Here is a 57,671-nt window from a genome sequence, read left to right on the forward strand (position 1 = left end):
TGGTAGTGCGGGCAAGATGCCCGCGTGAGCGTCTCGCTCACACTACAGCCCATCATTTTTATCTTGACAATCCTACTAGACGAAGTTGAAAAATATCATCAAGTCGTTCAAGTTTTTGGTAGTGCGGGCAAGATGCCCGCGTGAGCGTCTCGCTCACACTACAGCCCATCATTTTTATCTTGACAATCCTACTAGACGAAGTTGAAAAATATCATCAAGTCGTTCAAGCTATAGATATTCATGATCAACTGACTAATTCTGGTAACTCCCAAAGTAGCATTAGCGACAGAGAACAGGTAATATCTGCACTATAACTGATTAGAGAAGATTTACTTCGCGCCTTAAAAAGTGAACGGATTTTGCGCGATAATAAAAAATTGCTTGCTAATAACCAAGATTTAGTGGTAAATAATTTAGCTAATCTGCAAACCTTACCAGTTAGTAGTCAAGCTAGTGAATATGCTCAACTTCTTAATCAATCATTACAGATTGCCTTAGATGTGCAAGCAGAACTTGTGAAAATTACAGAAAGTCTAGTTTAAATTTCCTAAAATGAATAACCAACCTAAAATAATTGTCCTTGATGATGATCCCACTGGTTCACAAACCGTCCATAGTTGTTTATTATTGATGCGTTGGGATGTAGAAACTTTACGTTTAGGATTAAAAGATGATGCTCCCATTTTCTTTATTTTAACTAATACTCGTTCTCTGACTCCAGAAGCAGCCGCATTTGTAACTAGAGAAGTTTGTCATAACCTCAAACTTGCCTTAGCAGCCGAAAAAATAGAGGATTTTCTCGTAGTTAGTCGTTCTGACTCCACCTTACGCGGACATTATCCTATAGAAACTGATGTTATTGCTGAAGAACTCGGTCCATTTGATGCTCATTTTCTTGTGCCGGCATTTTTTGAAGGGGGAAGAATTACCCGCGATAGTATTCACTATCTAATTATTGATGGTGTTCCCACTCCCGTACATGAAACAGAATTTGCTCGTGATTCTGTCTTTGGATATAATTACAGCTATCTGCCTAAATATGTGGAAGAAAAAACCAAGGGACGGATTAAAGAAGATACTGTTACTAGATTTTTACTCGCAGATATCCGTGCTGGTAGTTTAGAAAGCTTGTTACAACTTGAGAATAATCACTGTGGTGTCGTAGACGGAGAACATCAAGATGATCTTAATATCTTTGCGGTAGATGTATTAACAGCCGCAAGTCGGGGAAAACGGTTTTTATTCCGTTCTGCTGCGAGTATTTTAACAGCTTTGGCTGCCTTACCACCCCAACCCATTGCTGCTGAAAGTATGGCAAAATATGTGCGCGATGGTAAACCTGGTGCAATTATTGTGGGTTCTCACGTTAAAAAGACAACTCAACAGTTAGAATCATTATTACAAGTTGAGGGAACGGTAGGCATAGAAGTTAATGTGGGTAGATTACTTGAAAATGGGGTAAATGAATCTGCTAAACTGCTAACCGAGATTCTCGAAAATGTCAAAGTAGTACATAATGCTGGTAAAACACCAGTAGTTTATACTAGTCGGCAGGAATTGGCTTTTAAAGATGTCAAAACTAGGTTAGATTTTGGCAGTACAGTTTCCGCTTTACTTATGGATATTGTCCAGGGTTTACCATCTGATCTAGGATTTCTCATCAGTAAGGGGGGTATTACTTCTAATGATGTTCTCAGTACGGGACTGGCTTTAACTTCAGCCCGATTACTTGGTCAAATTTTAGCAGGCTGTTCAATGGTAATTACACCATCTGATCATCCCCTGTTTCCTAATTTGCCAGTTGTATTGTTTCCCGGTAATGTCGGCAATGCTGATGCTTTGGGAACGGTTTATCAAAGATTGATAGGGAATAGGGAATAGGGAATAGGGAATAGGCAAGAGGCAAGAGGCAAGAGGCAAGAGTCTTACCAATTACCAATTACCCATTCTCAATCTTTTATGAAAATCTCAAATTTTAGTGTATTTTGGCTAGTGCTGCATGAATTCTGATTCTGCTAAATCTGAGGAAATAAAGGCTGAATTTCCTAATTCAGAATCTATTTCTCATCAGATTGATCAAGAGGTAAATAATTCTCATTCTGTCGAAAATAATGTAGATGCTGGTAATTCTGCTAAATCTGAGGAAATAAAGGCTGAACTTTCTAAATCAGAATCAGTTTTTCATCAAGTTGATCAAGAGGTAAATAATTCTAACTCTGGCGAGATCAATCCAGATTTTGCTGATCATAAAGTAGAATCTGATCCTGTTATCCCTAATTCAGAGTTAAATTCAGTAATTGCCTTTTTAAAAGGTAATTCTGCTGCTGAAAATCCAGAATCTAATATGCCTAATGGGGGGGAATCTGGTTCGATTTTATCTGATTTACCAAGTGCTGATTTAGAATTACTAGGACAAAAGGTAGATCATAATATTCAAGTTCAGTTAAAAACTGAAGGAGAGCGACTATTATTGATTTTGCCCACGGAATCTCAAGTATCACCATCAGAATTCAGTTGGTGGGAAATTTGGCAACAAATGAAACAGCGTCTCAATGCAGGCGATCGCTTACGGAAACCAAATACATCCCTGCATCTAGTAGCAAAAGATAGATTGTTAGATAATAGACAATTGCAAGATTTGGCAGAAACTTTAAATACATACCAAATTCAACTAAAATCCGTAGCTACCAGTCGGAGACAAACAGCGATCGCTGCCTGTACCCTGGGTTATTCCGTAGAACAAACCCAACTCCACACATCCCTCACTTCCGATATTCAACCGACTCCCAGCGCCCTAGCAGATGCCCTCTATCTGCAAATGACAGTCAGATCAGGTGTAGAAATTCGTCATCCCGGTACGGTAGTTATCTTAGGAGATATCAATCCTAGTGGTATCGTCATTGCCGATGGGGATATTCTCATTTGGGGAAGATTGCGGGGAGTTGCCCATGCTGGTGCCGGTGGGAATCGGGAATCTCTGATCATGGCCTTGCAAATGGAACCAACCCAATTGCGAATTGCTGATGCTGTCGCTAGATCACCAGAAAAAACCCTCACCAGCTTCTTTCCTGAAGTTGCACATATTACATCTGAAGGAATTCGCATTGTTAAAGCCGCTGATTTTTCCCGCAGTCAATTAAGTAGTCGAACGCAATTAGTTACACAAAATCTGATCTAAAATTCTTACTTAGTAAAGAATATACAGCAGCTTTCAACAGTCAGCAGTAAAACCCCTGCGGTGCAAAGTTTGAACATTAATATTTGTACCCCATTTACCTGCAATATACTGGATATGTAATTAATTTCTGTTAGGTTACTAAATTAGAATCAATCAATAGCTTTAAATATTTTATTGTTGTTCCCTGAACTCTCATAAAGCATTATCATGACCCGCATTATTGTCATTACCTCCGGTAAGGGGGGAGTGGGTAAAACCACAGTTTCAGCTAATTTAGGGATGGCTTTAGCCAAAATAGGCAAACAAGTAGCCTTAATTGATGCAGATTTTGGACTGAGAAATTTAGATTTACTTCTAGGACTAGAAAATCGGATTGTTTATACAGCGGTGGAAGTTTTGGCTAGGGAGTGTCGTCTAGAACAAGCTTTGGTTAAAGATAAACGACAACCTAATTTGGTACTCCTCCCAGCTACCCAACATCGCAATAAAGAATCCGTCACACCTGACCAAATGAAGTTACTGGTAAATGCCCTAGCACAAAAGTACGAATATGTAATGATTGACTGCCCCGCAGGAATTGAAATGGGGTTTAAAAATGCGACTGCACCAGCCAAAGAAGCCCTGATTGTCACCACTCCCGAAATTTCCGCTGTCCGTGATGCTGACCGGGTAGTAGGATTACTCGAAGCCCAAGGTGTCAAAAAGATTAACTTAATAGTTAATAGAATTAGACCAGCAATGGTAGAGGCAAATGATATGATGTCTGTACAGGACGTTCAGGAACTTCTCGCCATTCCCATAATTGGAGTCATCCCCGACGATGAGCGGGTGATTGTCTCTACCAATCGGGGCGAACCTTTAGTATTATCAGACACTCCCTCTTTAGCTGCCACCGCTTTTGAGAATATTGCTCGGAGATTGGAAGGGGAAACTGTCGAATTTCTGGAGCTTGACTCATCTAGTAAAAGCATCTTCTCTCGGTTGAGAAAGATGTTGTGGTCAAAAATTGTTTAATTTATTTGCCAGTGTTTCTGCCTTACACATACCCGCAATGATTCTTGAAATTTTAGAAAAATTTTTTGCTCGTAGTCCCGATAACAGCCGCGATGATGTTAAACGTCGTCTGCAAGTGGTAATATCCCATGACCGTGCGGACTTAGACCCCCAAACTTTAGAAAAAATGCGTCAGGAAATCCTGGAAATCGTTTGTCGCTATGTCGAAATAGAAACAGATGGTTTGGAGTTTTCCCTAGAAAGCAGCCAACGGACAACGGCTTTAATTGCTAATTTACCAATCCGTAGGGTTAAAGAAAGCCTAGATGAAACAGTTCTAGAAAATAGTGATATCCTACTGTAGGGGCGCAGGGTCTGCGCCCTGAATTGTCTTGGATTGGATATTAAAAAGCGAATGGGGGCGTTAATTTGGCCACCGTCCCATGAGGTGACCAATTACGGATAATTCTGACATTAATTTATCAAACAGGTCTGGGGTTAAAGATTGGGGTCCATCCGATAAGGCTTTAGCTGGGTTGGGATGTACTTCTATCATTAGCGAATCTGTACCCGCAGCGATCGCTGCCTTCGCCATAGCAGGAACAAACTCAGACCAACCCACACCATGACTAGGATCAATCATAATCGGTAAATGGGTCAATTTTCGCAAAACTGGCACAACCGATAAATCTAGGGTATTGCGAGTATACTGACGGTCAAAAGTTCTAATTCCCCGTTCACACAAAATCACATTGGGATTACCCGCCGCTAAAATATACTCAGCCGCCATTAACCAATCTTCAATAGTTGCCGCCATACCCCGTTTTAACAGCACTGGTTTCGGTTGCGCTCCTACCTTCTTGAGCATGGCAAAATTCTGCATATTTCTCGCCCCCACCTGAATCACATCAGCAACTTCGCCAATTTTCTCCAAGTCTTCCGTATCCATTACTTCTGTAATAATCCCCAGTCCGCTGACCTTTCGGGCTGTAGCTAACAATTCCAAAGCACTTTCACCATGACCTTGAAAAGCATAAGGTGAAGTACGAGGTTTATATGCCCCACCGCGTAAAAACTTAGCTCCTGCCGCCTTTACCCGCAGTGCTGTTTCTACAATCATTTCTTCATTTTCCACAGAACAGGGTCCAGCGACAACTACCAAAGGATGATGTTCACCAAACACCACATCACCTTGAGGACTATTCACCACCACTTCAGAAGCTTCTCCATGACGGAATTGGCGACTGGCTCGTTTGTAGGGTACTTCCACTCGTAATACTTGCTCAATCCATTGACTCAATTCTTGAATGCGGGGCGGGTCTAAATCCGCAGTTTCCCCAACTAAAGCAATGACTACTTTATGTTGACCAATAATTTTTTCTGGTGTTAGTCCCCAGCCTGATAATTCTGTGGTAATCCGATTTATTTCTTCCTGTGGGGAACCAACTTTCATGACGATAATCATTTACAAGTTCCTTTTTTAAGTAGATTTTTGATTAACTAACTTTAGATTAACAACAAAAACTTATGAAAAAAAATGTAGCGTCAGGTACTTTCTCCTAAATAGAGAGTAATTTGTGCTGAATTTTACTAGAAAAATTGGCTCTACCGTTCCCTTTATGTAAAACAACATTTATTGTAGGTTGGGTTGACGCAAGGAAACCCAACAAATCTTACTATCCTACTGCCAATATTGGGTTTCACTTCATTCAACCCAACTTACGAAAATTAAATTAATATTCTTTTCCATAAGGGGAGGAGTAGAAGCATAAGTTTTTGATTACAATTAAACATTTTAATCTATCCAGTCATAGTGTTTACAAATCAAATATAGCAATTCCCATTCAAGTGAGGTACAAGAGTTAATAATCAAACGCAGATGGACGCAGATAAACGCAGATAATTTTGTACTTCATTAGACTAGGAAATGCTATATAATTGTTATACAGTAGAATTTTCATTAATAATGCGACGGGATTCGATTTTTTATAAATTGTTCAAACAATTTCCTAGTTTGTTGTTTGAATTAGTAGATGAACCACCAGCAGAAGCCGATAGTTATCAGTTTGAATCGGTGGAAGTAAAAGAAACGGCTTTCCGAATTGATGGGGTGTTTCTACCTCCAGCTAATGCAGTTTCTCCAGTGGTGTTTTTTGCAGAAGTGCAGTTTCAAAAAGATGAAAATTTATATTTTCGCTTCTTTTCAGAATTATCCCTGTTTCTCCATCGCCATTCTATTCGTTATGATGATTGGTATGGTGTGATAATTTTTGGTTCGCGGAGTTTAGAACCATCAAATTTAAAGATTCATCGGTCTTTATTAGCAGGTGATCAAGTTCGTCGGGTATATTTAGATGAATTGGGGGATGTACAGCAGCAACCGTTGGGATTAGGTTTAATGTTGCTGACGATTAAGGAAGATACTGAAGCAATAGAAGCAGCAAAGTTTTTGTTAGCTGAGGCGCGGAAACAGTCGGAAGCAGCGATAATAGATTTAATCACGACGATTATTGTTTACAAGTTTAAAAAATTTAGTCGCAAGGAGATTATAACTATGTTGGGATTAGATTTAGAAGAGCCAAGAGCGATACAGGAAGCCAAGGAAGAGGGAGAAAAAATAATCACATTACGTTTTTTAAAACGGCGTTTGGGTAATATTCCTGATGAGTTGTTGTCGCAGGTACAGCGGTTATCATTAGTACAGATTGAAGATTTATGTGATGTGCTGTTGGATTTTGTAACTGTAGCAGATTTGGAAGGTTGGTTACAGCAGCAATAATTTTATTAACTCAAGTTGCTAGTTATTTAGTTAAGGCTGGTAATGGATAATTGGTAATAGGTAATTGATAATAAAATTCATCTTTTAATCCTGTTCATCCTTTAATCCTGAACATCCTGATTCTGACAATGTGTCTAACTAGCAACTTACGTTATTAGTTTAATACAATACAATAAAACTGCAAAATAAAATTTTAATTCTGTAATATAATGCAGCAAGATTGCAAATTAATCTAATTTAACTGTTAAATAAAAATTTATCTTTGTAATGCAATACAATAAAACTGCATAGTAATACTTTATTAAAGTTGGGTAAGCTGTTGTTAACGTCGGAACAAACGCCAGGAAAAGATAATAATACGTTTGATTAGTAGTTGTAGACGATGCAATAGTAAGGTTAACACAACTGATAGGTTATTCAACAAACGTTTATAAAAAGAAGGAGGTATGAGTTGCTGTTGTAAAAGTTGCAAGTTGTTCCGAAAGATTATTGTATTAGGGTGATTAGTTCCTTGCACTCGTTCAGACATAGCTAAAGCTTCAAAGTAAAGAGGTTCAGCTTCACTGTATTTTCCTTGGCTATCGTAAAGACCTGCTAAATTGTTCAAGCTAGTAGCAACATCAGGATGGTCGCCTGTAAATAGCCGCTTTCTCATTTCTAAAGCATCAAGGTAGAGAGGTTCTGCTTTACTGTATTTTCCTTGGCTATCGTAAAGAAGTGCTAAATTGTTTAAGCTAGTAGCAACATCAGGATGGTCGCCTGTAAATAGCCGCTTTCTCATTTCTAAAGCATCAAGGTAGAGAGGTTCTGCTTTACTGTATTTTCCTTGGCTATCGTAAAGAAATGCTAAATTGTTTAAGCTAGTAGCAACATTAGGATGGTCGTCTGTAAATAGCCGCTTTGTCATTTCTAAAACATCAAGGTAGAGAGGTTCTGCTTCACTGTATTTTCCTTGGTTACGGTAAAGAACTGCTAAATTGTTCAAGCTAGAAGCAAAATCAGGATGATCGCCTGTAAATAAAGTTTGACAAACTTTTACTAATTTCTGACATCAAAATTCTGCTACTTGATATAATCCTTGTCCTTGATAAAATCTTCCTAACCCTTCAAATACCCAAAGGATTTCATCAGCAACCATAGATACTGGTAAATTATTCTTTGCTGCTGTTTCTTGGTTAATTTCATCTATTAACCGTTTTCCTAAATCTTCCCAATGAACAACAACTAACTGGAAATTTTCAATATCTTGAGAAGTGGGTGATTGAGGAAGGATTCTAGCAACGAATATCATAAAAGTAATAAAAGTTCTTTCGAGAATTAGCTGCTTTTCTCCAACTTCTGCTAACTGTTCTTGCAAAAACAACCGCACTAAATTATGAATTGTATAAGCTTCTGGTGATTCTTGTCCTGTTTGTAAAAAGTTAACTTGATAAAGTCTTTTTTTAGAGGTAGTTAATTCTTCCTTTGTCCAAATTAGTTGTTTTTCCTTATTCTCTACTTCAAACTCAATTACCTCAACTACCAAATCCCAAAGAATAAACTGAGGAGAAAATAAACTTAAAAATGCTCCCAGATATTGAGTTTGAGTATCCAGTGTTTCCCAAGTTAAATTAAAAGCGGCTTTAATTCCCAATTGAGTTTGATTGATAGTTTCTCTTTTTTGTAAAGCTGTTTCCGCTAACTTACGTTTTTGCAACCGTTCTAAGAGGATGTTTGAAAAGTATCAGAATTAATCGAGATCCCCCCAACCCCCCTTACAAAGGGGGGCTAAATTCCTCAAAGTCCCCCTTTTCAAGGGGGATTTAGGGGGATCTGCGGGTGTCAGATCCCACACGAAAAAGTTTTCAAACAACCTCTAACATTTGAGTTAGAGAAAGTCCCAAATCTGTTGTTAAATAACTTCCGACTAAAATTATCCCCAAAGGTAAATTTCCCAAAAACTCACATATTTCTGTAGCAGTTTCTGGTTCATTGACAACTCGCTGATGATTTTTTCCCAATTGCTTTTGTAAAAGTTCTAATGCTATTGGTGGTAATAGAACCTCTAAAGGTAGTTCTTGAATATAATTAGGGTCTAAATGTTGTTGTCGAGTGGTTATCAAAACCCGAAAGCGTGTTTCTGGGGGAACAACATCTTGTAACTGTGTTAAATCAGTTAAATCATCAACGACAATTAAAACAGGTTTTTGTGTTTCTGGATATTGTAACCAACACCAATCTACCTGTTGTTGGAGAGTTAGCAGCTTTTCTCCCTGAGTTTGGGGAATTTCCAGACCGAATTTTAATGTAAAAAGCTCAAATACTTCTGCTGCGAGAATACGTTGTCTAGCATTAAACCAAATTATGCCATCATAATGATCTTGATATTCTTTCGCGTATTGAGTAACTAATTCAGTTTTACCCAAACCACCCATTCCGGTTATTGCTACATAATTTCCCCGTCGCAAATCTTCATGGATAGTTGTCAGTTCTGTTTCTCGTCCGACAAAATGAACAGAACCACGATAGGGTATATCTTTAGTGGGAGTTAACTTTGTCCGTTTCCCGTCGGACGAGTCCAGTCAAGCGAAAGTTCCAGGTAGTCGCTGTTTCAACCATTCCGAAAACTGCTGAGTTTTGTGAGTTAAAGCGTCTCCGATGTTTTCGCCAATTTTTTCTGTGGCTTTGGTAGCGAGTATGGTAGCAAGAGCAATAGCAACAGTTGTGAATGGTTCCATTTGTAATATTGGTTAAGGTATCATTTTTCTCCTCATGATTTATGATACATCTTTTTTGTCAACGCTTCACTACACCTTAGAGGTTGTTTGAAAAGTATTATATGAAACCCAGAATCTCCAAAAACCTAACCCCCCTTCCCCCCTTCCCTACAAGGGAATGGGGTTTTTAAAGCCTCTCCCCTGGTAGGGGAGAGGTTTGGAGAGGGGTCTGTTTCCACATTAAAAACTTTTAAAACATCCTCTTATATATTCCTCAACGCAGTCCTGTCTGAATTGTGGTTTAATCTATCTGCTATTTTTTTCTATAACTAAATTGGAAAATTAAATATTAATAATATCTTCATATATTTCTGCTATTTATAGAATCAACCCAACGGAATCTAAATGTAATTTATCATCACGATTCATCAAAGTTTGTATAGTCCAATTTCCTTTTTCATCTTGACGATAAACCTCTACCTTAACTTCATTTTGAGAAATTAAAACATATTCTTTTAAATATATAAATACAAATGTAGCGCCAGGTATTTTTTGCTGAATATTGGGTATAAACTAGAAAAATACAGTCTTTTAAACTTGAAGTTAAAGTGATATAAATTCCACTTCAAAACTCATTTTCCAAATTACCCCACATTACAGTTATTACCTGGACGCTGCTTGTTAGACGTTCTTTTTCTGGGTATCACGCCAAACTTCGGTCATCCTTCCCCAGTTAGTGCTAAATTCATCAAAACCTAGAAAAGTTCCCGGTGTTTCTTCATCCCAAGAAGCAGAAAGAACACCATAAGTAATTCCCACCACACCTAACCCAAACAATCCCATATTCACCAATAAAACGGCGATAGGCGGAAGTTGGATATCAGCCAAGGTAACTAATAGATAGCTAACTATCAAACTAGTAATCCCTAAAGCTGTGGGAATACCGCAAAAACCAGCCACTCTGCGAATCATTCGCTGGCTGACTACTTCAGGAATCGCCATTTCTTGTTTAGAATAACGACGTTGCTGTTGCGGTTTTTCCTGGGGTGCTTGGGTTTTAATGACGGACTTAGTTACAGTCTTAGCGGGTTTGGGACGCTTTTTGTTTGGCTCAAAAGGCAATGGACTACGTTCCGATTCTTCAGCAGCCATAAGAATTAGTTCCTAACCGCGAATACCGAGACGAGTAATTAAAGCTTTATATTTTTCTTGACTACCTGCTTGGATATAAGCCAGAAGACTCTTTCTTTGACCAATCATCTTCAACAGTCCTCTGCGGGAGGAATGGTCTTTTTTGTTAGCTTGCAAATGTTGACTGAGCTTGTTAATGCGGTCAGTTAGCATGGCAATTTGGACATCAGCCGAACCGGTGTCGGTTTCATGAACTTGGAAGCCAGAAATTATTTCTTGTTTGCGCTGTTGAGTCAGAGCCATGGTCGCTTAAATTGTGATTGTTTTTAAATTTGTGTAGCAGTTTCCTATAATATCACACCCATCCATTGCTGTGGCAAATTTCTCTAGAACTCTTGACACTCTCAGGGCTTAACAATAGTATTAAATTAAATCCGTTCATTTTTCAACTTTTCTCTACCGACCAGCGAGAAATTTGACCAGCCATACACTGAGCCAGCCTAAGAGAGCATACACGATAATTGCAATTAGGACATTGACATCAAAAACATTCGCTCCACCACCAGCAACAGGACTAATTAACAAGGTGGAAAATGGCGCAATGAAGGGAGCAGAAAGATTGTAAATAAACTGGGCAAAAGTATTTTGCGTATTTGCCCCGGAAAAACGCAGAAAGAAGCGTAACATCAGCAGGATTTCCAGCATTCCCACTAGCAGGTAAATGCTATTGATAATCCAGGCAAATATAGATCTCCGTTTGCCAGATTCAAGTCGTCCCTCTTCCTGTTGCAGTCGGAAACTTTCTTCTTCACTACGAAGTTCTTGCCTTCGCGCAGAATTGCTTCGTTCATGAGGATTTCTATTCATAAGTTTGGGATTTTTATTAATATGGCTATAACTTCAGTGCTTGTATTCAAACCTCAGATACAGCCTTGCATCCTCAAAAATTAGACTATGCGGCGACCAACTAGTAAATTGTAAACTATTCCAATTAGAGCTAAAACTAAAAGCAGATGAATTAAGCTACCTCCGACATGAACCGAGAATCCTAACAGCCAGAGGACAAAGAGTACAACAGCAGCCGTCCAAATTAGATTAATCATATTTCCCTTTTATTATATAGGGCTTGCTGAATAAACCGAAAACCTAGATATATTAGGAGTTTCAGAGTTGAAAAAGGTGAATTAGGTGCAAGGAATAAGCGTTAAAACCATCAAAAACTTATCACTTTCTCAGATTTGAAACTATTCTTACCTCCTTCTAATTCTTCCTCCTGACTCCTGACTCCTGACTCCTGACTCCTAGCCCTCACCAAAAGACTTTTTCAGCAAACCCTATATAGTGTGTTACTACAGAAGTCTTTGGTTATGCAAATATCTTATCTGAATATGATTGAATCTCAATCCTCAAGAAGAGATAGTCCAACAGAAAGAGAACAAATTTAATAGACAACGACCGAATTTAAATATGCGTATCCTAAAACCCTTGTAGAGACGTTCCATGGAACGTCTCTACATTATTTTCTGGAGATATCCAATCTAATATTACTCCGGTGATTTGAGAGCTTGATCTAAAACTTGTCTAGCTTGTTCTGCTTTTCCCCTCGCTTCCTGGTAACGCAGATTAGCTTGAGCAAAATTTTTGAGAACTTTAAAACCTTCTTTAAGATGGGTTATTTCTTCCTCGGTGACAGATTTATCGGAAAACAGCACATCAATGGCTTGACGAATTTCTAAGGCTTCAGTGCGTGATTCTTGGACTTTTAACTTCAAGGAAGCTAAATTACTGAGAATTTGCACGGCTTGGGTAATTTCGTCTTCACGGCTAGAAGTATCTGTAGTTGGTTCTTTCACCTCAATTAATTGTTGCGGACCAAATCCCTCTTCTAGTTCCGTTGGTAATTCACCAGCCTCCATGAGTTCCATTAGTTGATCCATGGCTTTATCACGGGCTTTAGCGGAATCTTTACCAGGAACAATCAGGATAAGTTCCGGGCTTTGAGCGAGACTGTACTGAACCATAGGTGTATATATAAATCCTAGCTAATTTGTGAAAAGTATGATTGCAATTAAGAATTGCAAAGAAAAGAAATTTTAGTTCAATTATACTGAATAAAGGTAAACCAAAATATAACAAAATGGCAAATTTATGACTCCCAATCCCGCCATTATGCGTTCTGTGGAACAACTGGGCTACCGAGTCACAGTTGGTGATGTAGCCACCCAGATAGGATTAAATATAGCTGAAGTCAACCAAAGTTTATTAGCCCTTGCTGCTGACGCTGGGGGACATTTGCAGGTTGCAGAATCAGGTGATGTTGTTTACCAATTTCCCAAAAATTTTCGGGATATTATCCGCAATAAATACTTGCAAATCCGGTTGCAAGAATGGTGGAAAAAAGTTTGGTCTGTGCTATTTTATCTAATTCGGATTTCCTTTGGTGTCCTTTTAGTTGCTTCTATTTTGCTGATTACTCTGACTATTATCATTATCATGACTGCTAGTTCAGATCGGGATAATGACAATCGCAGTAATAATTCTAAAGGTTTTAATTTCTTTTTCTTTCCAGATTTATTCTGGTATTTTAGCCCAAATCATCGTGATAGCTACCAAGAACGACGGGGGGAACGGGGTGAAAATAATGAAATGAATTTTTTTGAAGCTGTGTTTTCATTCCTCTTTGGTGATGGTGATCCTAACGCCAATTTGGAAGAACGTCGCTGGGAAGAAATTGGGGCTGTGATTAGTAATAATCAAGGTGCTGTAGTTGCAGAACAAATTGCTCCTTATTTAGATGATATTGGCGCAAAATATCAACAAGAATATGAGGATTATATGCTGCCTGTGCTGGTAAGATTTAATGGAATGCCCCAGGTAAGTTCTGACGGGCAAATAGTTTATTATTTCCCTGAGTTACAGGTAAGAGCAAGTAAAAAACAGCGGCGCTCAATATCTGAATATTTGCATGAATTTTCCTGGAAGTTTAGTTCTGCCAGTTCTGGACAACTTATGCTCAGTGCTGGTTTGGGAGGAGTGAATTTTGTTGGGGCTTTAATCCTGGGTAATTTATTGAAAAATGGCACAATTGCGACTCAAATTGGGGGATTAGTCGCTTTTGTGCAAGGGATTTATGGACTTCTATTAGCTTATGGTATTGGTTTTTTAGCTATTCCTTTAATCCGGTATTTTTGGATTAAACGACGCAATGATCAGGTTTCTACTCGCAATCTTCAACGTCAAGAACGAGCTAGATTATTAGCAGGTGCAGATGCTTCTTTGCAGAAAAAGATCGCTTTTGCTCGTGAATTTGCCACAGAAAAAGTTATTGGTAAAGAAGATTCTGTTTATTCTACAGAAGCAGATTTGTTAGAACAGGAATTTCAGAATAAGCAAATAGGGAACAGGGAACAGGGAACAGGGAATAGGGAATAGGGAATAGAAGAGAAATTTGCTTGTTTCTTCTTTATTCTTTCTTTATTCCTCCTGACTCCTGACTCCTGACTCCTGACTCCTGACTCCTGACTCCTGACTCCTGACTCCTGACTCCTGACTCCTTCTTCTGCTACTTTGCCTGAATAGGTGTCAGGGCTACACCTTTGTAGTAATATCCTAAAATTTGCAAGTGGTTTGCACCACGTTTTGCTAATTCGTAAGCTCCCCATTGGCTCATTCCTAAACCGTGACCAAAACCTAATCCTTGCAGAACAAAACCGCCATTTGCATCTTTACTAACAATAAACCGGGTACTTTTAATTTTGAGTGCGGTTCTCACTTCTTCACCTTGGAGAACTTTAGTCCCTTTATCACCAATAATTTTTAAGGATTTGACACTTTTGAAAGGTGAAAGAGTTTCGATAATCATGTCTTTGACATTACCAACACCGGAAATTCTGGCGCTAATTTCTCCGGGAGTGAAGGTTTTTACCCAGTTACATTCTTTGATCTTTTGGTCAAAGTCGGGAACAGCCCGCAGGTAAGGTTCTTTGCTAACCCAAACATCTTCAACGTTTTCAGTGTGTCCACCAGAACAAGCGTGAAAGACGGAAAGAATGATTTGGTTATTGTAGGTTAAGACTTTGCCTGCGGTGGTATCTGCTGCGGTGTAAGTTTTAGGAGATTCACTACTTACACCTTTATAAATTTGCCAACGGTCTGGACTATCCCCTAAATCGTAAACGGGATTTTTCCGCTGTCTTTCCCGTTCATAAAGGGCATAGGTACGGGCAGCAATGGCTTGGGCCTTGAGGGCTTCTTGTGGCCAGCTAGTATCCATTTCTCCACCAATGACGCTGTAGAGATATTCTTCTAAATCTACCCAGTTAACGGCAGTTAAACCGTTGGCTGTGGGTACTACTAGGGTTCTACCACGAAACCAGCGATCGCCAATATAAACATATCCCTTATTGGTGGGTTCTATCCAAAATAACCCGGATTGCCATCTATCTAAAGCTACACCTCCAGGAACTGCTTGAGCCGCAAAGGCACTCATTCCTGGTAATTCTCCCAGAGTCTTACCACTACTATCTTTGACAATAGCGGTTGTGGAAGCACCGACTTTTACCTGTTTGACTTCTCTTTCAATTGCCACACGCAGAATTACAGATGCTTGTGCAGGAGCAAGTAATACAAACCACATCAGGATACCTATCCACCAATGTCTACCTTTAATCTCAGAAAACAAATTGCCTAATAACAGTGGGAATTTCATACTATTGTTTGATCACAAGCGTCTACTATTCTAGTTCAGCAATTCTCTAAACAGACAGATTGAGAACTGGAAACTCGGTAATTTTCTTTCTTCTTTCTTCTTCTAAACTCCTGACTCCTGACTCCTTTTTTCATGGTGTCAATATTTGGGGAGCATCATAAACTTCATTCCCAATAATACCAATTAGATTTAACTTGCTTAAAATTTCTGTAGCTTCCATCAGTTTATTGGGAGTAACTTTACCAATGCGTCCTACCATAATAATCCCATTACATAAAGAAGCGACAATTCTACCATCAACTGTATCTAAAACAGAGGGCGCATCTATCAGCACTAAATCATAATTTTGGGCAAATAAATCCATTAATTCTTGCATTCGCTCAGAACTCAACAAATTTGCCACATCTTCTGGTATGGGGCCAGCAGTCAAAACATCAATAGCTGGGTGAATGGGTTGAATATAATTATGAAATGATGGATTAATATCATCAACAAGTAATAAAGATAAACCCCAATCATTGGTCAGCCCTAGAGTTTTATGTAAACTGGGAGAACGCAGGTTAGCATCAATTATTAATACTCTTTGGTGCATTCGAGCCGCACTAGACCCCAACCCTAAAGCCAAAGTTGTTTTTCCTTCTCCTGGTAGTGCAGAAGTTAACATCAATGATTTTAAAGGTAGAGAATTATTTAACATCTGAATATTCTGGTAAATAATATCTAAGTTCTGATGATTAGGTAAATTTTTAATAATTCCCTGATGAGAAATATCCAGATTTTTAGATTTATCTCTAACTATAGATTGGAGTTGGCTTGTCCAACTATCTTTACGTTTTCCTAATCTTGGTACTGACCCCAATAACTGAATATTTGTGAGATTTTGTAAGTCCTGAGTATAGAAAATTGCATTATTAAATTTTCCCCAAATTAAAGCTGCTGCTAAACCCAATATTGGACCAATTAATATGCCGCCAACAATTAGCAACCAGCGCAAATTTCCTATATGTATTCCCAAAGCGGGTTCTTCTAAAATTTGCCAATTAAAACCTTCTTGAGCAATTTTTACACCTAATGAATTTTGCACTTGCGTCAATTGTTGCAGTGTTTTGCGATAAATTTCTACATTTGCAACTAACCTCTTATATTCTGTAATCAAATTTGGGTATGTACTCAGCAAGGAACGAATTTCTTGTTCGGATTTTGCCAAATCACGATCATGAGCAATTAGTCCTAATGCGTTCACTTTTAATTGAGTTAAATCATTTTCTAACTTAGGTATTATTTGTCCTGATAATTTTGATTTACTATTGATATCAACGGCTTTATTTTGTCCTTGTTGTTGTAATAGTGTGACGATAATTTGTTTTTTTTGTTTCAGTTGTTCAATAATTGGATATTTTTCTGTGTAAAGTATCCGAGCTTGAGTTAATTCCTTTTCTGTTTGCTTAAGTTCACGAATTAAGGCTTGATATTGGCGAGATTCAAGGGAATCATCAATATTTATTTGATTTTGATGAGAAGAAGCAATTGCTTCTTCTATACTGTTATGTCGAGTCTGTACATCTTGCAGTTGAGCGCGAGTTTTTTGTCGCTGCTTTTGAATATCTGCTAAAGACTGTAGTGAAATTTTACTTTGTAAAATTGGATCAATTAAATTATTCTGTTGACGAAATTTTTCTAATTTTTTCTCGGCTTTTAATACATCTTTTTGCAGTTGCGGTAGATGGTTATTAACAAATACTAACCCTTGATTAATCCGCTGATTTTTTTGATCGGTATTATAGTCCTGATATACTTTCTCTAAAGCTTGTAATACTCTTTTACTTTTCAGAGGATCTTTGTCTGTAAAAGAGATCGAAAATACTTGGTTTAAATTTTGATTAACTTCTGTATCTACTGGTAACTGAGTTAGTGATAAAGATGAAGTTCTATCAATTTTGCTGTTACTATAAATATCTTCTATGGTCATCTGTGGATAATCAGTATGAAGTAAATTTACAGCTTTTTGCACTAATTTAGCACTCAGCATTAATTTCACTTGACTACTGTAGTCAATAGATGATAACTGTGGTTTTTGTAAGTCTTTTGTCGTTTTTTCTGGCTTACTAGCTGGTAAAGATTTATCTGAATTATAACTTACCAATATTTGCATATAGCTTTGATAAGTTGGTTTACTAGTAATAGCTAAGAGGCTTGTTACTGACATAACCGCACAAGAAACCCCTAGAATAAACCAACGGTGGTGAAGTGCAATCGCAGTTATTTTTTTGATATCAACTACAATATGTGTAGAGCTATTAAGCAATTTTTTTAACGTTATCGCATTTGTAGCCACAATTATATTCCTCTCAAATTCAATAATATATCTGGAAGAAGATGATAATTAGAAAACTTTTAGAGATATTTGATACTCAATGTTTTCTGTTTAATAATCAATACTTATTCTTCCTCTGATTACAGATATACTTAACGGAAAATATTCAGCAAGTAGTTCTTGGCTAATACCTTCAACTAGATATATGTCTAATCAGTGTGAGGAACATAAATTTTCTGCAAATATTTATCTTGGGAGGAGGTACCAGCAATACCTTTAGCCAATTTAATTCTTAGGTTGGGTTGTTCGCGTCAAAGTTGCGTAGTGATGGCACTTATGCCTTGCGAGAGCCTAATATATGACTTAATAAATGCCTTGGGTTTTGCTTTGTTGAATCCAAGCGACAGAAGAAGAACTTTTTCCAGCTTGGTGCAATGTAAAAACAAAAAAGGCAAGCGTTAAAAACTTGCCTTCTATATAACTGGGGCGCTAGGATTCGAACCTAGGGATGGCGGGACCAAAACCCACTGCCTTACCACTTGGCTACGCCCCAATGATTTCACTATAGAGAATATAGCAGTTCTCTTGGGATAATGTCAAGTGTTTTGGGAAAAAAGATTTTACTTAGGAAAGATCCCCGACTTGTTGAAGAAGTTGGGGATGTGCGGGGGTCTGAGTGGCTAAAATACGCGATGCTGTAGGGATGGCATTTGTCGGCGGACTTGTTCTAGTCTGGTAGGTTTGATTTCGGCGATCGCCACTCCCGGTTTTTCCCCAGCGTCTGCTAAAATGACACCCCAAGGGTCAATAATCATGGCGTGGCCATGAGTTTGGCGACGGTCATAGTTAGTACCAGTTTGGGCGGGTGCAATCACATAACAGGTATTTTCTATGGCTCTAGATTGCAATAATACTTGCCAATGATCTTTACCAGTAAAAGCGGTAAAAGCGGCGGGAACAAATAAAATATCTGCACCCTGACTTGATAAATGTCGGTACAGTTCGGGAAAACGGACATCATAGCAAATAGAAAGGCCAATTTTCCCCAAGTCAGGGGAAGCATAAACAGGAGGTAATTCCAGTCCAGCCATGACGGTACTTGATTCTTGGTAGGTATTACCATCAGGAACATTGACATCAAATAAATGGACTTTTTGGTAACGGGCGAGTTCTTGACCGTTAGCACCGATAAGTAATGCTGTATTATAAACCTTACCGTTATGATCCACAGGGATAGGGAAGCCGCCGCCGAGAATGGTAATTTGAAAGCGTTGTGCCATTTTGTGGAGAAATGTTTCCGTTTCTTGGGCGATCGCATTTCCTTGTGCTAGTTTATCTTTTTCTTCTCCCATAAAAGAGAAATTTTCTGGTAAACTCACCAATTCCGCACCCTGACGTACGGCCAAATCAATTAATTCTTCTGCTTGTGCCAGGTTTTTTTGCAAATCAGGCACACTGGTCATTTGAATAGCGGCGGCTAAATAAGACTTCATAGATTCAAAAACAAACGGTAAATTGAGACAATGTAGATATTTGGCATTGGTGAATGAAAGTATGAATTTGCCTCACGCAAAGGCGCAAAGGCGCAAAGTTTAAGAGTTTCAGACATGGAATTTTTGCTTTTCATCTCTCAATTCAGCAACGCCAGATATTTAAATATATCGTCATATCATGCCATTTGAACTTCTAGAGTCACCGAGGTAGAAAGAAGGAGTTAAGAATCTCTCAAAAATCGTTTCTTTAAAGCCAATAGCAGATTTTTCGCCATTTCTAAACCTTCTGCATTTAACAATCTAATTTCTAGAGGTAACAGCGATAACTTATGAATATGACTATATATAGAATCTTTGCCAGAAAAATTTACCCATAAACCTCTATTAACCGGACAATTACGGTATTATTCAGTGGAATTACGGTTAATCCAAATACCTCTTATTCCTGCGGATTTTGCCCCATAATAATCATCTGTTATACTGTCGCCAATGTGCCATGCGGCTTCCGGTGAACACTTGTGCTTGTTTAAGGCAATTTTGAAAATTTCTGGATCTGGTTTAGCAGCACGGACTTGAGTAGAAATCGTCACAGAAGTAAAATATTCTTTAAGTCCTAAACCTTGCAATACTAAATACAAACGAGAATCAAAATTAGATAATATTCCTAATTCAATTCCTAAGCGTCGCCAGTTGATTAAAGCTAACTTAACATCAGGATAAACATACCACGGTTCGGAAGTCCCAAAGTGGATATAAAGTTCGGTAAAAAAAGCGGGAAAATCGGTAAATTGTTGGAGAACTCCTGCACCTTCAAAGGTATTTAAAGCAATTATCTGCCACCAATCATATTCACGCTGGGGAATATCTTTGATATCTGCATCAATAAATATCGGTGGTGGTGATGCTTTATAGCTTTTCATAAAGTTTTCATCCAAAATTTGGGCGGAAACTTCTACACCAAATTGTCGGGCGATTTGTCGGTAAATTTCCCCAACACTACCTTTAACACCAAATAATGTCCCCACAGCATCTACAAAAATAACTTTAGGCTTTTTCATAAGAATTAATACTTTAGTCCGCAGCAGTCGCTAAATACATAGCCATAATATCTGAATTCGTCTAGTTTACCATTTCAGATCCCCGACTTCTTTGAGAAGTCGGGGATCTTTATCTTTAATTAGGGGATATTTAATTACTTAGAAATGGCTTCTATTATAGGGCTAACTAACCAATTAAAACCAACTTTCAACTGATGATTTAAAGTTGGTAAACGATACAGATAAGCCAGCCGACGGGCTAAGTACGCAAAAGATCCGTCTAATTGCACACCTAACCCGGTGAGGGTGGCGTTATCTATTCCCAAAGCCATCATTTCTCCTAATGGTTGATAGCGGAAGGGAAGGAGGGGACGATTGGTAATAGTAGCCCAGATATTCCAAGCGGTATAATCAGCTTGTTGGAAAGCAACTTGGGCGGTGGCGGGGACTTGTTTTCCTTCTGCGTCGAGACAGTCGGCTAAATCTCCTAACGCGAAGATTTCGGGATGTTCTATGGCTTGTAGTTGGGCTGTGGTGGTGATTTGTCCACGCTGATTTTGCTTGAGGGGTAAGGCTGTGACAACTGGAGAAACTTTTGTTCCCACTGTCCAAATGACTACATCTACGGGAATGGTATCTACTTGATTTTTATACTCCAGAGAGATGCTATTTTGATCAATTGCTGCTACTTTGGTTTCTAAGTCAATAAATACGCCTTTGCTATCTAAGGCTTTTTTGGCGGCTTCACGGTTAAATTCTGGGGAAGTGCGGAGAATTTGGTCGCTAAGTTCAATCAGGCGGAAACGTCCTTTTTCACCGATTCTATCTGCTAGTTTACAGGCTAATTCTACGCCGCTGTAACCTGCACCAACTATGGCGACACGGATTTTTTCGGGATTTGCTGCTTCGAGAATTCGCAGCCGTTCTTCTAATTTGTAGGCATCAGTAATAGTACGGAAAGGGTAAGCATGAGTGACAGCACCGGGAACTAAGTCTAGGGGGGTTTCGCCACCTAAGGCTAAGACTAAGCGGTCATAATTTAGTTCTGATTTATCTGCTAATTGGACTGTTTGTTCGTTGATATCTATGGCGGAAACAGCGGCTTGGTGGAACTGGATTCCTGTTCCTTGCAGTAGTTCTGAGTATGGTGGGGCGATTTCCCAGGTTTGGAGTTCTCTGGTGAGGAGTTCGTAAAGCAGGGGAGAAAAGACAAAGCGATCGCTCTGATCTACTAAAATAATCTCAGGTTTTGGTGTAGATTCCCAGGGTAATTGGCTTAAACGCAGGGCGGTATAGAGTCCACCAAAGCCACCACCTAGTATACAAATTTTTGTAGTTGGTTGAGTCATAGTTTTTTCAGGTGCTAAATCCTAACAGGGTAAGATACTTTCTCTTCTTGATAGCTATATCCTTTGATATCACTTGGTTTGCTGTTCTTTACTTATCAGTGCTTTTACCAAGTTTTTAGCTTTTTTAATGGATAATGGGACTCGACTTATCCAGTTCATATTCACCATTAATTTTAAATTAGTTTCACGCTCATTAAGCACTGTCAGCAACCATTATACTGTCAAAATCTATTTGTTTAGAATATTCCACTAAGATGTGAGCGAATACGGTTTTATCTGATTCATTTCCTGATGCTCCTCTAAAAAATAAAGGTATATCTCCATCACTACTTACTATTAAATTAATATACATTGCTTTAAGTCTGGGCGATGGAACGGACTCTAGGGGTACTCGGACAACGAATTGAATTACAAATCACCACAAAATAGAATATATTCACCAAATAGAAGGAAAGGCACGGAAGCCACTTGGCAATAGATGCGTGGAGGAAGTGCCAACGGCGTTCGCGGAGCGTGCCGGAGGCTCTATTTATTCGCGGTGACATGATAGAATTAATTAGCAAGTAGGAATAACCATCAGCGCAAAGAAGTGTTTTATTAAGGAGAAACCCCTGATTTATCTCGTCTCGGCATAGCTGTAGCCTGGGTAAACAAGCAATGGTAAATCATGGAGCGTTTAACATTAAAAATTGATGGACTCACAAAAGCAGCAAAAAAAAATCAAAAGTAAGCGCAATTGCAATACCTGTCGTACTGGTATTTGCCTTGAGCGTCTAGGAGGATAATTGACTATCCTTTTTAAGCAAGTCTTAAAGAATCTGCGTGTCTTTAGACCGCAGAGTGTCAAAATACATTCGCCATTTTTTGTAGGTTTGGTTGACCCAAGGAAACCCAACAAATGCGTTGGATTTTGTCCCATGGCTGTGCGAACATAAACGTTCTACAAACCAACCTACAAATCAAGATTTTTTCAATTTGGCTAATTCCACCAATCCCCAATTCTTATGAGTGATAATATTAATCCTGCGGATTTTCCTAAATCAGATGTAGCAAATAAAAGTCAGTCACTAACCTTACAACGCGGTGGTGAAGAGTTAATGCTAGAAAAAACGTTGTATCGTTTTACTATTCGTCCCAATGCTAATTTTCCCCATGAAAAATTATCACAGATTCCTGGTAGCGTATGGCGGCGGAGTATTCCTCAAGCGAAACTAGAACTATATACGGTCTTTCCTAATCAGCTAGATGCAGTTATGTCTCAATTACGCAATGATGAAAATGTGGACTTTGTGAGTCATGTTTATACATTGGAAAATAATCCCGGAACTTTTGTTTATCTCAGCGACCAAATTACAATTCAATTTGCTACTTGGGTAGATAATACTAAAATTAATACTATTACCAGTACATTGAATTTAGTTCAAGATCAACCAGTATTCGGCATACCAAATACCTTCATTTTTATTGTTAGTAAACAAGCCACACAAAATCCCGTTAAAATTACCAATTATTTACAAACATTGCCAGAAGTTTTGGCGGCTGAACCGAATATTCTCATTCAACAAGAACCCAATTATAAACCCAAAGATTCTCTTTATTCCCAGCAATGGTATCTCAATCATAATAGTAGTAATCAATTGGTAGCTGGTTCGCATATTTCCGTAGAACAAGCTTGGGATACTACTCGTGGTCTGCGTTCTATAGTGGTGGCTGTAGTAGATGATTCCTTTGATTTAAAACATCCAGATTTTCAAGGTACAGGTAAAATTGTTGCTCCTAGAGATTTAAAAGAAAATGATTTTTTACCCTTACCAGGAGAAAAAGAAACAAGTCATGGGACCGCTTGTGCAGGATTAGCTGTAGCTGAAGAAAATGGTTCAGGAATTGTGGGAGTTGCACCTGGTTGTGCAATGATGCCCATTCGCACTACTGGCTTTTTAGATGATCAATCAATTGAGGATGTTTTTAATTGGGCTATAGAAAAAGGCGCAAGTGTAATTTCTTGTAGTTGGGGAGCTTCTGCTGTTTATTTCCCCCTTTCTATTCGGCAAAAAGCCGCTATTAACCGGGCTGCTACCAATGGACGCAAGGGGAAAGGATGTGTGATTGTTTTCGCAGCCGGAAATGCTAATCGTCCCATTAATGGGACTATAAATGAACAGAATTGGCCGAAAAATATTGTTCAAGGGAAGACAAATTGGTTAAGCGGTTTTGCTGTTCATCCTGATGTGATGACTGTATCTGCGTCTACTAGTTTAAATAAAAAGGCTGCTTATAGTAATTGGGGAGGTAATGTTTCTGTTTGCGCTCCCAGTAATAATGCTCCCCCAGGAATGTGGTTTCAAGAAACTGGTTTTGTTTATACACAACCGGCAATTGTTTCTTCTCTATTTGGATTGGGAGTATTTACAACAGATCAAATAGGTGCGGCTGGTTATGATGCGGGAAATTTTACTAAAAACTTTGGTGGTACTTCCAGTTCTACTCCCATTGTGGCAGGAGTAGCGGCTTTGGTATTATCAGCTAATCCTGATTTAACGGCTCAACAAGTTAAACGGATTCTCCAAGATACGGCTGATAAAATAGTGGATAATAACCCTGATCTTCAGTTGGGTGTGCGTGGGGGTACTTATGATAGTAATGGTCATAGTCAATGGTTTGGTTATGGCAAAGTTAATGCTGCTAAGGCTGTAAGACTAGCGCAGCAGATGGGTGCGGTTGCTAAAATTACGAATAAACAAATTCAGGTCAAAAATTCTCAAGTTGTGAATATTCCTGATAATAATAGACAGGGAATTAAAAGTGCGATCGCTATTAATGAAGCTGTCAATGTCACAGATATCCAAGTTACCGTGAATATCACCCATGATTTTTTAGGAGATTTAGAAGTTTATTTAATTGCTCCTAATAATCAGCGGATTTTATTACAAAGTCGTACATTAGGTCGTCGTAATCAATTACAAAATACTTACACAGTGCGATCGCATCCTGCCCTGAAACAATTACTTTCTTTACCCGCAAAAGGCAACTGGCAATTACAAGTTATTGACTACGCTGCTTTAGATGTGGGCAAACTTAATAACTGGGAATTAGTAATTGGAGTAGGTAATAAATAATTCGTAATTGGAACCGCTAATTGGTATATCAATTCCTATTTTAGTGAAGTACAAGCAATAATAATTAAACGCAGATGGACGCTGAAAAACGCAGATAGTTTTGTACTTCATTAGACTAGGAAATGCTATATTTGGTAATTGGTAATTGGTAATTGGTAATTGGTAATTGGTAATTGGTAATTGGTAATTGGAATAATTGTTATTTTCTCTTGTCTTTTTCTCTTGGTTATTATTAATTATTTCTTCTGTTGGTAAACAATCTTCCCAATTCAATTCTAACTCTCTGCATATCCTTTTCAAGGAGTCAATTGAAATTGGTTGACCCTGAAAAAATTTGGTAACTGTTGTTCTAGATAAATGATGTTTAGCAAAATTGGATTTTGATTCAAATCCTAGTCTAATTAAAGCCATTTCGGCCTTCTTTATACATTGACAAGAGGCTGTCACGGTAATTCTTTTCTTTTTTTGATCATTATTAGGGCTTCTCATCACCTAAAAACATATTATTACTGACAGTATTTATTCTCTCATAAAAAGTCTCTCATCATGTATCAACAAATCTTATATGCCTCTAAATCCCTTTGGAAGAAGCAGATTGAATAATTAACAAGTGTCTAATATTACAATCAAAAACTTTTTCAACGACCTCCAAGTTAATCATAAAACAGTCACAAGACAATCATTACTTAGACAGGAATTGAGATTTTTAGATTTAGAGTGGGATAAGTAAATCTATGTAAAACTACTTTATGTTAAGAATTTTTTCAACTCATAGGCTTTTCGGATTTCTACTGATTGGTTTAATGATTACCTCCTGTGGTGGAGGTACATCAAGTAATACCCCCAGTACAGGTACATCTAATAATACTTCTGGTGGAGGAGGTGGAACATCTAGTCTTGCTGACAAAGCTAAAATGGAATGGCAATTATATCAAAGTGATTGTAGTTTAGCTGGACCTCTTTCTCCGCAAACCTTTAGTGATGGTTCAGAAGGGAGATGTGTATTCGATGCGAATAGTAGACCACGAGCTTTTAGAAATTAAATAACCAGGACTTACGCAACTGTCACATTGGTAGGGTGCGTCAGATATCAACAATCTGTTTATTTGCAGAATTTATGCAGTAGTAAAGCACCCTACAACTAAAACGAATGCATAAATACCGACTACGTAAAAACAAAAGTAGGGGTAATTTATGAATTACTCTTATGCAATATTTAGAGTAGGGCTATTTCATTCTTATTTAACCCGCCTCAGAATGAATTCTGATAGCTTGCGTGGCGAAGCCATGTCTAATAGCAAAAGTCGTCTCAAGACGACTAAAGGAAAGTTATAGTCCGTTAAAACGGACTTGAATTATTAGTCCTGAACTATGGCTTACGCCACACTACACTATCAGTTCAGGGCGGATTATGTTTAGAATGAAATAGCCCTGATATTTAGAGTAGTAGTAGGTTGGGGAGAGCGACAGTTAATCATAAAACAGTCACAAGACAATCATTACTTAGACAGGAGTTGAGATTTTTAGATTTAGAGTGGGATAAGTAAATCTATGTAAAACTACTTTATGTTAAGAATTTTTTCAACTCATAGGCTTTTCGGATTTCTACTGATTGGTTTAATGATTACCTCCTGTGGTGGAGGTACATCAAGTAATACTCCTAGTGGAGGAGCTCCTAGTGGAGGAGGTGGAAATACTACCTCTGAAACTCAAACTCAAACTCCCCCTAGAACTTTGACTGTTAGTGTTCCCTCACTGGGAACAAGTTATACAGTTACTGAAAGTACAACTTATGAAGATATCACTACAGCGACCAGGGAGGCAGTAAGTGAGTGTACAAAAAGATTTTCACTTACTCCAAATGGAAGTACTACCTGTCAAGCTGAAGTACGAGCAGCAATTGCTCAAGCACTTGCTTTTATCGGCAGGTAAAGTGAAGCATAAATAGGACTTACGTAAAAACAAAAGTAGGGGTAATTTATGAATTACTCTTATGCAATATTTAGAGTAGTAGTAGGTTGGGTAGAGCGACAGCGAAACCCAACATTTCCAAAAATAACTTCAACCAAGTTTACGAAAAACAAAAATAAGATTAATAAGCGCACCACAAAATTTTTATCACTAATATCTGTATATCAAAATATCGTCAACTGCTGCAACTACATAACCAGCAAAATGATAAATGAAAAAAATAAATATTTTTCCTCGCATATCATTACTAGAGCGCTATTTAATCTCAGAAATTACCCCGATTTTACTATTTACCATCGTTATTGTTACTGTTGTTGCGGAATCAATTGGTATATCATTCGAGCAATTTAGTTTTCTCCTGACGGAACAAATATCTTTTGGTACTTTAATATATTTACACATTCTTAAAGTACCTGAGTTTATTGTTTTGGCTGTACCAATTGCTATTTTAATGACCACAATATTCGTTTATAATAAATTATCAATTACCAGTGAAATTATTGCTTTACAAAGTTGTGGAATAAGTTTGTATAAATTAATCTGTCCAGCGATTCATCTAAGTCTTATTCTTTCATTAATCCTATTTATTGTTAATGAGGGTATTGTCCCTATCTCTAACTATAAAGCTGCTATTACCCTAGAAGAAGTGATGAATATAAATAGATGGGATCTTAAAAGTCATCACATTGTTTATAAAGAATTAGCCAACAGAAATTATGAACAAATATCTGATAAAGATAATTATCTTAAATACTTCTTTTACTCAGAGAGATTTAGTGATGGAAAAATGCAAGAAGTTACCTTATTAATTAGAGATAATCGGGGTTTGAAGGTAATTATAAAATCTAAATTTGCTGAATGGAATGAAGGAAACAAATATTGGTTTTTTTATAATGGTGTCAAGAGTATAATTAATCCAGATGGTTCTTATGGTCAGGGAATTAAGTTTGATGAAATTCGCCTTAATCTTTCTAGTATATCTCGGCAATTTCAACTAGATAGGGAAAAATTAGATCATAGAGAAATGAATATATTTCAAATTTATCAACGATTGTTAGCTGCAAAAAAAGCAGGAGATATCCCGAATCTAATCAAATTACAAGTTAATCTTCAAAAAAGATTTACCTTACCTATTTCCTGCGCTGTATTGGCTTTTTTGGGTACAGCTATAGGAATTAATTTGCAACCAAGGATTAAATATAATAGTTTTACAGTTACTTTAGTAATTCTGGGGTTAATGAAAATATTTGAGGCGGTTATTAATGCTTTAATTATTTCAGGAAATATCTACAGTTATGTAATATGGCTACCAAATATTTTGGCTACAGGTTTTAGCTTTTACATATTAACTGAAAAAAATTCCTGAGAGGTTGTTTGAAAAGTTTTAGGTTGTGATTTTAGGCACTTACAGATCCCCCCTAACCCCCCTTATTAAGGGGGTAACTAGAATCAAAGTCCCCCTTAATAAGGGGGATTTAGGGGGATCAAAAAATATTTGATACACCATGAGGGACTTTTAAAACATCCTCTGAAATCGGATTATATTTGTTAAATACCTGTAAGTAATGGGAACTAGGGGAGGAATTTTGCTGATTGTAACTTATGAATGGGCGCAAGCCCTGCGCCCCTACCTGATTTTAATTATGAATTTTTGCAAAAATGCGATCGCTAATTTCTACTTCTTGATGACTTAATTGTTTTAATTTATGGGTTAAATCTGCTGTCAGCCTTTTGGCTTCTTGTTTTAAATTTCCATTCATATAATCTGCGGCTTTAATAGGTTCACCAATATGAATACTCACATCAGTACCCCAATGAGGATAGGGTTCACTGTAATGGATACCGACAGGAATAACTTTAATATCTAATCCTGGATAGGTAGATTCAGCAGTCACAGCTAAACGAGCGATTCCCGGCTTCAGGGGATGAAGTTGACCATCACGATGAATGCCACCTTCGGGATAAATAACTAACATTTCCCCCTGCTGCATTAACTCTACCGTATGCCGGAGAGTTGCGATCGCCGGACGTTCAATATTTACAGGAAAACCACCCATTCGCAGCACAAACCAACCTTGCAACCCTTGACATTCATGACTCGTTACCATAAATCGCATATCTCTACCCGTCACACAACGACCAGTAGCATAGGGCAAAACCAAGGAATCCCACCGGGAACGATGGGTAGGTGCAAGAATTACTGGTCCACTTTTAGGAATATTTTCTCTTCCAGTCACCTTAATATGCCCAAAGAAAGATGGCAAAATCATGCAGCGTCCTAGAAGATAAGCAACACGGATTAACCAAGGCGAAACCCGCGAGGTATTCTGAAGCACCGAAGGTCGCCGAGCGGAGTCGAGGTGAGGATTTACAGGCGTATTTTTAGTTTGAGAATGGCGGTTGGTAGAAGCAAAGTATGATTTGATCATAACGGTGGCTGATTTTTTGGCTAATAAAAGATGACACCAACTTGATTATGTCCACCGTAGATTTTCTTGGGTAACTTGTGTTTTCCCCTTTGGACAGTTTTATCTGTGTCTGTTATTTTTGTTGACGTTGGGTAGCAAACCAATTTTGTAATTGTTCTCGACAGTCTGATTCTAGAATACCTCCTAGCACTTTCAGACGGTGATTAGAGGCTGGATGGTCAGGGATGTTGATAACAGTACGAATCGCGCCAGTTTTGGTATCGTCCACGCCATAGATCAATTTTCCCAATCGGGCATGAACTATCGCACCGGCACACATCGGACAGGGTTCTAGAGTGACATATAAAGTGCATTGATGCAAGCGCCAACTTTGTAAAACTTGACTAGCAGCCCGAATCGCCATAATTTCTGCGTGTGCAGTCGGATCTTGATCCCGTTCTTTGCGATTTTCACCCACAGCAACCAATTGATTATCTGTGTCAACAATCACAGCCCCCACAGGAACTTCACCAGCATCACCCGCTACCTGTGCCAATTCCAGGGCGTGATTCATCCATTTTCGATGTTGTAAATATTCTGGGTGTTCAAGCATTGGGGGAAGAAGGAGTCAGGAGTCACCGAGTCAGGAGTCACCGAGTCAGGAGTCACCGAGTCAGGAGTCAGGAGTCACCGAGTCAGGAGTCAGGAGTCAGGAGTTCAGGAGTCAGGAGAAGAAAGAAGAAAGAAGAAAGAAGAAAGAAGAAAATTACCCAATCACCAATCACCAATCACCAATCACCCATTACCAATTACCAATTACCAATTACCAATTACCCATTACCCGCAACCTCAAATAACAGAGGGTCAAGTTGAGCTTTTGCATCTAATTGATACAGGTCATCACAACCACCAATATGTTGATTATTAATAAAAATTTGGGGGACGCTACGGCGACCGTCGGCGCGTTCTGCCATATTTGATCTGGCTGTTTCGTCGCCATCAATTTTGTATTCGGTGAAATTAACACCTTTCCATGATAGTAGCATTTTAGCGCGGATGCAGTAGGGGCAAGTTTGCCAAGTATAAATTTCAACATTAGCTTTGATTCGCTCTGGGTGGCGACCGAGAAGAGAGTTGAGAAAATTTAGCATATTCTTAATTAAGAGGTTTTCTTGTAATTAAATCTCATCTACAGAAATCCAGTTTAATAGCTGGAGTGCCGTTAGTTATACTCCTCAGAGGATATATTTGCCACGAGTATCAATAAATGTTTCAATTATGTAGAAACATCCAAAGAAGATTCTTGGGAAAAAACGATGATGAAATTTAGGAGATTATCTGTCATTTTACAGGGGATAGGGATGCCTTTAGCGATCGCCCCTTTAATCCTAATTCTGAGCGCCTGTAATGATCAACCACAAAATAATCCCAATACACAAAATCCCGACAGCACCCCCCAAGGACAAGTTACTCGCGTTCTCTGGAATCGCATTAAAAGCCGTGGACAGCTTGTTTGTGGCGTTAGCGGTGAACTACCAGGATTTAGTTTTGTCGGCACTGACGGCAAATATAGCGGCATTGACGTTGATATTTGTCGGGCTGTTGCCGCAGCAGTATTTGACAATCCAGACGCGGTAGAATATCGCAATCTCAACGCGAAAGAACGATTTACAGCTTTGCAAACTGGAGAAGTAGATATTCTCAGTCGCAATACTAGCTGGACTTTTAGCCGTGCAACTTCCCAAGGTTTAGATTTCGCACCTGTGGTATTTTATGATGGTCAAGCCGTCATGGTGCGTAAAAATAGCAATATTAAATCTATCAAAGACCTGAAAGACAAAGCCATTTGTGTGCAAACTGGAACTACTACTGAACAAAATTTAGCAGACCAAATGCGGAAACGGGGAATTACTTATAAACCCGTTGTTTTTGAAGATGTGAATATTACCTTTGGTACTTATGCTGAAGGACGTTGTGATGCTGTCACCACAGACCGTTCTGCACTGGTTTCTCGACGGACAACCTTACCTAAACCAGAAGATAATATCATTTTAGATGATGTTCTTTCTTCTGAACCTCTAGCGCCAGCAGTTGCTAAGGGTGACACTAAGTGGAGTGATATAGTGAAATGGACTGTTTATGCTTTGGTGAAAGCAGAAGAATTGGGAATTAATTCTCAAAATTTAGCCGAGGTTGCTAATAGTAAAGATCCCGATATTAAACGTTTTTTAGGAACAGAAGGAAACCTGGGTGAAGGAATTGGTTTAACAAAAGATTTCGCTGCCAAAATAATCAAGCACGTTGGTAATTATGGTGAAGTTTATGATCGCAATTTAGGAACAAAGACAAAATTAAATCTCCCGCGCGGACAAAATCAAATTTCCTCAAAAGGAGGATTACTCTATTCTCCACCTTTCCGCTAAAGAAGCACAAGAACTTTATTATTATTAACAACTAACAACTGTACGGGCGAAGCATTTGGAGAACTATTTTTGGCAATGACCGATAATTTATTTTCCAAATGCTTCGCCCCTACTAACAACTAACAACTAACTAATGACCAATTCAAAACCTCCTTTCTGGCGTGATCATCGCTTTTGGCAAAAAGCTATTCAGCTAATTTTTGTATTTTTAGCAGTAGTTATAGTTATTATCTTGTGGGGGAATGTCAGACGAAATTTACAGCAATTAGGAATTCAATTTGGATTTAATTTTCTCAAGCAACAAGCATCTTTTGATATTGGTGAAACTCTCATTAATTATCAACCAACGGATGCCTATAATTATGCTTTATTAGTAGGATTAGTTAATTCTTTAAGAATAGCAATAATGGGAATTTGTCTCACCACAATTGTGGGAATTACTGCGGGAATTACGCGATTATCAGATAATTGGTTAGTGAGGAAAATTAGTCTGGTTTATGTAGAAGTTTTTCGGAATACTCCATTATTATTGCAATTGCTATTTTGGTATTTTGCAGTTTTCTTGAGTTTTCCCAAAGCCGAAAATAAAGTTTCCTTTTTGGGTTTTGTTAACTTTAGCCAAAACGGAATTGAACTTCCTTGGTTTACTTTGTCTCCAGAATTTTCTAGTTTATTATTGGGGTTAACTTTTTACACAGGTGCGTTTATTGCGGAAATTGTGCGCGGGGGAATTCAATCAGTCCCGACAGGACAACTAGAAGCAGCCAAATCCTTGGGGTTAAACCCAGGTTTAGCAATGCGATTGGTGATTTTTCCCCAAGCTTTGCGGGTGATTATTCCCCCATTAACTAGTCAATATCTCAATTTAACAAAAAATTCCAGTTTAGCGATCGCTATCGGTTATCCTGATATTTATTTTGTTGCTTCTACCACTTTTAACCAAACTGGGAAAGCTGTAGAAGTAATGCTGTTAATTATGATTACCTATCTGACTTTGAGTTTGATAATTTCTTTCACCATGAATTTATTTAATCGTTCTGTGCAAATTAAGGAAAGATAATGTTGAACGCAGATAAACGCAGATAAACGCAGATAAATACGGGTGATAATTATTCTATATGGTCTCACATTTCTATGATGATTAAACTGACTTGGTTAAGAAAAAATCTCTTTAATAATTGGTACAATAGTCTATTAACTGTTGTTTCTTTTATATTTCTATTTTGGTTAGTTCAAGGATTTGCAATTTGGTTAATTACTAAAGCACAATGGCAAGTAATCCAAGTTAATTTACACTTATTTTTAGTAGGAAGATTTCCCCAAAGTTTATATTGGCGGATTTGGGTTGTTTTGGGAATATCTACAACTTTAACCGCAATTACAGCGAGTGCATTTACCAAAAAAGCAATAATCAAAAACCGCAATTCTTTGATTGCTGTTGTGATTATGGGGATTTCACTGTTTATTTTCCCCATACCATTAACAAGCCGTTTATGGTTATTATTAATAGTAGGTTCAATATTTGCAGGTTTGATAATTGGTCAAAATTTTACTAAAATCATCACACCTTGGCTTTCACTAATTTGGTTATCATCATTTTTCATAATTATCTGGTTAATTGGTGGTGGTTTAGGATTGCAATCTGTATCTACAAACCTATGGAATGGGTTATTACTTACCCTATTAATGGCAATAATTAGTATTTTCCTTTCCTTCCCCATAGGAGTTTTACTCGCATTAGGAAGAACCAGCAATTTACCTGTAGTGCGGTGGTTTTCTATTCTTTATATTGAAATTGTTAGAGGATTACCCTTAATTGGGATTCTATTTTTAGCCCAAGTTATGTTACCCTTATTCTTAGCAGCAGATTTACGTTTAGATCGTTTACTCAGAGGTATTGTGGGACTAATATTATTTAGTGCAGCATACATGGCTGAAAATGTGCGCGGAGGACTACAAGCAATTCCCAGAGGACAAATAGAAGCAGGAAAAGCACTAGGATTAAATACACCTTTATTACTCATATTAGTCATATTACCCCAAGCCTTACGCGCAGTTATTCCCGCAATTGTTGGTCAATTTATTGGTTTATTTAAAGATACTTCTCTTTTATCATTAGTAGGATTAGTAGAATTAACAGGAATGGCACGCTCTATATTAGCACAACCGCAATTTTTAGGAAGATATGCAGAAGTATATTTATTTATCGGGTTGATTTATTGGGTATTTTGTTATTCAATGTCCTTAGCTGCTAAAAACCTAGAAAAACAATTAACATCGTAGGTTGGGTTGACGCAAGGAAACCCAACATTCCTAAAATTTTCAACTACACAAAAGGAATAATTGTCAGAATCAGGATATCCAGGATTAAAGGATAAACAGGATGAAAAACAATGATTTTATCACCAATTACCCGTAGGTTTGGTTGACACAAGGAAACCCAACATTCCTAAAATCTTAAACTACACAAAAGGAATAATTGTCAGAATCAGGTGGTTATCGAGCGAAGTCGAGATAATATCCAGGATGAAAAGATAAACAGGATGAAAAACAATGATTTTATCACCAACTACCCGTAGGTTGGGTTGACGCAAGGAAACCCAACATTCCTAAATATCTATTTAAATCTTCAACTACACAAAAGGAATATATGACAGAATCAAAACCGATAATTATTGCTGAAGATGTTCACAAATGGTATGGTAAATTTCATGCCCTCCAAGGTGTCAGTTTAACCGTAGAACGGGGAGAAGTGGTTGTTTTAATGGGACCATCCGGTTCAGGAAAATCAACCTTTATTAGAACATTTAACGCCTTAGAAGAATATCAACAAGGAACTATTACCATTGACGGGATTACCCTCAGTCATGATTTAAGAAATATTGAAACAATTCGTCGAGAAGTGGGAATGGTATTTCAGCAATTTAATTTATTTCCCCATTTAACAGTTTTAGAAAATATCACCTTAGCACCAATATATGTCCGCAAAATATCCAAAGTTAAAGCCGAAGAATTAGCAATGCAATTATTAGAAAGAGTGGGAATTTTAGCACAAGCACAAAAATATCCAGGACAATTATCTGGTGGACAACAACAACGAGTAGCCATAGCGCGTGCATTAGCAATGCAACCGAAAATCATGTTATTTGATGAACCGACATCAGCATTAGATCCAGAAATGGTGAGAGAAGTTTTAGACGTAATGCGAAACCTAGCTAATGACGGAATGACAATGGTAGTTGTTACCCATGAAGTCGGATTTGCGCGAGAAGTTGCTGATAGAGTAGTGCTAATGGACAGCGGTTTATTAGTTGAATCCTCTACCCCCGACACCTTTTTTACTAATCCCAAGGAAGAAAGAACCAGGAAATTCTTATCACAAATTCTCTAGGGTGATTCAATTCAGGCTAAAGATCTCCGACTTCTTAATTTAATTTAACGAGCAAAAGAGGAAAATAAGGCTTTTGGAAAATGATACTTAACATAAATTAACTTGTGGTTTCTATTTGCCAATCTTCTAGAGAAATTTCTGCCGTTTCGATAGCTTTTATACAAAAAGCATTAATATCTCTAGCTGATAAGTTGACATTAACAAACACCCCATTTTCTAATTTTCTCGTATCCCGAAAATCTTTTTCATCTCTACTAATGAACCGGGGAAATTGTTCCATAACATCCTTAAATTTATCGGCATCTAAATCAGCGATCACATTTAAAGTTTTTTCTAAAACATCCCGCCAACTTTTGACAGGATATTCCTTACCAAAAATTTTTAGTTGTTTGGGAGTTGTACCCCTTACCTTAGTTTTCGCAGAATTCATAAGATTTTCATTACCAAAGTAAGGCCAAATTTGTAAAACTTTTTCTGCTAAATATAAACTCCTTTTTTCTATATCTTCTCTTTTCCAAGTTTCTTGATTTTCAAAGTATTTATTGATTTCCAAATGACTATTGATCAATATTTCTTTTTTCTCGATAAATTCCAAATTATATAATTCACCATTGTAAGCTGTAATAGTTATATTACCCAACGAGTGCAGTAATAAATCATGAGTGATATCGCCTTCTTCTCCTAAATGTTCTTGCCACCATTTAGTTATAGTTTGTGGCATAATATGTTCAATAGTTAGATTAGTAAAAGATACTTGTTCTTTATGATAGAAGGATTCTTCTATAGATTCTAAAATTAATTTACCTTTACAAGTACGTCCAGTACCATATAGTTTAACATCCAATAATCTATCTTTAAATTCTGTATCTTTGGGATAATCTCGATTTTGTAAATCTAGTTTTAATCTTTCCACAAAATCAGCATGAGCTAAATTACTTGCTTTGCTAACTTGAGAATACAGTACAGAAAATATCCTATTTAATCCCCTGGTTTGGACGTTACAAATAAATCGGCGAATAATGAAATTTTCTAAAATGTGAAAAACAGCAATAAAATCTGCTTCTGAAAGTTTATTTTTTTCATAATCATGATAACAATTAAGTAAAAAAGGATAAACAGTAGCTACTTCTAAACGGTTGATTCTTTCCAAACAACGACGAATTTTTAAATTATTCTCTTTTAGTGGATCTAAAAGTTTTGCATAATATTCTGAAAATTCATATAAATCTTTTAAATAATCAATAGCATCTCTTTTGATCATTCTTTCTTTAATCTCAAAATAAACTTCATCTTTCTTGATTTCTACGCCATCTCTGGTTAAATAATGTCTGATAAATTCTGTTAAATTAACATCTAAAGTTTGTTGCATTGGTAGCCAATATTTATTATAAGCATCGTCTTGATTTTCGGTATTAATTCTCAAGAAAAAATAATTACGAATTAAATCTGCTTGTGTTAAAGGTTCACCTTTAGCATTGAGACTTTCAAAGACTAAATAAGGATTATCTTCTGTACTTAAAACAACGCTCACAATAGATAAATAACTACAAATTACTTTCTTGAGATCAGAAAAATCTAAATTACTTTGTCTAATCTTCTTTTCAAAAAATAAGTAACATTCAGTAATACCAGAATTATTTACATAATCTTGACCATTAATTAAACTATGAAAAGACTGTCTATCTACCTGGGTAGGTTGAAGTTTATAATGGTCTAAACCTTTTTTATATGGATTAACAATAATAGTATTATGAATTTCTGCGGCTAACTCATCATGAATATTTTTAGCTTTATCTCGCAAAGCACAAAGCAGGATAAAAATAGTAGTTAAACGTTGTTGTCCATCAATTAATAAATATTTACTTACACCTTCAGGTATAGCAGAAGTTGGCATAGTGACAATAGAACCCATAAAATGAGGACGACGATTATCGCTATGATATAGTTCTAAAATATCATTCCATAGAGATTCCCACTGAGATTTTTTCCAACTGTAGGCTCTCTGAAACAAGGGAACAACATACTGTTTATTACCTTCAATAATCTCTTGCAGCTTAGTTTCTGATGCTTGCATGGTTAATGTACTCTGATTTACTCAATAGTTATGCTTTTAGTATAAAAGAATCTTGTATAAATAGCATAAGATAGCGTAACAAAATTAAACATCAAATATATCCAGGGAATAAATTCCCTGTCTAAAAGCAAAAGTCGGTTAAAACCGACTCATAAAAAATAATTCCCCTTTTAGTGACATACTCCACACACTCCCTTATGCCTTGCGGCACGCTTGCGCGAACAGGTGAGTGTGGGCTTCTCGGCGACTCCTCTATGAAGACATTAACCGAGCTTTAAAGCCATAAGCCCTAGGGACTTTTTGAGATAATTTTTAACTTTTTTGATAGGCTGCTTTTGGTGCATTTAATTGAGTTACACCTACTGTTGAAAATTATATTAAACCTTAATTAACACCTTAGCAAATTTCAAGGTATTTTTAATTTTTAATTCCCCAAAGAAGTTGACCAAATAATTAATTCACCTTGTTCACCACCTGCGGCTAAAAATTGTCCTTGGGGATGCCAAGATAGGGTAGAAAAACCTGCTTCTGTATCGGTAAAAATCTGTGATACTTCTTGATTTTCATCCCATAAACATAACCAACCGTCAGCACCAGCGGAAGCGAGAATCAAGCTTTGGGGTGCATAAGATATTGCTTGAATAATATCTACATGATTGGTTAATACTTGCGCTTCCCAACCTATAGATTCATCTAGGGACTTCTCCCATAATACTATACCTTCAACACTGGAAACAGCCAAAATTGGCGCACCTGTAGGGGCTTTTAGTTCTGACCATGCTAAGTGACGAATTTTTCCTGGAAAGCCGCGCATGACCCAAGGATCAGGGTTTTCCCATTGTAAAACGGTGAGAGTCCGATCCATATTTCCAGATGCTAAATATTCACCATCACCAGACCAAGCTATTGCTGTACTGACGGTAGACATGGAAAGCATAAATGGTTCTTCATCCCAATCTTGAGTAGACCAAGTTTTTACGCCTTTATAACCGTTAATAGCTAAATATTTGCCATCTTTGCGCCAATCAATTCCCAAAATTGAGGAATCATTAAAATTGAGAGTAGCAATAACTTCTAATGTATCTGCATCCCAAATTTGCACATAACGCCCTAAACTAAAAGCTAGTTGATTATGAGTAGGACTCCATGCTAATTGATCAACCCAAACAGGCGCATTTTCTAAAGTGCTAATTAATTGATTTTCACACCAAATTTTTACTTTACCATCTTGTCCACCAATGGCTAAATATTTGCCATCATGGGAAAAAGCCAGACAATTTACTGCTTTATCTGTAGCAGTTTGTAAGGTTGTTAATTCGCCATTTTCCCATAAAATAACTTCTCCAGCCGCCGAACTAGCTGCTAGTATTTCTCCTTGAGAAGACCAAGCCAAAGCGGTGACATAATCTGCAAGTTTTGTGGAATAATGTTTTGTAAATTCTGGAGATTTGCTAGTTGTTAAGTTCATAGTTTTGATATTTCATTTACAGATTTACAGATTTCCAGATCCCCGACTTCTTCAAGAAGTCGGGGATCTAATTAGTTTATTTAACTCATACAAGCGAAAAAGTCTTCTTTTAATTTAGCTTCATCTAAATTTCTACCAATAAATACAAGTTCATTTTTACGAGTTTCATTTACTTTCCAAGGTCTATCTGCTTTACCTTCAAATATCATGTGTACTCCTTGAAAAACAAAACGAGTATCCTCATCTTCAATATTTAAAATCCCTTTCATTCTGAAGATATCTGTTCCTTGTGTTCTGAGTAATTCTGACATCCAGGCATTGATTTTTTCACCATTTACAGAACCTGCTGCGACTATAGCTACAGAAGAGACGCTTTCATCATGGACATGAGCATCTTCTCCTAAAAAATTAGGATCAATTTCTAAAGCCTGATCTAAATTAAATGCTTGAATTCCTAATAAAGCTGACATTGCTAATTCGGAATTATGGGTGCGGTGAATTTTTGCCATTGCATTCATTGACCGAATCCGGGTTTCTAATTCATCTAAAACTTCTGGTGTTACCAAATCAGTTTTGTTCAATAAAATCACGTCAGCAAAAGCAATTTGTTCTTGGGCTTCGTCCGCTTCCCAATGTTGCCAAATATGTTTAGCATCAACAACTGTGACAACTGCATCTAATGATAATTGATCTTGTAGATCTTCATCTACAAAAAACGTTTGAATTACAGGTGCAGGATCAGCTAATCCAGTGGTTTCAATGACTAAATGATCAAACTTATCTCGGCGTTTCATTAAATTGCCAATGATGCGAATTAAATCACCACGAACTGTACAACAAATACAGCCATTATTCATTTCAAATATTTCTTCATCTGCATCAATTACCAATTGATTATCAATACCTACTTCGCCAAATTCGTTGACAATAACGGCAACTTTTTTACCGTGTTCGTAGGTAAGAATATGATTTAATAGAGTGGTTTTACCTGCGCCTAAGTAGCCAGTTAAAACGGTTACTGGTACTGAATTGAATGTTTCTGAAGTCATCGCCCACCTGAGATTAATTTAGGTTAATTTTATTGAGTATAGCCCTATCTAGCCCTGAAAAACAAGATCCCCCACTTCTTAGAGAAATCGAGGATCTGACTCTTGCATTAATTAAATGAACATGATACTAATCTCTATTACCGTGAGTTTAGCTACCCTTGGTATATACCAATAAGTTCTTATACTCTTCAATCTTGTGCATTTTCCCCTGTTTTACAAATGATTCAATCATTGGTTTAGCATGACCCCAACCAATTGATTTTGTATAGAAGAGAATTTTGCCATTGGGATTCAGTTTACTAAGAAACATCGCTAGAAGAGATTCTTCATTATGATGTAAAAAAGGTGCTTCTTCAGGCATATAAAATTCGCCTAGATGAAACAAAGAAATTACATCGAGCATGGGTAAAGAACGCTCTGTCAAGGTGTATATATCTGTACAGAGAACCTTGTAATACTTGGACAGTAGACGATCTTTAAGAGATAATCGGACATATTCTTGATGTTCGGGTGCAGAAGCAGTAATCCCAATAATTTCATTTGGTTGAGAAAATTTCTGATTTTCCAATCCTAGAATATGATGAGAGCCTGTGCCAAAATGGAAGATAGTTTGATCTTGGATATTATGCTTTTGTAAATATTCAACTAATTCAAGATCACATGGACAACGCTCTGGTTGTAATCCCCAAGATGATTTTTCGCGGTAGTAATCAGCGCCAACCCATTGTGGTAAAACTGGACGAGAAAAACTCAAAAAATAGTAAAGTCTTGCTAGGTGGCGATTTGTAAAAACTATTCCCCGAACGGTTTTTCTAATACTAGTAACCATGAATTAATCAACCTCAATAGTTTGGAAAAGATGTTTTTGATATGTTAAATACTCAGCAGATTAAGGTAGGATGCTAAAAATATTCATCAGCAAAACTACAATTAAGCTATAGAAATTTAGCTCAATTCAAATTTATTGAGCCAGGTAAATTGACATCCCAGATTATTTTTGTAATTGTCGTGCTTGATGGTGACAGACAAATGATTACTGATGATATGCTTGAAGATTGAGTTATCCTAGATGGATAAAATTCATCAAAATCCCTGAAAACCTGCTCTATGTGAGTACCCAAAAAAATACTGGGTGCTGAATTTCTATAACTTAGGCGAGTCTAACATACAAAAAATAAAGCTCACATCAAGTACAGATGAAAGTTTAATTAACTTTTGCTATGTGTGGGCATTTTTGATAAATCTCTACAGAATATAGCCATCCTATTTGATTGGTGTCAGAGTCAGATCCCCGACTTCTCAGAGAAGTCGGGGATCTTATTGTTCAATTTAAGCTTCAATCACCACGCGCAAATTACCGCGTTTTTTCGCAACTCGACAAGCGGTAGTGCTACCAATTCGTTCAAATTCTAAATCTAAAATCGTGCCACCAACACGCAAATTGTGAAAAGATAAATTGTTAATTGATTCTGGTAAAGCTGGGTCAATAATTCGCAAACAATTATTCTGTGCGTCTGGGACTAAATTCACCATCATTTGCAATAGTTGAAAAATACTACCTGTAGCCCAGGCTTGGGGAGTACAAGCAACGGGATACTGGACGGGAGCATTATCACCGTTCATTTCATAACCACAAAATAGTTCTGGAGGACGTTGATAGGGTTGCTGGGAGGTCATGTTGAATAATCCTTGAAATAGTTCCAGAGATTGATCAATTAAACCGAGCGATCGCAATCCCATTGCAATCATAGAATTATCATGAGGCCAAACTGAACCAGTATGATAACCCATCGGATTATAAGCCGGTGACAAACTACTTAAAGTTCTAATTCCCCAACCATTAAACATATCCGCAGCCTGCAGTCTTTCTGCCACACTATAGGCTTTTGCAGACGTAAATATCCCCAAATTTAAACACTGGCCAGGATTAGAACTAATACTATCTACTGGTTTACCTTCTCCATCTAAAGCCAAAGCACAAAAATCTTGATCTTCTAACCAAAAATCTTGGTTAAACTTAGCCCTAAGTTGTCTCGCTTCTGTTTGCCAAAGTTCTTCTAAATCTGGACGTTGTTGGATTTTGGCAATTTCTGCGAGGCGGTTTTTCGCTGCATAGACATAAGCTTGCACCTCACACAGAGAAATTGGCCCAATGGCTAATTCTCCTTTGCGGTTGACAATACAATCACCAGAATCTTTCCAACCTTGGTTAATTAAACCACCTTTAGATTTGCGTGCATAGCTGAGATAACCAGTTTCTTGAAGTTGACGATCAATCCAACCCATAGCCGCTAAAGCATTTGGCCACAGTGCTTCCAAGGTTTCTTGATCATGAGTCCAACTGTAATATTCAGCATACAACATTAACCACAGCGGCGTAGCATCCACAGTACCGTAGTAGGGTGTATGGGGAATTTCTTGACATCTCGCCATTTCTCCCAACCGCAGTTCATGTAAGATCTTACCAGGTTCTTCTTCCCGCCAAATATTATCAGTTTGACCCTGATATTCTGCCAATAGTATCAAGGTTTCTTTGGCAATTTTGGAATTCAACATCAAGGTTTGGGACGCGGTAATGATAGAATCTCGACCAAACAAAGTAGAAAACCAAGGAACACCAGCAGAAACAGTTTTATGTTTACCAAAGGACTGAAGCAATAAATATATATCTTGTTCAGCCCGCGAAATGACGCGATTAAAAAGACTTTTATCTGAGCTAATCCGGGTAATTTGCTGCAACCAATTTTGCTCCTCCATTAATTCAGCAGCTTTTGCTTGTGCTAAAGTAGAGGCAGCACTGATAGTAGAGCTAGGTTGATTGTCAGTGAACATATTCAGCCGATAACCTAACTTCTTAGTTTCATGAGATGCCAATTCTATGCGCCAAACTGCCGTAGAACCGTGAAACCGAGTTGGTTGTAAATGCTGAAATTGAATTAGAGACTCCATAATCGAAGCATCTAAACCCTGATATGCAAGGGTTAGAGATTCCTCTTTATGGGTTTGAGGAGATGAGGATGCAACATGATCAGATGTTAATTCATTTAAATGTAAAAGTCTTCCCCGTTTTTGGCGATGATGACCTCTAACCTCAAATAAATCCACAAAATCAGCATCAAAACTCAGACTCAGTTCAAAAACAATGCTGGTAGTGTTGTAGTTAGCAACTTCTATTTCTTCAAATAATGCACCATTGAGAACAATTTCCCGACGAATACCTACAGTATCAGCCTTAAAAAGATTCTCTAAATCAGGATTGGTACATAAAACCGAGAGGGCAAATCCCTTGTCAGCGTTACTACTCAGTAGTATAGGCGATCGCCCTTCAATCTGTAACTCCAAACGACTCAAAAACCTGGTATCACGGCAAAACATCCCCATACTAGGAGTGCTACCATAAAGGTAACAATCGGAAATATTCCCCATGGTATCTGTCACCAGGAATAAATCATCATCTTTAACTGTAATGGTTGGCTGTGGTCTTTGACTGACAACACAAGGCCATTCGGAAATCTCTTTTTGGTCTGCGGGAGTAAAAGTTCTGTTGTCGAGGACAATTGTTTCTGGAGTCATCAATGTATCCGGTGTCATTAGCCAGAGTTACCTATACAGGTGTAAATTTGCTCAAATCAATACTCTTAAAAAACAAAAGTAATTAAATCTAAGACAATGAATTTCTATAAATGTATACCTTATTAATTAGAAGTCAAGCCTGAAAACTGGCTGTTTTTCAAGAGTTTATTCCTTCATAAACATTGAGAGGTGCTAGAGGTAGAGAATACTTACTCAGGCATAAAATCTCATAAAAGTAGAAAGAGGTGAATAAAAAATACCCACCACCTTTGTTTCTTTTCATACGGAACCAATAAGATCCCCGACTTCTCTAAGAAGTCGGGGATCTGACCACCTTAATTTTGTTTAACGAAACCATTATGTCAACAACATCAGAAATTGCCGTTGAGTTTCAAAATACCAGTTTTGCCATTAATCACCGTCCCCTATTATCTAACTTAAATTTGAGCATTCATCAAGGGGAAGCCTTAATTTTATTAGGACGCAGTGGGAGTGGAAAAACCACAACTTTAAAATTAATTAATCATTTACTTATTCCCACCCAAGGACAAGTTTTAGTTCAAAATCGTCCCACAACTAACTGGGATGCCATTAAATTGAGAAGACGGATAGGTTACGTCATCCAAGAAACAGGTTTATTTCCCCATTTTACCATCGCGGAAAATGTCGGACTCGTCCCATCTTTAGAAAAATGGCCACCACAGAAAATTCAAAATAGAGTTTATGAAATGTTAAACTTAGTAGGATTAGAACCAGAAAAATTTGCTCAACGTTATCCCCATCAATTATCAGGAGGTCAACGTCAGCGAGTGGGAGTTGCTAGAGCTTTAGCCGCAGATCCACCTATACTATTAATGGATGAACCTTTTGGCGCACTTGACCCAATTACCCGTTTAGAATTACAACAACAATTTCAATATTTACAACAACAATTAGGAAAAACCGTGATATTTGTCACCCATGATATTCAAGAAGCCTTCTTTTTAGCCACAAGAATTGGTTTAATGTGTGAAGGAAATTTAGTCGTATTAGGAACAAGAAGAGAATTTCTCCAATCTCAACATCCAGAAGCAAAAGCATTTTTAGCTTGTTTAAATATTGGTAACAGTTGGGAAGAACTTAATTAAAATTAGATAAAAAATACAAAAGTTATGTTTTTATTTCAATACGGTACAGAAATAATTATCCACAGTGGAGAACATTTAATATTAGTCATTATATCCCTAGCGATCGCCATTTCTATTGGTCTTCCTGTAGGCATTTTTATCACTCGTCAACCAAAATTAGCTGCTCCTATTCTTGGTTTAGCAAATGCCATTCAAACCATCCCTAGTTTAGCCATCTTCGGCTTTTTAATTTCCGTACCTTTTCTGGGAGGAATTGGCAAAATCCCCGCTATATTTGCGTTAACTCTTTATGCTTTACTTCCCATAATTCGTAATACATATATTGGCATTAATAGCATCAATCCCGCCATTAAAGAAGCCGGGATAGGCATGGGAATGACAGATCAACAATTACTATTGCAAGTAGAAATTCCCCTAGCTTTACCAGTCATTTTAGCAGGGGTAAGAGTAGCCACCGTTATATCCGTAGGAATAGCCACAATTGCTGCTGCTGTTGGTGGTGGTGGTTTAGGAGTATTTATTTTTCGCGGTATTTCCACAGTTAATAATGAATTAATTTTAGCCGGAGCAGTCCCCGCTGCTGTAATTGCTTTGAGTGCAGATTTCGGTTTAGGATTATTAGAAAAAAACCTCACGAAACAAATAGCAAATAAAGGTAAATTTAATCAGCAAATAGGTATTGTTTTGGGAATAATCACCTTAATTATCGCGGGATTAATAACTTTTAACTATCAACAAGCACCAGCAAAAATTATTATCGGTTCTAAAAATTTCACAGAACAAGTTATTTTAGGGGAATTATTAGCACAACACATAGAAAATCATACCAAATTAAAAGTAGATCGTCGTTTTAACTTAGGAGGAACATTTATTGCTCATGAAGCAGTAAAAGCGGGAAAAATTGCCGGGTATGTAGAATATACAGGAACTTCATTTACGACTATTTTGAAAGAAAAACCAATCAGCAATCCACAAATTGTTTATGAAAAAGTCAAAGAATACTATGATCAAAAATTGAAATTAGCAGTGATGAAGCCTTTAGGATTTGAGAATACCTTTGCCATGATTATCAGAGAAGAAGATGCCAAAAAATGGCAAATTAAAAGCCTTTCGGAAATTGGTAAATATAGTCCACAAATGAAAGCAGGATTTGGATATGAATTTTTAGAACGTGAAGATGGTTATCCAGGATTATCTAAAACCTACAACTTAAAATTTGCCAATATTAAACAAATGGAATTAGGATTAATGTATCAAGCATTAAAGGAAAAACAAGTAGATTTTATTGCTGCAAATTCTACAGATGGTTTAATTCCAGTTTTAAACTTAGTGATTTTAGAAGATGATAAAAAATACTTTCCACCTTATCAAGCTATACCTATTTTTAATCAAGAAATTCTCCAAAAATATCCAGAGTTAACAGATACCATTAATCAATTAGGAGGAAAAATTTCTACAACAGAAATACAAAAGATGAATTATCAAGTAGATAATCAATCTCAACCGGTGGAGAAAGTTGTCAGTGAGTGGTTAAAATCTCAACAATTATAATTTTCAGATATTTGATTCTCAAAAATATAAAATTTTTTATAAATTTTTTCTCCTCCGATATCATAGAAAAATACCTTCTTTTTTGACATTATAGTTAAAGGGAGTATTTTCATTTTCAAACTTTGCTGAAGAGATAAAGTGACGAGAAATAACAACATCGTTGTTTAGACAAATGGTTGAGATTATTTGACTGGTTTTATCAATTTCATGATAGGGGTTAATCTCTGATTTCAGAACAACCAGAATATCAATATCAGAAAATTCTTTAGCGTCTTCCCTCGCTTGAGAACCATATAAAATAATTGCTTCCAGTTGGTTTTGATAAAGTTTTTGCAAAGCTTGTTTAACTTCTTGTAATATCAAATTAAGCTGTGATTTGTTCATTGTTTAAATCATTCCTTTTGTTTCAAATGATTGGGTTTCGGTCTACAAACACTATTATATCACAACCAATAATATAGCGATTCTCATCCAAGTGAGGTACACCAAAGAAATAATTAACCGCAGATATAAGAGGATGGACGCAGATAACCGCAGATAATTTTGTACCTCAGCAGACTAGTACCGCAGGGCGGAATTAAAAATTAACAATTAAAAATTAAAAAAGCAGATTGTATAAGCTTTTCAGGTATTTCTAATGGTTATTTTACTTATGCCGCAGTGTACTAGAAATTATCTATATATTCAGGAGAAATATATAGATAATTTCTACATGATGTTCATGAATTGTCAACCTATCAATTTTGATAACTGAAATTCTCCTTATTTACCACCACATAGTTCCTGGTTCACCTTTAAATGGTCCAACAATATCAGAAGTAATCCACCCTCCGTAAAAATCACCTGTTTGGGCTTTAACTAATTCATCATTCACATAGCAAGCATCCATTAAACTAGGATAAAAACTGTAATATTCTTGAATTGATTCAAAATTAGGACTAGGTTGAATATATCGCCAAGCACCATTATTTATGTATTTATCTCCTACGGAAATATCATAATATTGACACCAACCTTTCCATTCACACCAAGTTTTTCTAGGTGTCTCTATTAAATGTTCTAACTGAATATCTTCAGCCGGAATATAATAACCTGGAGGATGACTTGTTTCTAAGACTCTTTTAGCTTGATGTGTTTGAGCCAAAACCATCCCATTAACAATTATCTTGAGATGTTTGTTCGTATTTTCTAAAATTGCCGGACGGGGATAGTCCCAAACTGATTCTTGACCTGGTTGTGGGGGGATAGGATTTGGTTTCATGGTTAGTCAGTTGCTTTTGTAAAATTGTCAGGGAAATTTTAAGAAACTTCTACATCTACACTACTAGATCATTTGAGAGTTTTAATTTTATTCTCAAGAATACTCACAGGAAACATAATTCCCAGTTTCTTGGTAGGATGATTAAGTGTTTTAAATACTCTGTCCCAAAATCCATGAATACCATAATTTCCATTAAAATTAGTGTGATGAAGATCATGAAAGTCTGAGGGAATGAAAAATATTGATAAAGAACTATGTCCTTCTAAATTATAAATGTTACCTATCAAACTCCATGCACAAAGTTGGGTGATGTCATATCCAAATATAAAGATTGGTAAAACGTCTGTGATGGTAACAATAATATATTCTAGAAGGCTTTTATGTCCAGCTACAAAACTGGATGTATCTTGAAATTCATGATGTTTAAGATGGATTTTGAGAAATGCTTTTTTATGAAATAATCTATGGACTATATAAAAGCAGAAATCAGCCGCAACTATTCTCATAAAAAACCATCCCAAATTTAAAAGTAAACTATTACCTCTATGAACTTCTGGGGCTAAATATAGTATGATTAATGCTGCTATTAAACTTTTAATTTCTCCTGTAATTATACCTTTGAAAGTGAAAGCAGGAAATGATTGCTTTTTTACTTTTTTAACTCTTGCAGTTAATTTTTCAGTTAAATTATCTTTACTTTTGATGAATTTTTCAATGAAAAAACCAATAGCATAAAATGAGATAGAACCAATCAGCCAGTATAGTAATACCTGGGTGATAAAATTAAGTTCTATATTATTGAACAGCAAATAAAATACCTGCTGCACAATTGTGCAGCAAATAGAAATCTTGATATAAAACTCGATTTCCAAACAAAAATTCAAAAATCTTTGCATATCTACACCCAACAACTTTCTAACCTTTAGCTAAAAACATCTTTCTTGATTTTCTATTTGAATATCTGGATCATTCAACTTGACAAAGAATCAACCCAAACCACGCCTTTTCATCTGTCCAAGTTTTTACAGTTTTCAATCCTTTATCTGACAAGTTTTTTTCCATTGTTGCTAAATTAAACTTACGAGAAATTTCTGTAAGGATACTTTCTCCTGCTTCAAAGTTAACCTTTAAATCCAAAAGTTCTAAAGATACCCAATGGCTTTTTTGGCAATGTAAATACATTTCAATTTGATGATCAACTTGATTATAAACAGCTTGATGTTTAAACAAACTGATATCAAAGTTACCTTGAAACCGCCAATTTAAATGAGAAAGCATATTTAAATTAAAAGCAGCAGTCACCTCCTGACTATCATTATAAGCAGCTTCTAAAATATCCGGGGGCTTTTGTAAATCAATCCCTAGCAGAAAGTAATCTCCTGGTTGTAAGGTTCGAGAAACTTGATTTAAGAAAATATCACATTCTTCCGGGTTAAAATTGCCTAAAGAACTTCCCAGAAAAAACAACATCCGCGATTGTAAATAATTCGATTCTAGATGAACTAAAGCTTGTTCATAAGTTCCCAATAATCCATGAATAGCAATATCAGGATACTTTTCTTGTAACTGTAAAACACTAGTTTTGAGAATCCCTCCGCTGACATCAATAGGCAGATATCTACAATTACCAGAAATTTTCTGATAAGCAGTTAATAAAGCTTGAGTTTTAGTAGAACTGCCACTACCTAATTCTATTAACTCACAACAATTTGTAATTTCGGCAATTTCATCAGCATATTGTTCTAAAATCCAGGCTTCTGTGCGAGTCGGATAATATTCTGGTAACTCACAAATTTTTTCAAATAATTGAGAACCAGGATCATCATAAAAATATTTGGGAGGTAAACTTTTCAGTTTTTCAGTTAACCCCTTAATAACATCCTTGCCATCAATACTTAACTCTTGATAATGATGATCTAAAACGGTTAAAGGTTGTGTAATCATTTTCTAAATCCTCTAGAGTGATTATAAGATCCCCGACTTCTGATATCAATTGATAATTTATTCATAAAATAAAAAAAGAAGTCGGGGATCTCGATTTTATTAATCCAAACTTTCAGCAACTCTAAAACCGACGTGCTGATAAAAATAAGGACGAAACCAGTTACGATAACAAGGTAAAGCCATTGTACCATTCGTTGCCCAAGAACCACCCAACATCATAAAATGTTTATCATCAAAAAAGGGTGCAGATTGATCCTCATAAAGATGGTGAGTTTTAAATCCTGGTAAGGGTTTGAATGTTTCCCCTAACCATTCCCAGACATTACCCCGTAAGTCAGAAAGTCCAGATTGATGATTTTCTGAAAACATTCCCACAGGCGTGGGAGAAATAAATTGTAAGTTAAGATTATAGTTATTTGCTAAACTGGAATCTTCAGATATTTTTAAGGCTTGATGCCATTCTGCTTCTGTCATTAACCGAGTATTTTTACCTTTCCACCGACAAAATGCCATGGCTTCATAATGGTTAACTTCTACAGGCCAATCTAAAGGTAAATCTAGTTCATCAAATGTAGCACGATAGCGATAGTTATTTTCTTGGTGTATCCAGAATTTGGGATATTGGATATTGTAGAGTTGTTTCCATGCCCAAGATTCAGTATGCCAATAATTTACATTATTATAACCACCGGCTTGGACAAATTCTAAAAATTCTCCATTGGTAATGAGATATTGACTTGCTAAAAATGGTTTTACTTCAACTTCTAAATGACCATATTCACTATCCCAACCAAAAGTTAAATCATCTTGGCGTTTTCCTAATTTTACTACACCACCAGGAACTTCTCGCATTTGATGATGCGGAATTTCTCCATTAGTCGGTGCATAATTCCATCCTTGGGGACGTTTTAAGTTCTCAACGGGTAATTGACGCAGCAGCATGGAAGAGGTTTCGACATGAATACGACTATGTTCTATTCCCATTAATAAAGCCCAAATAGGATGCTGTTGATGAATGGGTAAATCTAAAGGAGTCTTATTAATGATTGTGCTAATTTCTGCTCTGGCTCTGTTTCGATATTCCCAAACTTTTTTGATATTAGGCCAGTTGACTCCTTGAATGGCTACCTCTAGTTCTGCTGGTGTTTCTGGATCAACTCCTATTTCAAATAGAGTTTCATATTGGGGATTAATCCGATTTTTTATTAATCCCACCTGAATTAATTTGTTAATATAAAAAACAGCCGAATGTCCAAGATAGAAAATTAATTTATTTCTTAAAGGATCGGGATTTAGATAAAATGTTTCTTCTTTAACCAAACTCTTCATTAAGGTTTCTTCCAGTTCCCAGGAATTTTCAAAATATTTGAGTAGGGTTGTGGAACTACAATTATCGAGTTGGGGAATATGAGCATCTGTCATTTTCTTAACCTGGAGGAATTATGGGGATGACCTGAATAAATTAACTTTTGTAAATAAAGCCAGAGACTAATTTTAGCATTGATGGAAATTTCATCTCAGTGATAAACACTTACAGAATTTTTTGGGCAATAATTACAGGCTATAGAGTTAAATAGCCTATATTGGGACTATTTTGTGATTTTTAACTAAAATTTAATATTTTTGGCAATTTTACCAAAAACTAGATTCCTAGATTTACGGAAGATCAATATAAACAGTCTTTTTAGGCTAATCTAAAATAAGGATATGAATTTCCAAAATGCCAAATTATGCAAGCAAATTCGTTAAGCTTATACATTGCCCCGACTACATTAGGTACGAACAAACCTATATTGAGGTTAAAAAAAATAGATAAATGTTCTTGCGACTGGTAATAGATAAGGGTAATAGATCATAGGTAATATGTGTTTAATGACCACTGACCACTGACTAATGACTAATGACTAATGAGTATTTCCACTTCCGTGCTGAGTGATTTACTAAACTCACTCCCCCATCTGCGACCTCAGTTATATTTTAAGGCTTCACTAACCGCTCTCTCCCATGCAATGGAAGATCAGGTTTTAGCAGCCAATTTAGACAGTCCTTTGATCATTGCTAGTTTCCAGCAAGAGCGATTTTACCGGCAAGAAGCTCATCGTTATCAGCGACTTGCACAAAAAAGTAATCAAATATATGTATTATCTGCACCAGAAACAGAGTTTGCTAATAGCTCAGAATATTATGAAAAGATCTCTTTTGAGCCTGATGATGCTTTAGCGCAAGAATGGCATTTGCTAGTAATTGCTGATAACTATGCTACTTGCTTAATCTGTCGAGAAAGCCTGGGTTCTCTGGCCAAAAATCAATATATCCCAGAGATGATTCCTAGTTTGGATATGGATACAGCGCGAAGATTTGAGGGGATTTGGACATCGGAAAAAGGGGTATGCTTAAAAGCCGCTCAATTGTTATTAGATAGAATTGAGATTTATCGGCCAGATTTAGCGGATAAAGTTGATGAAGTGAAGCAGCGGTTAAATATTAAGGAATCAACAGACGAGTTAAAAGTTAATTTCAATCATAAATATGTAGATGATATTGATACCGATCCTTTTGTGCAGAGGTTGGTGACATATCTGCAAGCTAGTCAGTATAAGCTGCATAAAGCTTACCGTGCGATTGCGGATCAAGCAAGGAAAGAACGGTTGGTAAATTCCATTAGTACAGCAATTAGGCGATCGCTTGATCCACGAGAAATTCTCCAAGTTGCGGCTCAGGAGTTGGGACAACATTTAGAAGCCTGTCGTTGTCTAATTTATCGCGCCCAAGCTACAGATGCCAAAGCTATAATCGAACATGAATTTTTGAACTCTAATGTTACATCTGTACTGGGGCAAAGTTGGGAGTTACAAAATAATCCCCTGTTTCAGCAGGTGTTACAACAACAGGAGGGAGTATGTGTAGCTGATACCGTGGGGGACTCCAAAATAAAGAAATCAACAGCCTTATCGTCAATTGTGAAGAAGTTTAGCGTGCGTTCTTGGTTAATCGAACCCGTATTATATCAAGGGCGACTACTGGGAATTGTGGAGTTACACGATTGCCATTTTCCTCCCCATGAATGGCAACCAGGGGAGTTAGACTTAGTGAAGGCGATCGCTACTCAAATTGGTGCAGCCCTGATTCAAGCGGAATCTTTTGCCAATTTAGAAGAACTCAACCAACAATTAGAAGCCTTAGACCGCACCCGCAGTAACTTAATTGCCATTACTGGACACGAACTCCGCACTCCATTATCCACCATTCAAGTTTGTTTAGAAAGCTTGGCTACTGAACCGGATATGCCTTGGGAATTGCAACAAATAATGTTGAATACAGCCCTTGCAGACTCCGAAAGAATGCGGAAACTGGTACAAGACTTTTTAACCCTTTCTAACTTAGAAAGTGGTCGGGTAGAATGGCATCCTGAATCATTAACCATCCAAGAATGTGTAGATTTAGCCCTCAGTCGCTTACGGACGCGCTCCAGTCAAGAAAAGATCCCAAAAATCAAAACTCAAATTTCCACAAGCTTACCTTTAGTCAGGGCTGACGGTGATTGGTTGGTGGAGGTATTAGCCAAACTTGTCGATAATGCTTGTAAATTTACTCCCTCTTCTGGGCAAATTATTATTAAAGCCATTAGCAATAGTCAGGAGATGCTAGAAGTCACCGTAGCGGACACAGGCAGGGGAATTGAACCCAATCGCCTAGAAATCGTTTTTGACCGCTTCTACCAGGAAGAAGGGGCATTACGGCGAACAACCGGCGGTACTGGATTGGGTTTAGCAATTTGTCGCCAAATTGTCAACGGCTGGGACGGAAAAATTTGGGCAGAATCCACAGGTAAAGATCAAGGCAGTCAATTTCATTTTACAATTCCCATCGTCCAAGGCAGCCAGGAAAATAATTAACCACTAACCACTGTACGGGCGAAGCATTTGGGGAACTATTTTTGGCAATGACCGATAATTTATCTTCCAAATGCTTCGCCCCTACTGACCACTGACAACTAACCACCAACTAATTACTAAAAACTGTTACAGTCTATAACGCGATCGCAACATAAGTCCAGTTCCAATGTTAGTATGCCGTAAAAACCTACAAGAGACAGTTTATGGCAACTTTGACTGGAAAAACCCCAATCTTTGGTGGCAGCACTGGCGGATTACTCACAAAAGCTGATGTAGAAGAAAAGTACGCTATCACCTGGACTAGCCCTAAAGAGCAAGTCTTTGAAATGCCCACAGGTGGCGCTGCTAAAATGGTAAAAGGCGAAAACCTACTTTACATTGCTCGCAAAGAGTACGGTATTGCTTTAGGCGCGCAACTTCGCAAATTCAAAATCACCGACTACAAAGTTTACCGCATTCTCCCCGGCGGCGAAACTACCATGATTCACCCTGCTGATGGCGTTTTCCCTGAAAAAGTAAATGCTGGACGTTCTATGGTGCGTCACGTACCCCGCAGAATCGGTCAAAACCCCAACCCTGCACAAATCAAATTCAGCGGTAAAGCTACTCACGACGCTTAATCCCTAGGTAATGGGTGATAGGTAATGGGTAATGGGGAAGAAAAAAACTTTGCCCCCTTACCCATGACAAAAAACTCTTTCTTAATTTTTAATTGTTAATTAGGGTTTGCTTAATAAATGTAAAACCTTTATAAATCAATCGTTTCATGGATATTCAAAAGCTATTAAGTTCTATATAATTCCTTCTTTCCTCCTGACTCCTGACTCCTGACTCCTGACTCCTGACTCCTGACTCCTAGCCTTCACGAAAAATTTTTTCAGCAAAACCTAATTATTTATGATTTTCCCCGATTTCGACCAGTTTCAAAAGCTTGCTGTCCAAGGTAATTTTGTGCCAGTGTATCAGGAATGGATAGCCGACTTAGATACACCTGTATCTGCTTGGTATAAAGTTTGTGCAGATCAACCTTATAGCTTTTTGCTGGAATCGGTGGAAGGTGGGGAAACTGTAGGGCGTTATAGTTTATTAGGCTGTGATCCTTTGTGGATATTGGAAGTAAGGGGTGATAAAACAACCCAAACCCATCGAAATGGTGATCAACAAGTTTTTATAGGTGATCCGTTTACAGTTTTATCTGAATGTTTAGCACCTTATCACCCAGTAAAGTTACCGGAATTACCTTCAGGAATTGGTGGTTTATTTGGGTTTTGGGGCTATGAATTAATTAATTGGATTGAGCCGCGTGTACCAATTCATGCTCAAGATGAGCGCAACATCCCTGATGGATTATGGATGCAGGTAGACCAATTATTGATTTTTGACCAGGTAAAACGGAAAATTTGGGCGATCGCCTACGCAGATTTACGTGATCCAGCCGGGTTAGAGGTAGCATATCAAAAGGCGAGCGATCGCATTCAGGAAATGGTTAGGAAGCTATCTTTGCCCCTATCACCAGAAAACACCAAATTAACTTGGACAGCCCCCGGAAACAAGCCTAAAGCGGGCATAGAGGACTATACCAGCAACTTTACCCGTCCCGAATTTTGCGCTAGTGTAGAAAAAGCTAAAGCACATATCAAAGCTGGTGATATTTTTCAAGTCGTTATTTCGCAACGCTTATCCACAGAATATACAGGTAATCCCTTCGCTTTATACCGTTCTTTGCGGCAAATCAATCCTTCGCCCTACATGGCTTATTTTAACTTCCAAGACTGGCAAATTATCGGTTCTAGCCCCGAAGTCATGGTCAAAGCCGAATGCAATGATGAAGGGGAAATTATCGCCACAGTCCGTCCCATTGCGGGAACTAGACCCAGAGGGAAGACAACAAAGGAAGATGCAGCTTTAGCCGCTGATTTACTTCAAGACCCCAAGGAAATCGCCGAACACGTCATGTTAGTTGATTTAGGACGCAATGATTTAGGGCGGGTGTGCAGCAGCGGTAGTGTTAAGGTTGATGAATTAATGATCGTTGAACGCTACTCTCATGTGATGCACATTGTGAGTAATGTGGTGGGTAAGTTAGCACCGGGTAAAACCGCATGGGATTTACTCAAAGCGTGCTTTCCTGCTGGGACTGTCAGCGGTGCGCCTAAAATCCGCGCTATGGAAATTATTAATGAGTTAGAACCCAGTCGCCGAGGTGTGTATTCAGGTGTCTATGGATATTATGATTTTGAAGGACAATTGAATAGTGCGATCGCTATCAGAACTATGGTATTACATAATCAGACGGTGACTGTCCAAGCTGGTGCAGGTTTGGTGGCTGATTCTGACCCAGAAAAGGAATATGAAGAAACTCTCAATAAAGCTAGAGGGTTATTAGAAGCAATTCGTTGTTTGCGATGAATTTTAAATCATTGCATTGCAACATTAAAATAAAGTAATTAGTCTAAACTCCAGTAAGGTAAATTACCATATTCAGATGTTTGAAAACCGCCTTGACAATACATACATTCAATAATTTCATCAGGTCTAGGCTGTCTTTCAATTATTGATATTTTTCCACAATGAGGGCATAAAACTATTAAAGTTCTACAATGTGTACATACTAAAAGAGGTGTGCGTTTAATTTTGTCAAAAAAATATTGTTTCGCGGATCTATAAACTCTTATATATTGTCCTATAAATCCTCCTACAAGTTTAGCAGATGAATTATCTGTAATTTTTGAAACATTTTTGCTTGAAGTATTATCATTTATTGATTCCTTTGTAAAAAATTGCCCTAAAAAAGTCACAGGATCAAATCCGTAAGTAAAATTATTATGTTTGCAATTAGGGCATGGTTTAATTTGAAAGTTTTTCATGCGTATTTTAAGTTTTTCAAGACTAGATATAATATACAATCTTTTGGAGTATGCGAAGTGAGTCCGAACACACTCTAGACATCACCGAGGTCTGCATACCAGGACTATTATCTCATACATTCCGTAAAATTTAGAAAGGTATCCAATGTTCTGGTCTTTCTATCTCCTCTAACAAAATGGTTGTATCATCACCTATTGTTGATGCAATTTGTTCTGATTCAAGCCCATGTACACTTGAGAGGTTCGCTCCCATGAGGTTAGTTTCCATGAGGTTAGTTTCCATGAGGTTAGCTTCCATAAGATTGGCTTCCATAAGATTGGCTTCCATGAGGTTCGCTCCCATGAGGTTAGTTTTCATGAGGTTAGCTTTCATGAAGTTGGCTCTCATGAGATTGGCTTCCATGAGGTTGGCTCTAGAGAGGTCGGCTCCAAAGAGGTTGGCTCCAAAGAGGTTGGCTTCAGAGAGGTTGGCTCCAGAGAGGTTTACTCCAGAGAGGTTTACTCCAGAGAGGTAAGCTTTATTGAGGTTGGCTTGACTGATATTTATATTAGATAAATTAAGTTCCTTCCCCTCCTCTAAGTCTTTGTGTTCACGTCGTCCAATTACAGTAAGTGACTCTTGGATATCAAGTTGAAGTTTTGGTAATTTCTGTATATCTTTTGTCTTTTGAACACTTAGCAATTCAGCTATTAACAGTTTTTTATCCTGTGACTTCTCTTCTTGTTTAATAGGTGCATTCTGACGGACAAAAGCTGTAAGAACTTCCATAATAGTCCAATGGTCTTTTTCCGAATCTTTGGCAATTCTTTCTAAAGTATAAATTGCGCCTAATCTTACTTCAATTTTATCGCTGCCAAGTTGCTCTATTGCTTTAGAAAAGCGTTCTGTAATTTGTTTATCTTCTGCTACCTGTGTATTTTTGAGCGCAATTTCAGCATTTTTCAAGGCAGCCTCGGCATTTTTATTAATACCTTCAGCACTTTTTAATGCAGCTTCAGCACTTTTATCCATAGCGGCTGCACGTTGGGCAGCAAAAAAAGCATTTATAATAACAGCGAGTCCTCCAAAAATTGTGGCGACAGTTTTTAATACTTCTGTCTCATTTTTTATGAGTTCATTTGCTGGAGATATAAACCAAATAAGATAACCTGTTCCAAAAGAAACGATGATAAATAATGCAGCAAACAAACTTAAAAATATTAGCCAATAATTAAATGATTTTTGATCATTTCCCATATATAATACCATATAAAAGTTGTCTTATTTCTTCAGAAAAATCATCATTTTCTCTAGCGAAAGCGCAACGATTAGGTTTATCTTGGAAAGTAGCAATAGTATCCATTAAATTCCTAAACCATTGATCCACATAATTAGGATTATCTTGTTTTAGCCAAAGATATGCAGCTTCTATTTCTAGTTTGGCATTACCAGTTAATTTAACCTGAAATTCCATGTTTTTTCTGCATTTCTTCAATAAAATGATTTAGAGATTGTGTATTACCTGTTGCTATATCTTCTAATCCTTTCTTTATACCGATGAGAGTTTCTAATTTGTCCAAAGTATCAAGTAATTGTTGATAAGCAACAGCATCTTGTACCACTAATTCTGCTTTTCCGTTAACTGTTAAAACTATAGGATTTCCAGTTTCTTTCATCTGACTAATCAGTTCATTAGTATTACGTTTAAAGGTAGAGAGTGACTGAATATCTCGACTTAAATTAATCATGAGAATTACTCCGCACTAAATTTGCGTCTAATTTAATGTTATCACACAAACGTCAAAATTATTGATATTCGATTAATCCATAAGCAAGAATATATCAATTATTTTATTTCTAAAAGTGTTTAATTTTGCAACAAAACTTCATCTAT

Annotated in this window: 57 protein-coding genes, 1 tRNA gene and 2 pseudogenes (1 of these 60 only partly in view); 22 read left to right on the plus strand and 38 right to left on the minus strand. The window is 37.2% G+C overall.

Translation table 11 applies throughout. From position 1 onward, the window contains the following. Positions 1 to 179 precede the first annotated feature (179 nt). The 5 genes and pseudogenes from FJR09_RS14000 to minE form a co-directional block, all read left to right on the plus strand. Positions 180 to 542, plus strand: a pseudogene (locus FJR09_RS14000) (hypothetical protein); the annotation flags it as partial. Positions 543 to 552: 10 nt separating this feature from the next. Further along, positions 553 to 1,881 (plus strand): four-carbon acid sugar kinase family protein, encoded by a 1,329-nt coding sequence (locus FJR09_RS14005; RefSeq protein ID WP_168654106.1) that lies wholly within the window; start codon positions 553 to 555, stop codon positions 1,879 to 1,881. A gap of 118 nt (positions 1,882 to 1,999) precedes the next feature. Next, entirely contained in the window at positions 2,000 to 3,178 is a 1,179-nt protein-coding gene (minC, locus tag FJR09_RS14010) for a septum site-determining protein MinC (protein ID WP_174783306.1), read from the plus strand. A gap of 207 nt (positions 3,179 to 3,385) precedes the next feature. Next, positions 3,386 to 4,192, plus strand: coding sequence for a septum site-determining protein MinD (gene minD, locus FJR09_RS14015; protein ID WP_015079597.1), 807 nt, complete (start codon positions 3,386 to 3,388; stop codon positions 4,190 to 4,192). Positions 4,193 to 4,229: 37 nt separating this feature from the next. Next, complete coding sequence (minE, locus tag FJR09_RS14020; protein WP_015079598.1) at positions 4,230 to 4,535, plus strand: cell division topological specificity factor MinE; 306 nt, start codon at positions 4,230 to 4,232, stop codon at positions 4,533 to 4,535. Positions 4,536 to 4,595: 60 nt separating this feature from the next. Here minE and aroF read toward each other — a convergent pair whose 3' ends face one another. Next, a complete protein-coding gene (aroF, locus tag FJR09_RS14025) occupies positions 4,596 to 5,636 on the minus strand; it encodes a 3-deoxy-7-phosphoheptulonate synthase (protein ID WP_015079599.1) in 1,041 nt (346 codons plus the stop codon). 501 nt (positions 5,637 to 6,137) lie between these two features. Between aroF and FJR09_RS14030 the strand changes: the two genes are divergently transcribed. Further along, the gene (locus tag FJR09_RS14030; RefSeq protein WP_041458313.1) at positions 6,138 to 6,950 is read left to right on the plus strand and encodes a DUF2887 domain-containing protein; all 813 of its coding nucleotides are present in this window, start codon (positions 6,138 to 6,140) and stop codon (positions 6,948 to 6,950) included. A 322-nt stretch (positions 6,951 to 7,272) separates the two neighbouring features. Here the strand turns inward: FJR09_RS14030 and FJR09_RS14035 are convergent. From FJR09_RS14035 to FJR09_RS14070, 9 genes and pseudogenes are all read right to left on the minus strand, one after another. Continuing rightward, positions 7,273 to 7,986 (minus strand): annotated as a pseudogene (locus FJR09_RS14035) (tetratricopeptide repeat protein); the annotation flags it as partial. A gap of 15 nt (positions 7,987 to 8,001) precedes the next feature. Next, positions 8,002 to 8,646, minus strand: coding sequence for a hypothetical protein (locus tag FJR09_RS24725; protein WP_015079602.1), 645 nt, complete (start codon positions 8,644 to 8,646; stop codon positions 8,002 to 8,004). Between the two features lie 148 nt (positions 8,647 to 8,794). Next, positions 8,795 to 9,355, minus strand: a complete 561-nt coding sequence (locus FJR09_RS14040) for an NB-ARC domain-containing protein (protein WP_254433114.1) — start codon at positions 9,353 to 9,355, stop codon at positions 8,795 to 8,797. Between the two features lie 156 nt (positions 9,356 to 9,511). Next, on the minus strand, positions 9,512 to 9,667 hold the full coding sequence (locus tag FJR09_RS14045; RefSeq protein ID WP_168653757.1) for a hypothetical protein: 156 nt from the start codon (positions 9,665 to 9,667) through the stop codon (positions 9,512 to 9,514). Between the two features lie 660 nt (positions 9,668 to 10,327). Further along, positions 10,328 to 10,798, minus strand: coding sequence for a PAM68 family protein (locus tag FJR09_RS14050; RefSeq protein ID WP_168633414.1), 471 nt, complete (start codon positions 10,796 to 10,798; stop codon positions 10,328 to 10,330). Between the two features lie 12 nt (positions 10,799 to 10,810). Continuing rightward, on the minus strand, positions 10,811 to 11,080 hold the full coding sequence (gene rpsO / locus FJR09_RS14055) for a 30S ribosomal protein S15 (RefSeq protein ID WP_015079606.1): 270 nt from the start codon (positions 11,078 to 11,080) through the stop codon (positions 10,811 to 10,813). A 153-nt stretch (positions 11,081 to 11,233) separates the two neighbouring features. Continuing rightward, a complete protein-coding gene (locus FJR09_RS14060) occupies positions 11,234 to 11,644 on the minus strand; it encodes a YggT family protein (RefSeq protein ID WP_015079607.1) in 411 nt (136 codons plus the stop codon). 80 nt (positions 11,645 to 11,724) lie between these two features. Then, positions 11,725 to 11,880: a lmo0937 family membrane protein gene (locus FJR09_RS14065; RefSeq protein ID WP_148279107.1), complete on the minus strand. Its 156-nt coding sequence runs from the start codon at positions 11,878 to 11,880 to the stop codon at positions 11,725 to 11,727. Between the two features lie 441 nt (positions 11,881 to 12,321). Next, the gene (locus FJR09_RS14070) at positions 12,322 to 12,798 is read right to left on the minus strand and encodes a hypothetical protein (RefSeq protein ID WP_015079608.1); all 477 of its coding nucleotides are present in this window, start codon (positions 12,796 to 12,798) and stop codon (positions 12,322 to 12,324) included. 127 nt (positions 12,799 to 12,925) lie between these two features. Here FJR09_RS14070 and FJR09_RS14075 point away from each other — a divergent pair, with 127 nt between their 5' ends. Further along, entirely contained in the window at positions 12,926 to 14,209 is a 1,284-nt protein-coding gene (locus tag FJR09_RS14075; RefSeq protein ID WP_015079609.1) for a hypothetical protein, read from the plus strand. Between the two features lie 130 nt (positions 14,210 to 14,339). On the opposite strand, the gene FJR09_RS14080 is transcribed toward FJR09_RS14075, so the two are convergent. The 7 genes from FJR09_RS14080 to FJR09_RS24730 form a co-directional block, all read right to left on the minus strand. Continuing rightward, positions 14,340 to 15,485 carry a SpoIID/LytB domain-containing protein gene (locus FJR09_RS14080; RefSeq protein ID WP_041457843.1) on the minus strand — a complete coding sequence of 382 codons (1,146 nt, stop codon included), beginning with the start codon at positions 15,483 to 15,485 and terminating at the stop codon, positions 14,340 to 14,342. 130 nt (positions 15,486 to 15,615) lie between these two features. Next, positions 15,616 to 17,820, minus strand: coding sequence for a GumC family protein (locus tag FJR09_RS14085; RefSeq protein WP_371725399.1), 2,205 nt, complete (start codon positions 17,818 to 17,820; stop codon positions 15,616 to 15,618). A 460-nt stretch (positions 17,821 to 18,280) separates the two neighbouring features. Further along, positions 18,281 to 18,352 (minus strand) — tRNA-Gln (locus tag FJR09_RS14090). 127 nt (positions 18,353 to 18,479) lie between these two features. Then, on the minus strand, positions 18,480 to 19,292 hold the full coding sequence (locus tag FJR09_RS14095; protein WP_148762241.1) for a carbon-nitrogen hydrolase family protein: 813 nt from the start codon (positions 19,290 to 19,292) through the stop codon (positions 18,480 to 18,482). A gap of 404 nt (positions 19,293 to 19,696) precedes the next feature. Further along, positions 19,697 to 20,350, minus strand: coding sequence for an HAD family hydrolase (locus tag FJR09_RS14100; RefSeq protein WP_168633418.1), 654 nt, complete (start codon positions 20,348 to 20,350; stop codon positions 19,697 to 19,699). A 134-nt stretch (positions 20,351 to 20,484) separates the two neighbouring features. Further along, positions 20,485 to 21,678 carry an NAD(P)/FAD-dependent oxidoreductase gene (locus FJR09_RS14105; protein WP_168654107.1) on the minus strand — a complete coding sequence of 398 codons (1,194 nt, stop codon included), beginning with the start codon at positions 21,676 to 21,678 and terminating at the stop codon, positions 20,485 to 20,487. A gap of 193 nt (positions 21,679 to 21,871) precedes the next feature. Beyond that, positions 21,872 to 22,030 carry a hypothetical protein gene (locus tag FJR09_RS24730; protein WP_174782924.1) on the minus strand — a complete coding sequence of 53 codons (159 nt, stop codon included), beginning with the start codon at positions 22,028 to 22,030 and terminating at the stop codon, positions 21,872 to 21,874. 652 nt (positions 22,031 to 22,682) lie between these two features. Here FJR09_RS24730 and FJR09_RS14110 point away from each other — a divergent pair. Beyond that, the gene (locus tag FJR09_RS14110) at positions 22,683 to 24,794 is read left to right on the plus strand and encodes a S8 family serine peptidase (protein ID WP_168653101.1); all 2,112 of its coding nucleotides are present in this window, start codon (positions 22,683 to 22,685) and stop codon (positions 24,792 to 24,794) included. Here the strand turns inward: FJR09_RS14110 and FJR09_RS14115 are convergent. Continuing rightward, complete coding sequence (locus FJR09_RS14115) at positions 24,768 to 25,067, minus strand: hypothetical protein (protein WP_168654108.1); 300 nt, start codon at positions 25,065 to 25,067, stop codon at positions 24,768 to 24,770. The two genes, FJR09_RS14110 and FJR09_RS14115, sit on opposite strands and share 27 nt — an antisense overlap. A gap of 476 nt (positions 25,068 to 25,543) precedes the next feature. Here FJR09_RS14115 and FJR09_RS14120 point away from each other — a divergent pair, with 476 nt between their 5' ends. The 4 genes from FJR09_RS14120 to FJR09_RS14135 all read left to right on the plus strand — a co-directional run bounded on the left by FJR09_RS14120 (position 25,544) and on the right by FJR09_RS14135 (position 28,131). Then, entirely contained in the window at positions 25,544 to 25,837 is a 294-nt protein-coding gene (locus tag FJR09_RS14120) for a hypothetical protein (protein ID WP_168653100.1), read from the plus strand. Positions 25,838 to 25,988: 151 nt separating this feature from the next. After that, positions 25,989 to 26,129 (plus strand): hypothetical protein, encoded by a 141-nt coding sequence (locus tag FJR09_RS14125; RefSeq protein WP_168651155.1) that lies wholly within the window; start codon positions 25,989 to 25,991, stop codon positions 26,127 to 26,129. Positions 26,130 to 26,360: 231 nt separating this feature from the next. Beyond that, the gene (locus FJR09_RS14130; protein WP_168652650.1) at positions 26,361 to 26,726 is read left to right on the plus strand and encodes a hypothetical protein; all 366 of its coding nucleotides are present in this window, start codon (positions 26,361 to 26,363) and stop codon (positions 26,724 to 26,726) included. A 250-nt stretch (positions 26,727 to 26,976) separates the two neighbouring features. Further along, positions 26,977 to 28,131: an LptF/LptG family permease gene (locus tag FJR09_RS14135; protein WP_168652649.1), complete on the plus strand. Its 1,155-nt coding sequence runs from the start codon at positions 26,977 to 26,979 to the stop codon at positions 28,129 to 28,131. Between the two features lie 271 nt (positions 28,132 to 28,402). Here FJR09_RS14135 and FJR09_RS14140 read toward each other — a convergent pair whose 3' ends face one another. Continuing rightward, complete coding sequence (locus FJR09_RS14140) at positions 28,403 to 29,194, minus strand: 1-acyl-sn-glycerol-3-phosphate acyltransferase (RefSeq protein WP_168652648.1); 792 nt, start codon at positions 29,192 to 29,194, stop codon at positions 28,403 to 28,405. 112 nt (positions 29,195 to 29,306) lie between these two features. After that, on the minus strand, positions 29,307 to 29,747 hold the full coding sequence (gene tadA, locus FJR09_RS14145; RefSeq protein ID WP_254433115.1) for a tRNA adenosine(34) deaminase TadA: 441 nt from the start codon (positions 29,745 to 29,747) through the stop codon (positions 29,307 to 29,309). On the opposite strand from tadA, the gene FJR09_RS14150 reads away from it, so the two are divergent. Beyond that, complete coding sequence (locus FJR09_RS14150) at positions 29,723 to 30,046, plus strand: hypothetical protein (protein WP_217361126.1); 324 nt, start codon at positions 29,723 to 29,725, stop codon at positions 30,044 to 30,046. The genes tadA and FJR09_RS14150 overlap by 25 nt on opposite strands. Here the strand turns inward: FJR09_RS14150 and grxC are convergent. Next, positions 30,004 to 30,324 (minus strand): glutaredoxin 3, encoded by a 321-nt coding sequence (grxC, locus tag FJR09_RS14155; RefSeq protein WP_015079620.1) that lies wholly within the window; start codon positions 30,322 to 30,324, stop codon positions 30,004 to 30,006. The genes FJR09_RS14150 and grxC overlap by 43 nt on opposite strands. 165 nt (positions 30,325 to 30,489) lie before the next feature. Here grxC and FJR09_RS14160 point away from each other — a divergent pair, with 165 nt between their 5' ends. Then, positions 30,490 to 31,596 carry an amino acid ABC transporter substrate-binding protein gene (locus FJR09_RS14160; RefSeq protein ID WP_168652647.1) on the plus strand — a complete coding sequence of 369 codons (1,107 nt, stop codon included), beginning with the start codon at positions 30,490 to 30,492 and terminating at the stop codon, positions 31,594 to 31,596. Here FJR09_RS14160 and FJR09_RS25900 read toward each other — a convergent pair. Beyond that, entirely contained in the window at positions 31,593 to 31,715 is a 123-nt protein-coding gene (locus FJR09_RS25900) for a hypothetical protein (RefSeq protein ID WP_256370259.1), read from the minus strand. The two genes, FJR09_RS14160 and FJR09_RS25900, sit on opposite strands and share 4 nt — an antisense overlap. Before the next feature lie 14 nt (positions 31,716 to 31,729). Between FJR09_RS25900 and FJR09_RS14165 the strand changes: the two genes are divergently transcribed. The 3 genes from FJR09_RS14165 (at position 31,730) to FJR09_RS14175 (ending at position 34,987) form a co-directional block, all read left to right on the plus strand. Continuing rightward, positions 31,730 to 32,656: an amino acid ABC transporter permease gene (locus FJR09_RS14165; RefSeq protein ID WP_168651901.1), complete on the plus strand. Its 927-nt coding sequence runs from the start codon at positions 31,730 to 31,732 to the stop codon at positions 32,654 to 32,656. A 77-nt stretch (positions 32,657 to 32,733) separates the two neighbouring features. After that, on the plus strand, positions 32,734 to 33,879 hold the full coding sequence (locus tag FJR09_RS14170; RefSeq protein ID WP_168652651.1) for an amino acid ABC transporter permease: 1,146 nt from the start codon (positions 32,734 to 32,736) through the stop codon (positions 33,877 to 33,879). Positions 33,880 to 34,246: 367 nt separating this feature from the next. Beyond that, positions 34,247 to 34,987 carry an amino acid ABC transporter ATP-binding protein gene (locus tag FJR09_RS14175; RefSeq protein WP_015079628.1) on the plus strand — a complete coding sequence of 247 codons (741 nt, stop codon included), beginning with the start codon at positions 34,247 to 34,249 and terminating at the stop codon, positions 34,985 to 34,987. 97 nt (positions 34,988 to 35,084) lie between these two features. Here the strand turns inward: FJR09_RS14175 and FJR09_RS14180 are convergent, their stop codons facing one another. The 5 genes from FJR09_RS14180 to FJR09_RS14200 all read right to left on the minus strand — a co-directional run bounded on the left by FJR09_RS14180 (position 35,085) and on the right by FJR09_RS14200 (position 43,169). After that, positions 35,085 to 37,061, minus strand: a complete 1,977-nt coding sequence (locus FJR09_RS14180) for a DUF262 domain-containing protein (RefSeq protein ID WP_015079629.1) — start codon at positions 37,059 to 37,061, stop codon at positions 35,085 to 35,087. A gap of 424 nt (positions 37,062 to 37,485) precedes the next feature. Beyond that, a complete protein-coding gene (locus FJR09_RS14185; protein ID WP_015079630.1) occupies positions 37,486 to 38,529 on the minus strand; it encodes a WD40 repeat domain-containing protein in 1,044 nt (347 codons plus the stop codon). A gap of 80 nt (positions 38,530 to 38,609) precedes the next feature. Further along, positions 38,610 to 39,578 (minus strand): GTP-binding protein, encoded by a 969-nt coding sequence (locus FJR09_RS14190; RefSeq protein WP_015079631.1) that lies wholly within the window; start codon positions 39,576 to 39,578, stop codon positions 38,610 to 38,612. Between the two features lie 148 nt (positions 39,579 to 39,726). Further along, positions 39,727 to 40,407, minus strand: coding sequence for a hypothetical protein (locus tag FJR09_RS14195; RefSeq protein WP_168652646.1), 681 nt, complete (start codon positions 40,405 to 40,407; stop codon positions 39,727 to 39,729). A gap of 500 nt (positions 40,408 to 40,907) precedes the next feature. Then, the gene (locus tag FJR09_RS14200; RefSeq protein ID WP_015079633.1) at positions 40,908 to 43,169 is read right to left on the minus strand and encodes an amylo-alpha-1,6-glucosidase; all 2,262 of its coding nucleotides are present in this window, start codon (positions 43,167 to 43,169) and stop codon (positions 40,908 to 40,910) included. A 341-nt stretch (positions 43,170 to 43,510) separates the two neighbouring features. Between FJR09_RS14200 and FJR09_RS14205 the strand changes: the two genes are divergently transcribed. Then, a complete protein-coding gene (locus tag FJR09_RS14205; protein WP_015079634.1) occupies positions 43,511 to 44,278 on the plus strand; it encodes an ATP-binding cassette domain-containing protein in 768 nt (255 codons plus the stop codon). A gap of 24 nt (positions 44,279 to 44,302) precedes the next feature. Beyond that, positions 44,303 to 45,829 carry a glycine betaine ABC transporter substrate-binding protein gene (locus FJR09_RS14210; RefSeq protein ID WP_168652645.1) on the plus strand — a complete coding sequence of 509 codons (1,527 nt, stop codon included), beginning with the start codon at positions 44,303 to 44,305 and terminating at the stop codon, positions 45,827 to 45,829. Positions 45,830 to 45,889: 60 nt separating this feature from the next. Here the strand turns inward: FJR09_RS14210 and FJR09_RS14215 are convergent, their stop codons facing one another. The 5 genes from FJR09_RS14215 to ovoA all read right to left on the minus strand — a co-directional run bounded on the left by FJR09_RS14215 (position 45,890) and on the right by ovoA (position 50,456). After that, positions 45,890 to 46,213: a nucleotidyltransferase domain-containing protein gene (locus FJR09_RS14215; RefSeq protein ID WP_015079636.1), complete on the minus strand. Its 324-nt coding sequence runs from the start codon at positions 46,211 to 46,213 to the stop codon at positions 45,890 to 45,892. Positions 46,214 to 46,595: 382 nt separating this feature from the next. After that, positions 46,596 to 47,090: a DUF427 domain-containing protein gene (locus FJR09_RS14220; protein WP_015079637.1), complete on the minus strand. Its 495-nt coding sequence runs from the start codon at positions 47,088 to 47,090 to the stop codon at positions 46,596 to 46,598. A gap of 68 nt (positions 47,091 to 47,158) precedes the next feature. Next, positions 47,159 to 47,986, minus strand: a complete 828-nt coding sequence (locus FJR09_RS14225) for a sterol desaturase family protein (protein WP_015079638.1) — start codon at positions 47,984 to 47,986, stop codon at positions 47,159 to 47,161. Between the two features lie 70 nt (positions 47,987 to 48,056). Next, the gene (gene egtD, locus FJR09_RS14230; protein WP_015079639.1) at positions 48,057 to 49,034 is read right to left on the minus strand and encodes an L-histidine N(alpha)-methyltransferase; all 978 of its coding nucleotides are present in this window, start codon (positions 49,032 to 49,034) and stop codon (positions 48,057 to 48,059) included. A 99-nt stretch (positions 49,035 to 49,133) separates the two neighbouring features. After that, positions 49,134 to 50,456 (minus strand): 5-histidylcysteine sulfoxide synthase, encoded by a 1,323-nt coding sequence (gene ovoA / locus FJR09_RS14235; RefSeq protein ID WP_168651897.1) that lies wholly within the window; start codon positions 50,454 to 50,456, stop codon positions 49,134 to 49,136. Positions 50,457 to 50,941: 485 nt separating this feature from the next. Between ovoA and FJR09_RS14240 the strand changes: the two genes are divergently transcribed. After that, positions 50,942 to 52,930 (plus strand): DICT sensory domain-containing protein, encoded by a 1,989-nt coding sequence (locus FJR09_RS14240; protein WP_168652644.1) that lies wholly within the window; start codon positions 50,942 to 50,944, stop codon positions 52,928 to 52,930. On the opposite strand, the gene FJR09_RS14245 is transcribed toward FJR09_RS14240, so the two are convergent. Further along, complete coding sequence (locus FJR09_RS14245; RefSeq protein ID WP_200863845.1) at positions 52,890 to 53,039, minus strand: hypothetical protein; 150 nt, start codon at positions 53,037 to 53,039, stop codon at positions 52,890 to 52,892. The genes FJR09_RS14240 and FJR09_RS14245 overlap by 41 nt on opposite strands. A gap of 94 nt (positions 53,040 to 53,133) precedes the next feature. Between FJR09_RS14245 and FJR09_RS14250 the strand changes: the two genes are divergently transcribed. Beyond that, the gene (locus FJR09_RS14250; RefSeq protein ID WP_015079642.1) at positions 53,134 to 53,550 is read left to right on the plus strand and encodes a photosystem I reaction center subunit II PsaD; all 417 of its coding nucleotides are present in this window, start codon (positions 53,134 to 53,136) and stop codon (positions 53,548 to 53,550) included. Positions 53,551 to 53,827: 277 nt separating this feature from the next. After that, a complete protein-coding gene (trpE, locus tag FJR09_RS14255) occupies positions 53,828 to 55,339 on the plus strand; it encodes an anthranilate synthase component I (RefSeq protein WP_168652643.1) in 1,512 nt (503 codons plus the stop codon). Between the two features lie 38 nt (positions 55,340 to 55,377). On the opposite strand, the gene FJR09_RS14260 is transcribed toward trpE, so the two are convergent. The 5 genes from FJR09_RS14260 to coaE all read right to left on the minus strand — a co-directional run. Next, positions 55,378 to 55,797 carry a hypothetical protein gene (locus FJR09_RS14260; protein WP_168652642.1) on the minus strand — a complete coding sequence of 140 codons (420 nt, stop codon included), beginning with the start codon at positions 55,795 to 55,797 and terminating at the stop codon, positions 55,378 to 55,380. A 130-nt stretch (positions 55,798 to 55,927) separates the two neighbouring features. Further along, positions 55,928 to 57,034: a pentapeptide repeat-containing protein gene (locus tag FJR09_RS14265; protein ID WP_168652641.1), complete on the minus strand. Its 1,107-nt coding sequence runs from the start codon at positions 57,032 to 57,034 to the stop codon at positions 55,928 to 55,930. After that, positions 57,024 to 57,251, minus strand: a complete 228-nt coding sequence (locus FJR09_RS14270) for a hypothetical protein (RefSeq protein ID WP_174782868.1) — start codon at positions 57,249 to 57,251, stop codon at positions 57,024 to 57,026. Before FJR09_RS14270 ends, FJR09_RS14265 begins: the two co-directional genes overlap by 11 nt. Further along, complete coding sequence (locus tag FJR09_RS14275; protein WP_168652640.1) at positions 57,235 to 57,525, minus strand: type II toxin-antitoxin system Phd/YefM family antitoxin; 291 nt, start codon at positions 57,523 to 57,525, stop codon at positions 57,235 to 57,237. Before FJR09_RS14275 ends, FJR09_RS14270 begins: the two co-directional genes overlap by 17 nt. Positions 57,526 to 57,644: 119 nt before the next feature. Beyond that, positions 57,645 to 57,671 carry the 3' portion of a dephospho-CoA kinase gene (coaE, locus tag FJR09_RS14280; RefSeq protein WP_168652639.1) on the minus strand. 561 nt of this gene lie beyond the right edge of the window, so 27 of the gene's 588 nt are visible here — the last part of the coding sequence; its start codon lies beyond the right edge, outside the window — the gene reads right to left on this strand; it ends in the stop codon at positions 57,645 to 57,647.

The organism is Dolichospermum sp. UHCC 0406, from assembly GCF_009712025.1.
Taxonomy (GTDB): domain Bacteria; phylum Cyanobacteriota; class Cyanobacteriia; order Cyanobacteriales; family Nostocaceae; genus Dolichospermum; species Dolichospermum lemmermannii.

Coding starts and splice junctions, on each gene's coding strand:
- FJR09_RS14240 (WP_168652644.1), top strand. CDS start 50,942: ATGAGTATTTCCACTTCCGTGCTGAGTGATTTACTAAACTCACTCCCC.
- trpE (WP_168652643.1), top strand. CDS start 53,828: ATGATTTTCCCCGATTTCGACCAGTTTCAAAAGCTTGCTGTCCAAGGT.
- FJR09_RS14170 (WP_168652651.1), top strand. CDS start 32,734: ATGATTAAACTGACTTGGTTAAGAAAAAATCTCTTTAATAATTGGTAC.
- minD (WP_015079597.1), top strand. CDS start 3,386: ATGACCCGCATTATTGTCATTACCTCCGGTAAGGGGGGAGTGGGTAAA.
- FJR09_RS14125 (WP_168651155.1), top strand. CDS start 25,989: ATGAATTACTCTTATGCAATATTTAGAGTAGGGCTATTTCATTCTTAT.
- FJR09_RS14105 (WP_168654107.1), bottom strand. CDS start 21,678: ATGACTCAACCAACTACAAAAATTTGTATACTAGGTGGTGGCTTTGGT.
- tadA (WP_254433115.1), bottom strand. CDS start 29,747: ATGAATCACGCCCTGGAATTGGCACAGGTAGCGGGTGATGCTGGTGAA.
- FJR09_RS14160 (WP_168652647.1), top strand. CDS start 30,490: ATGATGAAATTTAGGAGATTATCTGTCATTTTACAGGGGATAGGGATG.
- FJR09_RS14065 (WP_148279107.1), bottom strand. CDS start 11,880: ATGATTAATCTAATTTGGACGGCTGCTGTTGTACTCTTTGTCCTCTGG.
- FJR09_RS14120 (WP_168653100.1), top strand. CDS start 25,544: ATGTTAAGAATTTTTTCAACTCATAGGCTTTTCGGATTTCTACTGATT.
- egtD (WP_015079639.1), bottom strand. CDS start 49,034: ATGATTACACAACCTTTAACCGTTTTAGATCATCATTATCAAGAGTTA.
- FJR09_RS14215 (WP_015079636.1), bottom strand. CDS start 46,213: ATGAACAAATCACAGCTTAATTTGATATTACAAGAAGTTAAACAAGCT.
- FJR09_RS14030 (WP_041458313.1), top strand. CDS start 6,138: ATGCGACGGGATTCGATTTTTTATAAATTGTTCAAACAATTTCCTAGT.
- FJR09_RS14070 (WP_015079608.1), bottom strand. CDS start 12,798: ATGGTTCAGTACAGTCTCGCTCAAAGCCCGGAACTTATCCTGATTGTT.
- FJR09_RS14265 (WP_168652641.1), bottom strand. CDS start 57,034: ATGGGAAATGATCAAAAATCATTTAATTATTGGCTAATATTTTTAAGT.
- FJR09_RS14275 (WP_168652640.1), bottom strand. CDS start 57,525: ATGATTAATTTAAGTCGAGATATTCAGTCACTCTCTACCTTTAAACGT.
- FJR09_RS14180 (WP_015079629.1), bottom strand. CDS start 37,061: ATGCAAGCATCAGAAACTAAGCTGCAAGAGATTATTGAAGGTAATAAA.
- FJR09_RS14095 (WP_148762241.1), bottom strand. CDS start 19,292: ATGAAGTCTTATTTAGCCGCCGCTATTCAAATGACCAGTGTGCCTGAT.
- FJR09_RS14135 (WP_168652649.1), top strand. CDS start 26,977: ATGAAAAAAATAAATATTTTTCCTCGCATATCATTACTAGAGCGCTAT.
- rpsO (WP_015079606.1), bottom strand. CDS start 11,080: ATGGCTCTGACTCAACAGCGCAAACAAGAAATAATTTCTGGCTTCCAA.
- FJR09_RS14225 (WP_015079638.1), bottom strand. CDS start 47,986: ATGCAAAGATTTTTGAATTTTTGTTTGGAAATCGAGTTTTATATCAAG.
- ovoA (WP_168651897.1), bottom strand. CDS start 50,456: ATGACAGATGCTCATATTCCCCAACTCGATAATTGTAGTTCCACAACC.
- FJR09_RS14075 (WP_015079609.1), top strand. CDS start 12,926: ATGACTCCCAATCCCGCCATTATGCGTTCTGTGGAACAACTGGGCTAC.
- FJR09_RS14140 (WP_168652648.1), bottom strand. CDS start 29,194: ATGATCAAATCATACTTTGCTTCTACCAACCGCCATTCTCAAACTAAA.
- FJR09_RS14250 (WP_015079642.1), top strand. CDS start 53,134: ATGGCAACTTTGACTGGAAAAACCCCAATCTTTGGTGGCAGCACTGGC.
- FJR09_RS14050 (WP_168633414.1), bottom strand. CDS start 10,798: ATGGCTGCTGAAGAATCGGAACGTAGTCCATTGCCTTTTGAGCCAAAC.
- FJR09_RS14080 (WP_041457843.1), bottom strand. CDS start 15,485: ATGAAATTCCCACTGTTATTAGGCAATTTGTTTTCTGAGATTAAAGGT.
- grxC (WP_015079620.1), bottom strand. CDS start 30,324: ATGCTAAATTTTCTCAACTCTCTTCTCGGTCGCCACCCAGAGCGAATC.
- minE (WP_015079598.1), top strand. CDS start 4,230: ATGATTCTTGAAATTTTAGAAAAATTTTTTGCTCGTAGTCCCGATAAC.
- aroF (WP_015079599.1), bottom strand. CDS start 5,636: ATGATTATCGTCATGAAAGTTGGTTCCCCACAGGAAGAAATAAATCGG.
- FJR09_RS14200 (WP_015079633.1), bottom strand. CDS start 43,169: ATGACACCGGATACATTGATGACTCCAGAAACAATTGTCCTCGACAAC.
- FJR09_RS14045 (WP_168653757.1), bottom strand. CDS start 9,667: ATGGAACCATTCACAACTGTTGCTATTGCTCTTGCTACCATACTCGCT.
- FJR09_RS14130 (WP_168652650.1), top strand. CDS start 26,361: ATGTTAAGAATTTTTTCAACTCATAGGCTTTTCGGATTTCTACTGATT.
- FJR09_RS14100 (WP_168633418.1), bottom strand. CDS start 20,350: ATGAAAAAGCCTAAAGTTATTTTTGTAGATGCTGTGGGGACATTATTT.
- FJR09_RS14220 (WP_015079637.1), bottom strand. CDS start 47,090: ATGAAACCAAATCCTATCCCCCCACAACCAGGTCAAGAATCAGTTTGG.
- FJR09_RS14190 (WP_015079631.1), bottom strand. CDS start 39,578: ATGACTTCAGAAACATTCAATTCAGTACCAGTAACCGTTTTAACTGGC.
- minC (WP_174783306.1), top strand. CDS start 2,000: ATGAATTCTGATTCTGCTAAATCTGAGGAAATAAAGGCTGAATTTCCT.
- FJR09_RS14205 (WP_015079634.1), top strand. CDS start 43,511: ATGTCAACAACATCAGAAATTGCCGTTGAGTTTCAAAATACCAGTTTT.
- FJR09_RS14210 (WP_168652645.1), top strand. CDS start 44,303: ATGTTTTTATTTCAATACGGTACAGAAATAATTATCCACAGTGGAGAA.
- FJR09_RS14185 (WP_015079630.1), bottom strand. CDS start 38,529: ATGAACTTAACAACTAGCAAATCTCCAGAATTTACAAAACATTATTCC.
- FJR09_RS14005 (WP_168654106.1), top strand. CDS start 553: ATGAATAACCAACCTAAAATAATTGTCCTTGATGATGATCCCACTGGT.
- FJR09_RS14110 (WP_168653101.1), top strand. CDS start 22,683: ATGAGTGATAATATTAATCCTGCGGATTTTCCTAAATCAGATGTAGCA.
- FJR09_RS14165 (WP_168651901.1), top strand. CDS start 31,730: ATGACCAATTCAAAACCTCCTTTCTGGCGTGATCATCGCTTTTGGCAA.
- FJR09_RS14260 (WP_168652642.1), bottom strand. CDS start 55,797: ATGAAAAACTTTCAAATTAAACCATGCCCTAATTGCAAACATAATAAT.
- FJR09_RS14175 (WP_015079628.1), top strand. CDS start 34,247: ATGACAGAATCAAAACCGATAATTATTGCTGAAGATGTTCACAAATGG.
- FJR09_RS14060 (WP_015079607.1), bottom strand. CDS start 11,644: ATGAATAGAAATCCTCATGAACGAAGCAATTCTGCGCGAAGGCAAGAA.
- FJR09_RS24730 (WP_174782924.1), bottom strand. CDS start 22,030: ATGTATATTAATTTAATAGTAAGTAGTGATGGAGATATACCTTTATTT.
- FJR09_RS14270 (WP_174782868.1), bottom strand. CDS start 57,251: ATGGAATTTCAGGTTAAATTAACTGGTAATGCCAAACTAGAAATAGAA.
- FJR09_RS14195 (WP_168652646.1), bottom strand. CDS start 40,407: ATGGTTACTAGTATTAGAAAAACCGTTCGGGGAATAGTTTTTACAAAT.